Raw genomic sequence first — 56,705 nt, 5'->3', positions numbered from 1 at the left:
TTGTGCCATGGCTCTGGCAACGCGGACGGACCGACGGCCGTCCATGGCGCGCACCGTGTGGGACTCGACCGTCGGCAAGAAGACAGTGATGGCGGTCAGCGGTCTCGTCATGCTGCTCTACCTGGTCGCCCACATGATCGGGAACCTGAAGATCTACTTCGGGGCCGAGGAGTTCAACCACTACGCCCACTGGCTGCGCACGGTCGGCGAACCGTTCATGCACTACGAGTGGACGCTGTGGCTGATCCGCGTCGTGCTGGTCGTCGCCGTCGTCGCCCACGCCGTCTCCGCGTACCAGCTCAGCCGCCGCGACATCAGGGCGCGGCCCGACAAGTACGTGCACAAGAAGCCGCGTTCCAGCTACGCGACGCGCACCATGCGCTGGGGCGGGATCATCCTCGGCCTGTTCATCGTCTGGCACATCCTGGACCTGACCACCGGCACCGTGCACCCCGGCGGCTTCGAGACGGGCAAGCCCTACCAGAACGTCGTGGACACCTTCTCCACCTGGTACGGCAACGTCGTCTACATCGTCGCGGTGCTCGCCCTCGGCCTGCACATCCGGCACGGCTTCTGGAGCGCCGCCCAGACCCTCGGCGCCGGCAGCCGTACCCGCGACCGCGCCCTGAAGACCGTCGCGAACGTCCTCGCGCTGCTGCTCACGGTCGGCTTCGTCGCCGTCCCCGTGGGCGTCATGACCGGAGTGGTGAGCTGACATGACAACCTACGCCGACTACCCGACCGGTGAGCCGGTCGTCGACACCAAGGCCCCGTCCGGGCCGGTCAACGAGCGCTGGGACAGGCGCCGTTTCGAGGCGAAGCTGGTCAACCCGGCCAACCGGCGCAAGCAGACGGTCATCGTCGTCGGCACCGGCCTCGCGGGCGGCTCGGCCGGCGCCACGCTCGCCGAGCAGGGCTACCGGGTCGTCCAGTTCTGCTACCAGGACTCGCCGCGCCGCGCCCACTCCATCGCCGCCCAGGGCGGCATCAACGCGGCGAAGAACTACCGCAACGACGGCGACTCCGTCCACCGGCTGTTCTACGACACCGTCAAGGGCGGCGACTTCCGCTCCCGCGAGTCCAACGTGCACCGCCTCGCCCAGATCTCGGTCGAGATCATCGACCAGTGCGTGGCCCAGGGCGTCCCCTTCGCCCGCGAGTACGGCGGCCTGCTCGACACCCGCTCCTTCGGCGGCGTCCAGGTCTCCCGTACGTTCTACGCCCGCGGCCAGACGGGGCAGCAGCTGCTGCTCGGCGCCTACCAGGCCCTCAGCAGGCAGATCGCGGCCGGCAACATCGAGATGCACGCGCGCACCGAGATGCTGGACCTGATCGTCGTCGACGGGCGGGCGCGCGGCATCGTCGCCCGGGACCTGGTCACCGGCAGGATCGACACCTACTTCGCGGACGCCGTCGTCCTGGCGAGCGGCGGGTACGGCAACGTCTTCTACCTGTCGACCAACGCCATGAACTCCAACGCGACCGCCGTGTGGCGGGCGCACCGGCGCGGCGCCTACTTCGCCAACCCCTGCTTCACCCAGATCCACCCGACCTGCATCCCGCGCACCGGCGACCACCAGTCCAAGCTGACGCTGATGAGCGAGTCGCTGCGCAACGACGGCCGGATCTGGGTGCCCAGGGCCAAGGGCGACGACCGCCCGCCGAACAAGATCCCCGAGGACGAGCGCGACTTCTACCTGGAGCGCATCTACCCGTCCTTCGGCAACCTCGTCCCCCGCGACATCGCCTCCCGCGCCGCGAAGAACGTGTGCGACGAGGGCAGGGGAGTGGGACCCGGCGGCCAGGGGGTGTACCTGGACTTCGCCGACGCGATCAAGCGCATGGGCCGCAAGGCGGTGGAGGCCAAGTACGGCAACCTCTTCGACATGTACCAGCGGATCACCGACGAGGATCCGTACGAGGTACCGATGCGGATCTACCCCGCCGTGCACTACACGATGGGCGGCCTGTGGGTCGACTACGACCTCCAGACCACCGTCCCCGGCCTGTTCGCCATCGGCGAGGCCAACTTCTCCGACCACGGGGCCAACCGGCTCGGCGCCTCCGCGCTGATGCAGGGCCTGGCGGACGGCTACTTCGTCCTGCCGGCCACCATCAACGACTACCTCGCCCGCAACCCGCTGGGGGACGAGGTCGACGACGATCACCCCGTGGTGCAGGAGGTGCTGGCCGAGACCGAGGACCGGCTCAACCTGCTCCTCTCCGTCGACGGCGACCGCACCCCGGACTCCTTCCACCGTGAACTCGGCGAGCTGATGTGGGAGTTCTGCGGCATGGCCCGCACCGACTCCGGCCTGCGCAAGGCGTTGGAGCGCATCCCGCAGATCCGCGAGGAGTTCTGGCGGCGGATCAAGGTCCCCGGCACCGGCGAGGAGTTCAACCAGTCCCTGGAGAAGGCCAACCGCATCGTCGACTACCTGGAGCTCGCCGAGCTGATGTGCCTCGACGCGCTGCACCGCTCCGAGTCCTGCGGCGGCCACTTCCGCGAGGAGTCCCAGACCCCGGACGGCGAGGCCGCCCGCAAGGACGACGAGTTCTCCTACGCCGCCGCCTGGGAGTTCACGGGTACGGGTGAGGCCCCGACCCTGCACAAGGAAGACCTGGTCTTCGAGTACGTCCACCCCACTCAGCGGAGCTACGCATGAAGCTCACCCTGCGCGTCTGGCGGCAGAAGAACGCCGACGCCGACGGCGCCATGTCCACGTACGAGGTGGACGGCATCTCCCGCGACATGTCCTTCCTGGAGATGCTCGACACCCTCAACGAGGAGCTCATCCTCAAGGGCGAGGACCCCGTGGCCTTCGACCACGACTGCCGCGAGGGAATCTGCGGCGCCTGCTCGCTGGTCATCAACGGCGACGCCCACGGCCCCGAGCGCACCACCACCTGCCAGCTGCACATGCGGTCCTTCCAGGACGGCGACACCATCGACATCGAACCGTGGCGGGCGTCCGCGTTCCCGGTCGTGAAGGACCTGGTCGTCGACCGGTCGGCGTTCGACCGGATCATCCAGGCGGGCGGCTACATCACCGCGCCCACCGGTGCGGCGCCGGAGGCCCACGCGACGCCGGTGCCGAAGCCGGACGCCGACCTCGCCTTCGAGCACGCGGAGTGCATCGGCTGCGGGGCGTGTGTCGCGGCCTGCCCGAACGGGGCGGCGATGCTGTTCACCTCCGCGAAGGTCAATCACCTCAACGTCCTGCCGCAGGGCGCGCCCGAGCGCGAGACCCGGGTGCTGGACATGGTGGCGCAGATGGACGACGAGGGCTTCGGCGGCTGCACCCTCACCGGCGAGTGCGCGACGGCGTGTCCCAAGGGCATCCCCCTGGTGTCCATCACCAGCATGAACAAGGAGTGGCTGCGGGCCACGCGCAAGGTGGCGAAGAGGTAGCCCGACCGGACGTTCGCCGAAAGGTGCGGACGGGCGGGGCCGGGAGCGGTGCTCCTCCCGGCCCCGTCTCGCTCTTCGCCCCTGGCATTCAACAGCCCCACACCCACTCTCCCGGCCCAGGTCACGCCGCGGCCAACCGGCAGCGGAAGAACAGGGGCGTCGGGCCGTACACCGTCGGTCCGTCGCCGCCGCCCCGGCCCGTGACCAGGAGAGTGCCATGACCGGCGTACTGACCGCAGACCGCCCCCCGAAGCCCTCCGCACCCCACCGCTACACCGTCACCCTCGCCCGGGACGAGGAGGACGTGCGGGCCGCGCAGCGGCTGCGGCACGACGTCTTCGCCGGGGAGATGGGCGCCCTGCTGGCGAGCCCGCAGCCTGGGTACGACATCGACCCGTTCGACGCGTACTGCGACCACCTGCTGGTGCGCGAGGAGACGACCGGACAGGTCGTCGGGACCTACCGGCTGCTGCCGCCGGAGCGCGCGGCCGTCGCCGGGCGGTTGTACGCGCAGGGCGAGTTCGATCTCGCCTCGCTGGACGGGATCCGGCCCGGGCTGGTCGAGGTGGGCCGGTCCTGCGTGCACCCCGGCCACCGGGACGGCGCCGTCATCGGGCTCATATGGGCCGGGCTGGCCCGCTACATGACCGACCGGGGCCACGAGTGGCTGGCCGGCTGCTGCTCGATCCCGCTCGCCGACGGCGGTGCCCTGGCGTCGGGCACCTGGGACCGGGTGCGGGCCAGGCACCTGGCCCCCGAGGAGTACCGGGTACGGCCACTGCTCCCGTGGATCCCGCGCGCCGCGGCGCCCGCCGGCCGCACCGAACTGCCGGCCCTGCTGCGCGGCTACCTCCGGCTCGGCGCCTGGGTCTGCGGGGAGCCCGCGCACGACGTGGACTTCGGTGTCGCCGACCTGTACGTGCTGCTGTCGATGAGCCGGGTCGACCCGCGCTATCTGCGGCGCTTCCTCTCGCTCGTCCCGGCGTGATGAGCGCCTGGCTGCCCAGCGCGCCCTGCACCCCCGGGGCGTGCGTGGAACGATGCCGGGACGTGGCGGCCGTGCCGCGCGCCGTGCTGCGGCTCGCGGCGGTCGCCGTGCTGCTCCTCGTCGGGATCGCGATCGTGCTGTCGCCGCTCGGCCCAGGGCGCCCCCGCTCGCGGGGGAGGATCCCCGCCGCCCTGGTGCGGCACTGGTGCCGGTGGATCGTGCGGGCCTTCGGCGTCCGGGTCCGTATGACGGGCGCCGCCGCGCCGGCCGGCGGGCTGCTCCTGGTCGCCCACCACGTCTCCTGGCTCGACATCCCGCTGCTCGCCGCCGTCCGTCCCGCCCGGATGCTGGCCAAGAGCGAGATACGGCGGTGGCCGGTGGCGGGTCCGCCGGCCGCGCGCGCAGGCGTGCTGTTCATCGAACGGGACCGGCTGCGGGCCCTGCCGGACACGGTCGCCGCGATCTCGCGGGCCCTGCGCGAGGGCGCCGCGGTCGCCGCCTTCCCCGAGGGCAGTACCTGGTGCGGACGTGCCCGGGGCAGCTACCGCCGGGCCGTCTTCCAGGCCGCCCTGGATGCCGGAGTGCCGGTCCAGCCGGTCCGCATCCGGTACCGGACCGCGGAGCGGGAGGTGAGCACGGCGCCCGCGTTCGTCGGCGAGGACACCCTGCTCGCCTCGCTGTGGCGGGTGGCGACGGCGCGCGGGGTGACCGCCGAGGTGGAGGTGCGCCCCGTCGTCCCGCCCGGGCGCCACCGCGACCGCCGCTCACTGGCCGAGGCCGCCCAGCAGGCCGCGGCCGCTCCCGGAGTGCCGGTTCTCCGGCACGGTCACCGGAGGAAAGCACCTTCGAAAAGTATGTGCGCTTTGTGAGTTATGTTCCGTTTTCGCACGCCTGATGACGGACATCCGGAAGGCAGGCACTCCGGAAGGAGGGTGATGCCAGATGATCACCCGTGAAGAGATCGCCAACGTCCTGGACCAGCCGGTCTACGACGGTGACGGCAACAAGATCGGCGACGCCAAGCACGTCTTCTTCGACGACATGACCGGGCGCCCCGAGTGGGTGAGCGTCAGGACGGGCATGTTCGGCGCCAAAGAGTCGTTCGTACCCATCCGCGACGCCGAGATGGTGCAGAACCACCTCGAGGTCCCCTACCGCAAGGACCAGGTCAAGGACGCACCCAATGTCGACGTCGACGCGGGCGGCCATCTGTCGGAGACCGAGGAGCACCGGCTCTACGACTACTACGGCATCAACTGGGACAGCGTGCTGTCCGAGGCCGAGCGGACCGACGACGGTCGCTGGGCCGCCGGCCCCGGCGCAGGGACCGGCACCGGCACCGGCACGGGATTGGGCGCGGCCGATGCGGCCGGTGCCGCCGGAACGGCCGGCATGGCCGGTGCGGCGGGCGGAAAGGCCGGCTACCGGGACACCTCCGAGCGGACGGGCATGCGCGGGGACGACGCCATGACCCGCTCCGAGGAGCAGATGCGCGTCGGCGTCGAACGGCGTGAGACCGGCCGGGCCAGGCTGCGCAAGTACGTGGTCACGGAAGAGGTCCAGCAGACCATTCCGGTCACCCACGAGGAAGTGCGGGTGGAACGCGAACCGATCACGGAGGCCAACCGTGGCGACGCGCTCTCCGGCCCGGAGATCAGCGAGGCCGAGCACGAGGTCACGCTGCACGCCGAACGCCCCGTCGTGGAGACCGAGACGGTGCCGGTGGAACGCGTCCGGATGACCACGGAGGAGCACACCGAGGAGGAGACGGTACGCGGGCGGGTACGCAAGGAGCGGATCGAGGCCATCACGGAGGACATCGCCGAGGAGGACGACGACAGGCGGCGGGGCCGCACGTAGCCGCCGCCGGGCCGTCACCGCGAGGACGTGCGCCGGTGAAGCGGCTTCACCGGTGCGTCCCGCCGTCCACGGCCCGTGCCAGGTACGGGGCGGTGGCACTCGCGCCCACCCGCGCCACCTCGGCCGGCGGTCCCGCGGCGACGATCCGACCACCCGCGTCGCCGCCGCCCGGACCCAGGTCGATCACGTGGTCGGCACCCGCCACCACGGTCATGTCGTGCTCGACGACGACGACCGTGTGTCCGGCGTCGACCAGACCGTGCAACTGGCGCATCAGCACCTCGACGTCGGCCGGGTGCAGACCGGTCGTCGGTTCGTCGAGGAGATACAGGGTGTGGCCGCGGCGCCCCCGCTGCAACTCGCTCGCCAGCTTGATGCGCTGCGCCTCCCCGCCGGACAGCTCGGTCGCCGGCTGGCCGAGCCGCAGGTAGCCCAGCCCGACGTCGAGCAGCGCGGCCAGGCTGCGCGCCACCGCCTCGGTGTCCGCGAAGAACTCCGCCGCGTCCTCCACCGTCAGGTCCAGCACCTCGGCGATGTTCCGCCCCCGGTACGCCACTTCGAGCGTCGCGGGGTTGTACCGCGCCCCGCCGCAGTCCGGGCAGGCCGCGTACGTGCTGGGCAGGAACAGCAGCTCGACGCTGACGAAGCCCTCGCCCTGGCAGGTCTCGCAGCGGCCCCCGGGCACGTTGAAGGAGAAGCGGCCGACACCGTAACCCCGTTCCCGTGCCTGGTCGGTGGCCGCGAAGACCTTGCGTACGACGTCGAACAGGCCCGTGTACGTGGCCAGGTTGGAGCGCGGGGTGCGTCCGATCGGCCGCTGGTCGACCAGGACCAGCCGGCCCACCCCGGGCAGGTCCTGCGTGATCTCGCCGATGAGCGTCGACTTCCCGGAGCCGGACACGCCCGTCACCGCGGTGAGCACGCCGAGCGGGAACCGTGCGGTCACCCCGCGCAGGTTGTGCCGGGTGACGGGACCGACCGTCACGCCGCCCCGAGGAGCGCGTACCTCGCGGACGGGAGCGGGGGAGCGGTCGAAGAGGTGGCGGGCCGTCGCGGAGTCCCCGACGTCGGCCAGCCCGGGCACCGGGCCGCTGTACAGCACCCGCCCGCCGTGCTCGCCGGCGCGCGGACCGACGTCCACGATCCAGTCGGCGCCGCGCATCACGCCGAGGTGGTGCTCCACCACGAACACCGAGTTGCCGGCGGCCTTCAGCCGCTCCAGCACCGTCAGCAGCGCCTCGGTGTCCGCCGGGTGCAGTCCCGCGGACGGCTCGTCCAGGACGTAGACGACCCCGAACAGCCCGGACCGCAGCTGCGTGGCCAGCCGGAGCCGCTGCAGCTCGCCCGCCGACAGGGTGGGCGCCGGACGGTCGAGGCTCAGATAGCCGAGCCCCAGCTCGACGACGGGCGCGATGCGGGAGGTGAGGTCCCCGGTCAGCACCCGGGCCGTCTCGCTGTTCGTCGGCAGCGCCGCGGTGAGTTCCGTGAGCGGCAGTGCGGCCAGCTCCGCGATGGTGCGGCCGCCGACGGTCACCGCCAGGGCCTCCGGCCGCAGCCGGCCGCCGCCGCAGACGGGGCAGGGCGCACCGGTGAGGAAGCGCTCCGCTTTCGCCCGCAGCGTGGCGCTCTTGGAGTCCGAGAACGTCTTCATCACATACCGGCGGGCGCTCATGTACGTGCCCTGGTACGGCCGCTGGATGCGGCCCGCCTCCCGCACGGGGTGCACCGTGACCACCGGCTGCTCGTCCGTGAACAGGATCCACTGCCGCTGCTCGGCGGGCAGCTCGCGCCACGGCCGGTCCACGTCGTACCCGAGGGCGCCGAGGATGTCGCGCAGGTTCTTGCCCTGCCAGGCGCCGGGCCACGCGGCGATCGCGCCGTCCCGGACGGACAGCGAGGGGTCCGGGACCAGCAGCTCCTCGGTCGTACGGTGCACCCGGCCGAGCCCGTGGCACTCGGGGCACGCCCCGGCCGCCGTGTTGGGCGAGAAGGCGTCGGAGTCGAGCCGCGCCGCGCCCGGCGGGTAGTCACCGGCCCGGGAGAACAGCATCCGCAGGGAGTTGGACAGGTTGGTGACCGTACCGACCGAGGAACGGGACGTCGGCGCCGCGCGGCGCTGTTGCAGCGACACGGCGGGCGGCAGCCCGGTGACCTCGCCGACCTTCGGGGCGCCGACCTGGTGGATCAGCCGGCGGGCGTAGGGCGCGACCGACTCGAAGTAACGCCGCTGCGCCTCCGCGTAGACCGTGCCGAACGCCAGCGACGACTTCCCCGAGCCCGACACACCGGTGAACACGGCCACCACGTCCCGCGGGATGTCCACATCCACGCCCTTGAGGTTGTGCTCACGGGCGTCGCGCACCCGGACGTACGGGTCGTGGGGGCTGTGCATCGCGGGGAACTCCGTACGGTCTTCGGCGTCGGCCGGTGGGCCGGTGGGACAAACCCCGCGATTCTACGCCGGTGCGGCGGACGTCCCCGCGCCGACGACGCGGGCGAGCCGCCGGTAGGAGTCCAGCAGTGCCTCTCGGTCGTACGTGCTGGTGGTGATCAGGACCTCCTGCGCGCCCGTGTCCTTCAGGAGCGACTCCAGTTCGTCGGCGACCTGTTCCTCGGTGCCGGCGATGTGGCCGGCCAGACCGGACTCGTAGAGGTCGCGTTCCTTGGCGGTCGTCGTCCGGGCCTCGACCTCCTCGGCCGGGGGCAGGGGAGGGAAGGAGCCGCGGGTGCGGGCGTGGGCCATGGACCAGGCCTCCGGGACCAGCAGCCGTCGGGCCGCCTCGGGGGTGCCGGCCACGGCGATCGTGCCGGAGACGACGACGTACGGCTGCGGGCTCCACTCGGAGGGACGGAAGCCCGCGCGGTAGCGGTCGATGCCCCGGCGCATCCGGTCGCGGTCGCGCAGGTCGCCGATGACCATCGGCAGGCCCGCTCGGGCGGCGACCGCCGCGCCCTCGCCCATGGCCAGCACGAACGGCGGCACGGTCAGCCCCTCCGCGGGCCGGGCGTGCACGCCCGTGGGCGAGGTGCCCCGGAACCAGCCGAGCAGCTCGGCCAGTTGGGCGTCGAAGTCCTCGGCGTCCCCCTTGTCCCGGCCCAGCGCCTTCCGCACGCCGTCGGTGAAGCCCACCGAGCGGCCGAGCCCCATGTCGATCCGGCCGGGGAAGAGGGACTCCAGCACGCCGAACTGCTCCGCGACGACCAGGGGCCGGTGATTGGGCAGCATCACGCCGCCGGTGCCGACCCGGATGCTCCGCGTGGCGCCGGCCACGGCGGCGGCCAGCACGGTCGGCGCCGAGCCGGCCACCCCGGGCACACCGTGGTGCTCCGACACCCAGAACCGGTGGTAGCCGAGCCGCTCCGCCTCCCGTGCCAGTCGCACCGTGTCACGCAACGCCTGAGCGCCGGTGTGGCCCTCGCGGATGCGGGAGCGGTCGAGGACGGAGAACCGGGTGTTCGCGATCAGGGAGCTCACACCGGGTTCAACGTCTGCGGGGCGCCAGGATTCCCGGCGGGGCGCCAGGTTTCCCGGCGGGGCGCCTAGGGTGGGGCGGGTGACCGACAGCAGCAGGCCCCCGCTGGCCGTGTTCGACCTGGACAACACCCTCGCCGACACCGCGCACCGGCAGCGGTTCCTGGAGCGCCGGCCGCGGGACTGGGACGCCTTCTTCGCCGCCGCGCCGCACGATCCGCCGCTCGCGGAGGGCATCGCGCTGGTGCTCGAGAGCGCCGACGAGTGCGAGATCGTCTACCTGACCGGGCGTCCCGAGCGCTGCCGCCGCGACACGCTCGACTGGCTGGCCGCGCACGGCCTGCCGGAGGGGCCCGTGCACATGCGGGGCAACGCCGACCGCCGGCCCGCCCGCCGCACCAAGCTGGAGATCCTGGGCCGGCTCGCCCGCACCCGTGAGGTGCGTGTCCTCGTGGACGACGACGAGCTGGTGTGCGACGACGCCGAACGGGCCGGATTCACCGTCGTCCGGGCACGCTGGGCGGCCCGGTCGGCCGAGCTGCGGATCGCGCAGGAGCGCGAGGGCCGCACCTGACCGTCCGGGTGAACCGGGAGGGGAGTGCGGCCAGGGCCGTCAGCCCGACTCCTCCAGGCGGAATCCGAGCTTCAATCCGACCTGCCAGTGTGCGACCTCCCCTTCCTCGATCTGGCCGCGCACCTGGGTCACCTCGAACCAGTCCAGGTTGCGCAGGGTCTGCGAGGCGCGGGAGATGCCGTTGCGGATGGCCCGGTCGACGCCGTCGGGCGAGGTGCCGACGATCTCGGTGACCCGGTAGGTGTGGTTCGACATGCGGGTGCTCCCTTCTGCGGGGCGGTGGTGCGGTGTCGTGTGTCGCACGCCATGTGTCATGCGTCACTCCACCGTGCCCCAAGCCGCGACGTGGCGCGAGGCGTCGGGTGGTTCGGGCCGTTCCCCCCTTGACCTTCCCATTGGTCCATACCAAAATCCCAGACACCCGTTCGAGCCTCGGGCTCGTCCCCCACGTCGGGTCTCCCTTCGCGTGCGCAGGACATCCCTGTCCGCCTCCGCCCCCTGTCCGTCAGACAGAAGGACCCCCTCGTGAGACGTCGCCTCCTCGCTCTTGTCTGTGTGTCCGCCTCCCTGCTCAGCGGCTGCGGCCTGATGTCGCAGGACGGCGGGAGCGAACGGCGCACCGTCACCGTGTGGCTGATGAAGGACAGTGCCTCGCAGGACTTCCTGGGGCGGTTCACCGAGGAGTTCGAGCGCGAGCACCCCGACCTGGACCTCGACATCCGCATCCAGGAGTGGACCGGCATCGGCGACAAGGTACAGGCCGCGCTGAAGGCCGACGGCACGGACGGACCCGACGTCATCGAGGTCGGCAACACCCAGGTCCCGCAGTACGCGGAGGGCGGGCGGCTGCACGACCTGACGCTGGAGTCGATGCGCGACTGGGGCATCCGCGAGTGGCTGCCGGGCCTCGCCGAACCCGGGCAGTGGCTGTCCCAGCAGTTCGGCATCCCCTGGTACGCCGCCAACCGGGTGGTCATCTACCGCAAGGACCTGTTCGAGAAGGCCGGCATCACCCGGCCGCCCCACACCCGCGAGGAGTGGCTCACCGCCACCGAACAGCTCGACTCGGGCGGCGACCAGGGCATCTACCTGGCCGGGCAGGACTGGTACACGCTCTCCGGCTTCATCTGGGACGAGGGCGGCGAACTGGCCAGACAGGACGGCGGCGTCTGGACCGGCGCCCTGGACTCCGAGGCCGCCCTGCGCGGCATGGACTTCTACCGCGAACTGCAGGCCCTGGGCGACGGCCCGCTGGACGCCGACGAGGAGCACCCGCCGCAGGCCGGGGTGTTCGCCCGGGGACAGGTTGCCCAGATCGTCGCGGTGCCGGGGCTCGCCCAGTCGATCGTGCGCGAGAACCCCGGACTCAAGGGGAAACTCGGCTTCTTCCCGGTGCCCGGCAAGAGCGCCGACAAGCCCGGCGCGGTCTTCACCGGCGGCTCCGACCTCGTCGTCCCGAGGAACACCGACACCCGGGACGGCGCCCTCGCCGTGGTCGACGCGCTCGCGGGCGCCAAGTGGAACACCGACCTGGCCCGCACCATGAACTACGTCCCGAACAAGACGACGCTCGCCAAGGCCGTCGCGGACGAGGAGGGGGTCGCGGCCATGGCGGCCGGCGCCGCACAGGGCCGGGCGACCCCCGGTACGCCCACGTGGGGCGCGGTCGAGGCGGACAACCCGATCAAGGAGTACATGACCAAGGTGCTCACCGGGGCGGACGCGAAGACGGAGGCCCGCAAGGCCTCCGCCCGCATCACCGAGCAGCTGGACCTCGACGCGCGCTGACGCGCCGCCGCCCGGTCGGCGCGCCACGCTCAGGCACGACGCTCAGGGCACCACGCTCAACGCACCACGCTCAGCGACAGCGCGAAACGGTCCTCGGCGTCCGTCCACCAGTGGGCGAGCTCCAGACCGGCCGCGGCCAGTTCGGCGCGCACGCCCTCCTGCCGGAACTTCGCCGACACCTCGGTGCGCAGCTCCTCCCCGTCGGTGAAGTCCACGGCCAGGTCGAGCGCCTGGACCTTGACCGTCTGCGCCGTGCGCGAGCGCAGCCGCATCTCGATCCATTCCCGTTCGGCGTTCCACAGCGCCACGTGGTCGAAGGCCGTCGGCACGAAGTCGGCGCCCAGTTCCCGGTTGATCACGGACAGCACGTTCTTGTTGAACTCGGCCGTCACCCCGGCCGCGTCGTCGTACGCCCGGACCAGCACCCGCTCGTCCTTGACCAGGTCCGTGCCCAGCAGCAGGGCGTCGCCGGGGGAGAGCAGCGCACGCACGGCGGACAGGAACGCGGCGCGCTCACCGGGCAGCAGGTTGCCGATCGTGCCGCCGAGGAAGGCCACCAGCCGGGGCCCCGGCGTCCCCGGCAGCGCCAGCCCGCCGGTGAAGTCGGCGATCAGCGCGTGCACCTGGAGGTCCGGCCGCTCGGCGACGAGCGCCTCGCCGGCCTGGGTGAGGGCGCTCTCACTGACGTCGACCGGCACGTACGCGCGCAGCCCGGTCAGTGCGTCGAGCAGGAACCGCGTCTTCTCCGAGGAGCCGGAGCCCAGCTCGACCAGGGTGCGGGCGCCGGTCGCCGCGGCGATCTCGTGGGCCCGGTCGACGAGGATCTCCCGCTCGGCCCGGGTCGGGTAGTACTCGGGCAGGGCGGTGATCTCTTCGAACAGCTCGCTGCCCCGCGCGTCGTAGAACCACTTGGGCGGCAGCCACTTGGGCGTGCCCGTCAGGCCCGCCAGGACGTCGGCGCGCAAGGCGGCGTCCGTGGCGTCCTCGGGCAGCGTGCGGGTGAGGCGGAACGGGCTCACGTGCGGGGCTCCTTCTCAGGTGCGAAAGCGTCTGCGGGGGCGGGCTCGCCCGGGTCCTTGAGCGGGGTGAGCAGCACGTCCGTGCGGCTCGCCGTGAGCAGGGTGCGGTCGGGGACCTCCTGCCAGTGCGGGTCGTCGTCGTAGGGCTCCGAGGCGACGGCCGTGCCGTCGCCGGGACGGCTCAGGTACCACAGGGTGTCGCCCCAGGTGGTGGCCGTGATGGTGGCGCCGTCCGTGAGCAGCAGGTTGAGCCGGGAGGCGGGGGCCGCGGCGGCGGTCTCCAGGACCGTCTCGGCGAGGGCCCGGCCCTGGTCGTCCCCGGCGCGCAGCCGGGCCAGGACCAGCGCCCACACGAGCGCCGAGTCGTTGCGGGCCTCCAGCGACAACAGCTCCTCGGGCGGCAGCGTGCCGGCCACCCGCGCCAGCGAGCCGGGCCAGCCCGCCACCGCGCCGTTGTGGCTGAACAGCCAGGTCCCCGCGGCGAACGGGGCCGCGGCGGCCTCGGCGTCGGCGCCCGCCAGCGTCGCGTCGCGTACGGCGGCGAGCAGCGCGCCGGTGCGTACGACCCGGGCCAGGTCGGCGAAGGACTGGTCCGCCCAGATCGGCCCGGCCCGCCGGTAGCGCGCCGGCACCGGGTCGCCCTCGGCGTACCAGCCGACGCCGAACCCGTCGGCGTTGACCGTGCCGTACCGCTGGTGCCGGGGTGCCCAGGACTGGCGGTACAGGGCGTGCGGCGGATCCACGAGGACCCGGCCGAGTGACTGCGCCGGTCCCACGTAGGCGAGGTGTCGGCACATCAGGCGGCCCCCGCCGACCGGGCGGTGCGGAACCCGGAGAAGATCTGCCGCCGGATCGGATAGTCCCAGTTGCGGAACGTTCCCCGGCAGGCCACCGCGTCCACGGCGAAGGAACCGCCGCGCAGCACCTTGTGGTCGGGCCCGAAGAACACCTCCGAGTACTCCTTGTACGGGAACGCCCGGAAGCCCGGGTACGGGGCGAAGTCGCTCGACGTCCACTCCCAGACATCGCCGATCAACTGCCGTACGCCGAGCGGCGACTCCCCGGCCGGATAGCTGCCGGCGGGCGCCGGACGAAGGTGGCGCTGGCCGAGGTTGGCGTGCTCCGGGCCCGGGTCGGCGTCGCCCCACGGGTAGCGGGCCGAGCGGTCGCCGGCCGGGTCGTACCGGGCGGCCTTCTCCCACTCGGCCTCGGTGGGCAGCCGCCGCCCGGCCCAGCGGGCGTACGCGTCGGCCTCGTACCAGCACACGTGCACCACCGGCTCGTCGGCCGGCACCGCCTCGGTGACCCCGAAGCGGCGCCGCAGCCACTGCCCGCCGTCGCGGCGCCAGAACAGCGGGGCGGTGATGGACTGCCGGCGGATGTGCTCCCAGCCCCGTGGCGTCCACCAGCGGGGGTCGTCGTAGCCGCCGTCGTCGATGAACGCCTGGTACGCGCCGTTGGTGACCGGCGTGGTGTCGATGAAGAACGGCGCCACCTCGCGCCGGTGCGCGGGACGTTCGTTGTCCAGGGCCCACGGCTCGGTGGAGGTGCCCATCGTGAACGGACCACCGGGCACCAGGACCTCCGCCGGCCCGGTGAACAGGGGGACGGGGGACGGGTCCGGGGCGGTCAGGGCCGGTGGGCCCTTGCGGAGCTGATGGGTGATCAGCATCGTCTCGTCGTGCTGCTGCTCGTGCTGGGCGATCATTCCGAAGGCGAAGCCGGCCTCCGTCAGCCGCGTACCGTGGAACGAGGTCGCCTCCAGTACTTCCAGTGCCCGCCCGCGCACGTCGGCGGCGTACCGGCGGGCCTCGGCGGGCGACAGCAGCGGCAGTTCGGGGCGCTTGGCGCGCGGATGCTCGAAGGCGTCGTACAGGCTGTCGATCTCGGGCCGTATCGCCTCCTGCCCGGCGACGGCGCGCAGCAGCCACTGCTCCTCCTGGTTGCCGATGTGCGCCAGGTCCCACACCAGCGGGGACATCAGTGGCGACACCTGGGCGGTCAGGTCGGGGCCCTCCACGCAGCTCGTCAGCAGAGTGGTGCGCTCGCGGGCGGTGACCAGCGTGGCCAGGGCCCGCTCCCGCAGGGCCTCGGCGTCGACGGCGGAGTCTGCGGTGGCGGTGTCGACGGCGGAGTCGGTGATGGCGGTCTCCATGGCGGGGTCGGTCATGAGCGGGTCTCCCTCCCGTGCGGGCCACGGCTCGCGCCGTCCAGCAGATCCAGCAGATCGTCGGCGGGGCAGCGGCCCCGCAGGACATGGCGCTCCAGGAACGCCGCGACGGCGTCCGTCACCTCGGTCGTGGCGCCGAGTCGGGGCAGGGCGGCGAGCGCCGCCGTGAAGCACGTGACGGCCGCCTCGCGCAGCTCCGGATCGGTGAGGGCGTCGCGGGCCGCGTCCCGGTACAGCGGGTTGTGCGGAGCCGGCCGCCCGAGCGTGCGCTCGGCGAGGGGCTTCACGGCCCGGTAGGCGGTCTCGGTGGCCTCCGGGTCGTCGAACAGCGCCGCCGTCACGGCGAGCGGCACCATCCAGCCGTCGTCCCCGGGCTGCGCGTCGATCATGCGCAGCTCCAGGTGGCCGCGCGGCCTGACCGGCGGGAACAGCGTGGTGAGGTGGTAGTCGAGATCCTCCCGCGTCGGTGGTCTCGGCGCCCGGGTCCTGGTCCACTCCCGGAAGGTCAGACCCTCCGGTACGTCCCAGGGCCCGCCGTCCCGGCGTACGCACATCACCGGGGCGTCCAGGACGTGCCGGGTCCAGGTGCCGCGCGGGTCGGTGTCCAACGGGGGGCCGCCCGCGCGGCCGGTGCCTATCTGCGCCCAGCGCAGCTGCCGGGTGGACCGCCAGCCGGTGGGCCGGTCGCCGGCCAGCGGGGAGTTGGCGAACGCGGCCACCAGGACCGCGCCCAGCTGGTGGGCCAGCCACCAGCGGCGCACATGGCCGAGCGGGCCGGGCTCCTCGTACCCGGCGTCCACGCACACCTGCACGGACGCGGAGGTGCACATCATGAAGCGGCCCGCGGGACCGGTGCGGTCGAGGCAGGCCTCCATGGCGTCGTAGCGTGGCTGGCGCAGGAACCGGCGGGGCGTCTGCCAGGGGTCGTGGCCCAGGCCGACGAGGGCGAGACCGTGCTCGCGCAGGACCGCGCGGACGGCGTCCAGGTCGGCGGAGACGGTGCCGATGCACTCCATCAGGGAGGCGGCGGGGAGCGAACTCAGCTCCAGCTGGCCGCCGGGCTCGATGGTCAGCGGCGACGTCAGGGGCACGGTCTCCAACGCGGCGTAGACCGCGTCGAGTCGTTCGGGTGTCACGGGGAGCCGCGGCGCGCGCAGCTCGTGGACGAGCCATTCCACCTCGACGCCGAGACGCCGGGGCGGGCCGGTCTTGAAGCAGATGCCGTGGACCAGCGCCTCGACCTCGGCTTCGCTGACGGCGGTGCGTGGCCTGATGCAGCCACTTACCGAATCGGACATGTCGGGATCCTCCTGAGATTCCACCATGCCGCCGGCCCCTTCATCGGTGGGCCGGGCCGGCACACTCGTCCCACCCAAGTCCGTCACGCCGCTCGGCACAAGGGTGCATAACGGGACGTTCCAGCTCGGTAGTCTCCACGCCCCGTCCGTTTCCGGGGGCTTTCCCCGGCGTTCCCGGGCCGGGAAACTCCGTTGCACCGCCTCACCAGCATCACCCAGGATTCCCTCATGAGCACGACGGGGGAGACCGCGCGGCGCGCGGGCACGGCGTCCACGGGGGTGGCGCCGTGAGCGCGCGCCTGCGGGGCATCGCACAGCAGACCGAGCAGATCGTGACGGCGGGGTCCTACCGCACGGCCGACGGGCGCGAGGTGCCGATCGGGGCGGCGGTCGAGAGGGCACGCGAGGGCACGCGGATGTACGGACCGGGGCCCGTGGAGGTGCCCCCGTCCACCCCGGTGCGGACGGTCTTCGAGGTCACCGGCGAGAGCAGCCTGGAGGCCGCCCACCGCCTCGGCGGCGAGGTCGCCGTACTGAACTTCGCCTCCGCCCGCAACCCCGGCGGTGGCTACCTGAACGGCGCCCAGGCCCAGGAGGAGGCCCTGTGCAGGGCCTCCGCGCTCTACACCTGCCTGCTGCGGGCCCGCGACTTCTACGACCACCACCGCGCCCACCGCGACCCGTTCTACACCGACCGCGTCATCCACTCACCCGCCGTGCCGGTCTTCCGCGACGACCGCGGACGGCTGCTGGACCGGCCGTTCACCGCCGGGTTCCTCACCGCCGCCGCGCCGAACGCGGGCGTGGTGCGGCGCAGCGCCCCGGAGCGGGCCGGCGAGCTGCGCGCCGCGCTGGCGGTGCGCGCCGAGCGGGTGCTGGAGACGGCGGCGGCCCAGAGGTACCGGCGGCTGGTGCTGGGTGCCTGGGGGTGCGGGGTGTTCCGCAACGACCCGGCCGACGTCGCGGGCGCGTTCCGGACCCTGCTCGGGCCCGGCGGACGGTTCGCGTCGGCCTTCGAGCAGGTGACGTTCGGCATCCTGGACCGCACGCCGGGCGGCACGGTCCGGGAGGCGTTCGTACGTGCCTTCCCCGAGGGCCGGTAGCGGACGGCGGCGAGGGCGTCGGCTCCAGCCGTGGTGCTCCCGCGGACGCTGCCGTGCGAGGTCGAACCGTGTCCGGTCCAGGGCACGGGCCTCGCGGCGCCGCCCTGTCGTGTCCCGGGGGCAGGCGGTCCTGCCGCCGAGTGGCAGCGGCCACCCCGAGCGGCAACCATGCAGCCAGGGACACCGAAGGGACGCGACGCACCCATGACCACGCCGAACGCGATCAACCGGCCGGGGAAGCACCTCCCGGGGAAGCACCTCCCGGGCACCGGCGACGACTTCGTCCCCAACGAGGTGATCGTCCGGGGCCGGACGGCCGCCGACGGCCCCGAACCGAGCCAGGACACCGTGTTCGGCTGCGCCGCATCCGGTTTCCCGGCCCTGGACGCGCGGGTCGTCGAAGGCCGACCACCCGCCGCGGGGATGCCCGGCCGGCCGTCCTGGACGGCGAAGCGGGGCGGCTCGCCCGAGGAGCGGCTCGACGTGCCGCACGCCCGGCCGGTGGAGGGCCTGTCCGGCGGCCGGGTCCGGAACTCCCCCCAGGAGTCCGGGTCCGGCCGGCCCGCCGCCGAACTCGCGCGGCGGACGCCGCACCCGATGCGCAGTGGTCAGGCCTGGCCGGACGGCCCGGTCCGCGCCGCCCGCGGAACGGTGGCCGGCTGACCACCGGACTCCACCGCCCCGGGGGCCGGATCACCGACCACCCACCGTACGAGCACAGAAAGCCGACGTCATGACCGACAAGCTCACCGTCAGTGTCCTGGGCACCGGCATCATGGGCGCCGCGATGGCCCGCAACCTCGCCCGCGCCGGACACACCGTCCGGGCCTGGAACCGCAGCCGGGACAAGGCCGAACCGCTGGCCACCGACGGTGCGCACATCGCCGGCGCCCCCGCGGAGGCCGTACGGGGCGCCGACGTCGTCCTCACCATGCTGTACGACGGCCCGGCCGCCCTCGACGTCATGCGGCAGGCCGTCCCCGGCCTCAGCCCCGGCACCGCGTGGGTGCAGTCGACCACGGCCGGCGTCGACGCGGTCGCCGACCTGGCCGCCTTCGCCCACGAACACGGCCTCGTCTTCTTCGACGCACCCGTCCTCGGCACCCGCGAGCCCGCCGAGTCCGGCCGGCTGCTGGTCCTGGCCGCGGGTCCGGCCGACGCGCGGGACGCGGTGGCGCCTGTCCTGGACGCCGTCGGCTCCCGCACGGTGTGGACCGGCGAGGACGGCGCCGCCGGCAGCGCCACCCGGCTGAAGCTGGTGGCCAACAGCTGGGTCCTCGCCGCCACCAACGCGGTCGGCGAGGTCCTGGCACTCTCCAAGGCACTGGGCGTGGACCCCGACGGCTTCTTCGACGCCATCGCCGGCGGCCCGCTCGACATGGGCTACCTGCGCGCCAAGGCCGGCCTGATCCGCGACGATGCCCTGATCCCGCCCCAGTTCGCCGTCACCACCGCCGCGAAGGACGCGCGGCTGATCGTGGAGGCCGGCGAGGCCAACGGCGTTCGCCTGGACATCGCCGCCGCCGGCGCCGAACGCCTGGAGCGCGCCGCCGCGCAGGGGCACGGCGGCGAGGACATGGCGGCGGCGTACTTCGCCAGCTTCGACGAGAAGGCGTCCGACTGACCGCGTCCGACTGACCACGTACGACTGACCGCGTCCGGGGTACCGGGTGAACGGGCGTCCCGAACACCGAACAGCCCCGGGAACACGCCAAGACCAAGGCAACGAGCCACGACTGAAGGAGTCCGCATGTCCAAGCCGCCGCTGCCGCCCGAGGCGGTCGAACTGCTGCGCCGCCCCAACCCGTGCGTCATGGCCACCCTCCGCTCGGACGGCGCCCCCGTCTCCACGCCCACCTGGTACCTGTGGGAGGACGACGGCCGCGTGCTGATCAACCTCGACGAGGGCCGGGTACGCCTGAAGCACCTCCGCCGCGACCCGCGCGTGAGCCTCACCGTGCTCGCGGGCGACGACTGGTACACGCACGTCACCCTCATCGGCCGCGTCGTCGAGACCCGCGACGACGAGGAGCTCACCGGCATCGACCGCCTCTCCACGCAGTACACGGGCAAGCCCTACCCGGACCGGGTCCGCGCCCGGGTCAGCGCCTGGATCGAGGTCGAGCGCTGGCACGGCTGGGGTGCGATGAAGGACAGCGATCAGGCGTCCACCTGAGCCCCGGTGGGCGGGACGCGCCGACGCGGGGCGCGCACCCGCCCTGAAGGCGGCGGCATGACCGGCGACGGGCGGCCTTCGGCCCTCGTCACCGGCCCGGCCTGCCGTCGGCGTTACTGGCCCACCCTTCCGTCGACGCACTCGCGCAACAGGTCGGCGTGCCCGCAGTGACGGGCGTACTCCTCGATCCGGTGCACCATCAACTCCCGGACCGAGCTTCCGTCCTTCCCCAGCCGCTCGCCCAGATCGGGATGTGCGGCCAGCGCGGCGTCCGTCGCGGCCTGCTCACGCTCCAGAGCCGCGTACGCGGCGTCGACCTCGGCCTGCTCCGCGACGACCCCGTCGAAGTCCCCGTCGTCCTCGCCGTACAGCATCGGCAGCGGATCTCCGTCGGTGATCCAGTTGCGCCAGTCCCGTTCCACCTCGGCGAGGTGCCGTATCAGGCCGAGCAGCGACATCGTCGACGGCGGGACCGACCGGCGGGCCAGTTGCTCCGGGTCCAGGCCCTCGCACTTCATCCGCAGGGTCATGCGGTAGCCCGTGAGGAAGTCCTCCAGCGTCGCGAGCTCGCCTTCCGGACCGGCACCGCCGCTGTGGCGGGGGTCGTGGTCCGGGTCGACCCACATGTCGGGGTAGGTGGTCGCCCGGGTCCATCGTGCGGGTTCGTCACTCATGCTTTCCCTGTTCGTCCGTGCGGGGCCGGACTCCCCGTGCACCCGCGGTGAAGTGACCCTCTAGTGCCGCAACAGGCAACGTTCGCCCCGTCGCGACGCCCGGCACGCACTCTCGCCGCACCGGCCGAAAGCCCGAGTACGTCCAGTACGAGGGCTTCCGGCCGGCACGCCGAGAGCACGCACCGGACGCCGCTCCTTACCGGGCAAACGTTGCCTGCCGCGGCACTAGGTGTATTGACCCCCGGTGGCGGCCACCGTGACGCCGAGCCCGATCATGGCCAGACCGCCCACCCCGCCGACCGCGGACAGCCGGCGCGGCGAACGCGCGAACCAGTCGCGCGCTCCGGCCGCGAGCAGCCCCCACAGGCTGTCGCAGGCCACCGCGACGAGGTTGAAGACCAGCCCGAGCAGCAGCATCTGCACGGCGGTCCCACCCTGGTCCCGGTCGACGAACTGCGGCAGCACGGCCGCGAAGAACACGACGGTCTTGGGGTTGGTCACGCCGACGGCGAACCCCTCCCAGAAGGTGCGCCGCCGACCGGCGTGCGCCTCGGCGTCACCGGCGAACGCGGCCCGCAGGGAGTCGCGTTCGCGCCACGCCCTGACTCCGAGGTGGACGAGGTAGGCGGCGCCCGCCAGTTTGAGGACGGTGAAGACGACGACCGAGCGCTCCACGACCGAGCCGACGCCCAGGGCGACGGCGACGACGAGGACGTACGCCCCGAGCGTGTTCCCCACCACCGTGGTGAGCGCGGCGCGACGGCCCCGCGCGAGTGCCCGCCCGATCACGAACAGCACGCTGGGGCCGGGGACCACGACGAGGAGGAACGACAGCGCCGCGAAGGCGAGCAGCCGGTCGGGGGACACCATGCCGTCATGCAAGCACGGGGCGGACGCCGCCTGCCACGGGATTTCTCCATGTGCCGGCACCTCGGAACGGGACCCTCGACAGCCCGGAGGGCCCCGTCTAGGATCCACGGCGCGGCATCGCGTGCCGGTCACCGTCCGGGTGAGGCATGGAGGCGCCGCGGAGATGCCCGTGGAGGCATTGACCCGTGTCAGTCGAGTTCAACCACACCATCGTCCTCTCCCGCGACCGGGAGAAGTCCGCCCACTTCCTCGCCGGAATCCTGGGGCTGGAGGTCGGCGAGCCGGCCGGAATGTTCCTGCCCGTGACGACCGCCAACGGCGTCACCCTCGATTTCGCCACCGTCGACATCGACATCCCCGTGCAGCACTACGCGTTCCTCGTCTCGGAGGACGAGTTCGACGCGGTCCTCGCCCGGCTCGTCGAGGGCGGCGTTCCCCTCCAGGCCGACCCGCACGGCCGGCATCCACGCCGGATCAACCGCAACGACGGCGGGCGGGGCGTGTACTTCGCCGACCCGTCCGGGCACGGCATGGAGGCCTTCACCCGCCCCTACGGCAGCGACCCGTCCTCGCCGCTGAACGGCGTCACGGAAGACGTCCCCGGGGCACGCTGACCGCCGAGGGGACCCGCACGGTCCCACGCCGTCGGAGGCTCGCGCCGGGCAGACCCACGGTCTGTGCGGCGCGGCCGTCCCCCGCCCGTCGTGCGCCGTGCCGGTACGCCTGTGCCCTGCGGCCTACCGGGTCAGCAGCTCTCGCAGCGCCCCGGCGACCTCCTCCGGAGCCTCCTCCGCCATGAAGTGCCCGCAGCCGACGGTGTCGTGCCGCAGGTCCGGCGCCCAGGCCCGCCACAGCGCGGCGGCGTCGTAGCCGAGAGCCGCGCCCCAGTCCTGCTGGAGGACGGTCACCGGCATCCGCAGCCGGTTGCCGCTGTCGCGGTCGGCCCGGTCGTGGTCCACGTCGATGCCGGCCGAGGCCCGGTAGTCGGCCACGATGGACGGCACCGCCTCGCGGGACGCCTTGAGATAGGCGGCGCGGACATCGGCGGGCAGGGCCTCGGGCGCCCGGGTCCAGACGTCGAGGAAGTGACCGAAGAACGCGTCCGGCGCGGCGCCGATCAGCTGCTCCGGCAACCCGGGCGGCTGCGCCATCAGGTACAGGTGGAAGCCCACGGCCGCCGTGGTGCCGTGCAGGACGTCCCACATGTCCAGGGTCGGCAGCACGTCCAGCGCGGCCAGATGCGTCACCGCGTCCGGGTGGTCGAGGCCGGCCCGGACCGCCACGAGGGCGCCCCGGTCGTGCCCGGCCAGCGCGAACCGCTCGTGCCCGAGCGCCCGGGCGAGGGCGACGACGTCGGCGGCCATGGTCCGCTTGGCGTAGGCGGTGCCGTCGGGGTCGGCCGGCTTGTCGCTGTCGCCGTAGCCGCGCAGGTCGGGGCAGATGACGGTGTGGTCGGCCGCGAGGTCGGCGGCGACATGCCGCCACATGAGGTGGGTCTGCGGGAAGCCGTGCAGCAGCACGATCGGGCTGCCGGAGCCGCCGACGGCCACGTGCAGCGCGACGCCGTCGGCCACCGTGACGCGGTCGTGGGTGAAGCCCGGGATGGCCGGTGTCATGGGGGTCGGTGTCATGAGGTTCTGTGCCTCTCCGTTGTCCTTGGTTTCTGCTCGCTCCGTCACCGGGGGGGGTGACGTTCTCGAGACTGCCGGGTGCGAATCAGCAACGGATCAGCACGCGTACCGTGGTGATCACGAGAGCGGTGCTGGATCGGAGCTGACGGAAGATGGACGCGGTCACGTTCGGTGTGCTCGGACCCGTCACGGCCGAGCGCGGCGGCGACGTGCTGGCCCTCAAGGGCCCCCGGCACCGTGCGGTGCTGGCCCGGCTGGTCCTGGCCCGGCGGCGGGTCGTCCCCGTCGCACGCCTGGTCGAGGACCTGTGGGACGTACCGCCGCCGCGGGCCGTGGGAGCGGTGCGCACCTTCGTCGGCGATCTGCGCCGTGCCCTGGAACCCGACCGCCCGCCGCGCGCCCCGGCCCGGCTGCTCGTCACCGACGGCCCCGGGTACGCCCTGCGCGCGGCGCCGGACGCCGTCGACGCGTGGCGTTTCGAGACGGCCGTCGCCCAGGCCGACCGACTCCCGGCCGCACAGGCCCCGGCCCGGCTCCAGGCGGCGCTGGGGGAGTGGCGCGGACCCGCGTACGCCGAGTTCGTCGGGGAGGAGTGGGTCCGCGCCGAGCGCTCGCGCCTCACCGAACTGCGGCTCCGCGCGGTCGAACGGCGGGCGGAACTCCTCGTGGACTTCGGCCGGGCCGCCGAGGCGGTCCCCGACCTGGACGCCCACCTGGCCGAGCACCCCTGGCGGGAGGAGGCCTGGCGGCTGCTGGCCCTGGCCCTGTACCGGACCGGACGCCAGGCGGACGCCCTCGCGGTGCTGCGCCGCGCCCGGGCCCTGCTGGCCGGGCGTCTGGGCGTCGACCCGGGACCCCGGCTGCGCCGCCTGGAGGCCGACATCCTCGCCCAGGACCCGGGTCTGGACCCGCCCGCCGAGCCGGCGGAGGCGGCGGCCCGGCTGTGGGCCAGGGCGACCGAGGCGTACGACCGCACGGTCGCCGCCGGAGCCCACGCCCGCCTGGAGTCGACCGTCGGCCTGCTGGCCAACCTCGCGGTCACCGGCGGCGGCGGTCTGGAGGCGGCCCGGGAGCACCGTATGACGGCGGTCGCGGCGGCCGAGGAGACGGGCGACGCGGAGCTGACGGCCCGGGTGATCGGCGCCTACGACGTCCCCGCCAACTGGACCCGCAGCGACGACCCCGAACTGGCCCGGCGGATCGTCGCGGCGGCCGAACGCACCCTCGCCGCCCTGCCGGACGGCACCACCGCCGACGCCGCCCGCTGCCGCCTGCTCGCCACCATCGCCCTGGAGTCCCGGGGCGTACGGTCGCCGCGCGGGCCGCGGGCGGCGGACGAGGCCGAGCGGATCGCCCGCCGTCTGGACGACCCCGCGCTGCTGGCGTTCGCCCTCAACGGCGCCTTCATGCAGTCCTGCACCACCGCCGGGCTCGCCGCGCGCCGCGACGCGATCGGCGCCGAACTCGTCGCCCTCTCGGCCCGGCACGGACTGACCGGCCACGAGGTGCTCGGTCATCTGATCCGCGTGCAGGCGCAAAGCGCCCTCGCCGACTTCACCACGGCCGACGAACACGCCGCCGCCGTCGACCGGTTGGCCGAGCGTTACGAACGACCGCTGGTGGCCGTCTTCACCGGGTGGTACCGGGCCCTGCGCCAGGCCGCCACCGGCAGCCCGTACGACCGCGCCGAGGCCGCCTACCGGTCCTGCGCCGCGAGGCTCGACGGCGCGGGCATGCCGGGATTGGAACGTGGTCTGCTGCCCCTCGCCCTGCTCGGTCTGCGCCTGGCCCGCGGACTGCCGGCGGACGTGGACCCGCGCGCGGACTGGGGGCCGTACCGTCCCTGGGCCGAACCGTTCGCCTTCCTCGCCGACGGCCGCGAAGCCGAGGCGCGCGGGGCTCTGCGGGCCCTGCCCGAACCGCCTCCCGACCTCCTGTACGAGGCCCTGTGCTGCGCCGAGGCCGCGCTCGCCCTCGCACTCGGCGACCGTACGGCCCTGGAGAGGACGTACGAACGCCTGCTGCCCGCGGCCGGTGAACTCGCGGGCGCGGGGAGCGGGTTGCTCACCTTCGGGCCGGTCGACGGCTGGCTCGCCGCGATCCGGCGGGCACGAGGTTCGTGAAGCGCACCGCCGGCCGTGGCTCCCACGGCTCCCGCGCCTCCTCGGGAGTACTCCTGCCAGGACGTCGCTGCCGGCCCGGCGCCGTCGGACCGCCATCGGCCGGCCCGCACGCGGCTGGGACGGCCAGGCCACGCACGGCGCCCTCGGGCCGCGGCGCGACCGACCGCGGGCGATCGCCGAGCCCCTGGTGGGAGGGTGCGGAGCGGTACCCGGCGCGGCGGTTTCGCCGACGCGTGCCGGGTACCCGACCGCCATGAAGTGGCGACAGGTGCAGGACGGTCCGTCCGCGGTGTACGTCGTGGTGCTCGACGCCGGCGAGGACGCGGTCGCCGAGATCACCGCCTTCGCACGCGACCGGTCGCTCGGGGCGTCCCAGGTGACCGCCGTGGGCGCCTTCTCGGAGGCGGTCGTCGGCTGGTTCGACCGGCAGGCCAAGGACTACCGGCACCTCCCGGTGGGCGAGCAGAGCGAGGTGCTGTCGCTCATCGGCGACATCGCCGTCGCCGACGACGGACCGACCCCCCACCTGCACGCCGTGCTGGGCCTCTCCGACGGCTCCACGCGCGGCGGCCACCTGCTGTCCGGCCGGGTGTGGCCGACGCTGGAGGTGGTCGTGCGGGACAGCCCCGCCGAACTGGCCAAGACCCACCGCCCCGACATCGGCCTGGCCCTGATCGACCTCGGCTGAGCCGGCCGCCGGAAAACGGTTTACCGGCCCGGGTGCGGGCTACGCGACCCGTACGGACCTTCGCACCGACACCCCGGGAGGCGCGACCATGACACGGCGCATCCGAGACGTGATGTCACCCGCCGCGGTGGCCGTCGAGCCCATGACCACGGTGGCGCGGGCGGCCCGGCTGATGCGCGAGGAGAACGTCGGCGACATCCTGGTGACCTACGACTGCGACCTGTTCGGTGTGCTCACCGACCGTGACATCGTGCTCCGCGGGGTCGCCGAAGGCCGCGACCCCGACGACACCACGGTCGGCTCGGTGTGCACGCCCCCGCCCGTCGTCACCCTGGAACCGGACGACACCACCGACCACGCCGCCGAGCTGATGCGACGCCACGCCGTCCGCCGGCTCCCGGTCGTCGAGCACGGTGGTGTCCCGGTCGGAGTGATCAGCCTCGGCGACCTCGCGGCCTGCGACGACCCGCACTCCGCCCTGGCGGACGTCAGCAGGGCCACCCCCGACCACTGACGAAGGAACGGCATGAGCGACCGACGCCCCCACGGGGCCACGGGACCCGCCCCCCGCGCGCGGTCCGGCGCGGTCGGCCGCCGCTTCCCGCGCACCGGCACCGAACCGGTCACGGCACGGAGCCCGCTGCGCATGCGCCTGCTGCTGTCGGCCGTCTTCCTGCCGCTGTTCCTCGCGGGAGCCGCCTTCTTCGGCGTGTGGGCCGCGGACGCCGGCCCCGGGGACAGTCCCGGGCGCGGCACCCTGGTGACCCTCGCCGCCGTGTGCGCGGCGTTCGCCCTGCTGGCCGCGGCCGACCTGATGGTGGTGACCCGCCGGCTGCGGCGCGAACGGGGCACCGGCGTCCCGCGCTGACCCGAGAGACCGAGAGGGGACGGAGGAAGCGACATGGCTCCCCCGGCACGAACATCCGCGGCGGGCACGGCGGGCACCCGTGACGACCGCCGCGCCACCACCCGCACCGCGCGGCTGCGCACCCGGATCCCCGAACCCGACGAGGAACCCGACCTGCTCGGCCAGTACCTGGCCCAGATCGGGGCCACCCCGCTGCTCACCGCCGAGGACGAGGTACGGCTGGCCCGGCGCATGGAGGCCGGAGTACGGGCCATGCGGGAGCTGGAGGCGGCCGACACCGGCGAGCCCGCCCCGACGCCCGAGCGGCACCGCGCGCTCGAGAAGACCGTCCACGACGGCCAGGCGGCCAAGGACCACATGGTGCGGGCCAACCTTCGGCTCGTGGTGTCGATGGCCAAGCGCCACGCCCACCGCGGACTGCCCCTCCTGGACGTCATCCAGGAGGGCAACCTCGGACTGATCCGGGCCGTGGAGAAGTTCGACCACACCAAGGGCTTCAAGTTCTCCACGTACGCCACCTGGTGGATCCGCCAGGCCATCGAGCGGGGCCTGGCGACCCACGCGCGCACCGTACGGCTGCCGGTGCACGTCGTGGAGCAGCTGCACAAGCTCGCCAAGGTCGAACGGAGTCTGCGCGCGAGCCTCGACCGCGAGCCGACCGCCGACGAGGTGGCCTCCGAGAGCGGCATCGACAGGGACAAGGTCGTCTGGCTGCGCCGGGTCGGACGGGACGCGGTCAGCCTGGACACCCCGGTGGACGACACCGGCGAGACCGTCGTCGGCGACCTCATCCCCGACACCGAGGTGCTGCAGGCCCCGGAGGTGGCCGAGTTCCAGGCGCTCGCGGCGGAACTGCGCGAGGCCGTCGGAACGCTCGCGCCCCGCGAGGCCCTGATCCTCAGCCTGCGCTACGGCCTGCACGACGGCCGCCCCCGCACCCTGCACCAGGTGGCCGAGCACGTGGGCCTGACCCGCGAGCGCGTCCGCCAGCTGGAGAAGGCGTCGCTCGCCCACCTCCGCGCTCCCGAGACCCGGGACCGCCTGCTGGACTGGGCGAGCTGACCTCAGCCGAACCGGGCGGGCCGACCTCAGCCGTCCCCCATCCGCAACCGGGCCCCCTGCCGCAGCAGTTCGCGCTGGACCAGGCGGTAGGGCAGGCCGCGCGGCCCGCGCCCGTGCCGGACGGTCAGCGCGGCGCACACGCCCGCCGCCTGGCCGGTCGCCATGGCGATGGGCATGACCCGGTACGACGAGTGCGCCACGTGCGTCCCGGAGATGCAGCGCCCGGCGACCAGCAGCCGTTCGGTGTCCCGGGGCACCAGACAGCGCAGCGGGATGTCGTAGAAGCTGCCCCGCGGCACCCGTTTGAGGACGGTGCCGGAGCCGCGCGGGTTGTGGATGTCGACCGGGTAGGCGCCGTGCGCGACGACGTCCGGAAAGGTGCGCGCGGCCAGGATGTCGTGGCCGGTCAGCTGGTAGTCGCCGAGGACGCGCCGGCTCTCCCGCACCCCGATGTGCGTGCCGCTCTGCACCACGTACGACTCCTCGAAACCGGGCACGCGGGTGCGCAGGAAGCGGTCGATCTGGGCCAGCTGGCGCCGGGCCGTGTACTCGGCGCGGGTGAGGTCCCACACGCTGGTGCCGAGCACCCGGTTCACCCGGGTGCTGTTGACCGCGACCTCACGCGGATGCGGGGTGGCGAAGAGGAGGACGTCCTCGCGTGGCAGCCGCAGCTCCCCGGCCGCCCTGGCCTCCTCGATCAGGTCCCACAGACCGTGCACGCCACGCCACTGGTCGGGATGGGCCCGCACGTAGTCGGCGAAGTCGGGCCGCGCGAAGTCCGCGACGCGGAACATCAGCGTCATGGGCTGCACCAGCCCGTCCTCGGGCCGGCCGATCTCGTAGGGCGCCCCGCAGGACGTCGCGACGTCACCGTCGCCCGTGCCGTCCACGACCACTCCGGCGTCGATCACCACCGGCCCCGACTTGGTCTCGAACACCACGCGCCAGCCGGAGCCGTCGTCGAGGGGCAGCGCGCCGGAGGCGAAGGCGTGGAACAGCATCCGCACCCCCGACTCGTCCATCATCTCGAGCAGGGCCAGCTTGAAGAGCTCCGGGTCGAAGGGGACCGTGTACCCGGTCTTCGGGGAGGGCGGGAGGCAGCCGCCGCGCCCCATGAGCCGGTCGAGCAGCTGCCACAGCACCCCGGCGACCACCGGTTCGCCCTCGCCGTGGTCGGTGGGCAGCAGCCGCGAGGTGTCCCCGGACTCGGTGAACGCGGCCTGCTTGTGCTCGTTGTGGAACGACATCAGCGGCATCACCAGCGCGACGGTCGCGTTGCCGCCGAGGAACCCGTACCGCTCCGCCAGCACGACGTCGGCCCCGGCGTCGGCCGCGCCGACCGCGGCGGCGAATCCCGAGGGGCCGCCGCCCACCACCAGGACGTCGCAGCGGCCCCCGTGCCGGGCGGGCCGCGGGGGCAGGGTGACCGTGCGGGGCTCGCGGGGCTCTTCCAGGATCGGCATCGCTCTCCTCGCAGGTCGGGCGTGCGACTGGGCAGGTGGCCGGCCCGGGGGACGGGCGGCGGCCGTCGGGGGTCAGGCGTGCAACGGGCGCGGATCGGAGACGTGCGGCCGCTGCCCCGCGGCCGCCTGTGCCGCTGGTCCGTCGCCGATCGCGTCGAGCAGCAGGCCGCAGCGCACGCACGTCTCCCGGGCCGCCGCGGACAGCTCCCGGATCCGGGACCGGAGGTCGTCGCGGCGCTGCGGATACTCGTCCCAGAGCCGGTCCACCTCCGCCAGCAGCAGTCCAGCCTGCTCCCGTGCCACGCCCACCAGGGCCGGCGCGCCCAGCCGGCGCGCGAAGTCGAAGACCTTGCCGGAGTAGGGCAGCGGCAGGACCGGCACCCCGGTGAGCGCCGCGAAGATCACGAAGTGCAGCCGCATGCCGACGGCCAGGTCCAGGTGGCGCATGAAGCCGAGGACCTGGCCCGGGCTGTAGTCGCCGTGCAGGATCCGGCCCTTGTCCGGCGCGGTCATGTGGGACAGCACGGCGTGCGCGTGCCGTACGTCGTGCCGCTCCATCGGCAGGAACACCACGTGCGCGTCCAGCCGCCGCACGAGGAAGTCCGCGACGTCGGCGAGCAGCGCGTGGTAGTCGCCCTCGTCCAGCTTCTCGGCGGCCCGGCCCGGTTCCCGTACCGACATCCCCACCAGCCGGGCGCCGGCCGGTATGCCCTCGTCGCGCATCATGGCCTCGGTGAACGGCTCGGGCCGCAGCAGCAGGGCCGGGTCGGCGGTGACCGCGACCTCGCGTTCCAGGCCGACCTCCTCCAGGACCAGCCGGGACTCCTCGTCCCGCACCACGACCTCGTCCATCTCCGCCAGCACGGTGCGCACCGCGTCCCGGTCCTCGGCGTCCCGCAGCGGCCCGGCGCCGACGGCGTAGGCGAAGGTGGGCACGTCGCGGGTCTGCGCGGCGCGCACCAGCCGCAGATAGCGCCGCGCCTCGCCGTCGTAGAGGATGCCGCCGCCGCCCAGCACCAGCAGGTCCAGGCCGGGCAGCACGTCCAGGACGTGGTTGCGGGTGACGCCCTCCCAGGGCACCACCTCGTCGGCGTCGGGGTGATGGACGCGGGTGTGCTCCGCGTTGCGGCTCAGGACGACGAGGTGGGCGTCGGGCCGCTGGGCGCGCAGACAGCTCAGTACACAGGTCAGGATCGCCTCGTCACCGGTGTTGAAGCCGCCGTACGAACCGAGCACGCCGATACGCGGGCCCGGCCGGGCGAGGTGCGGATGCGAGGGGGCAGTGGTCATCCGGGGGCTCCCGTCACGTCGGAGTCGGCCGGCCCGCCGGCCGCGCACGGTGCCGGGTTGCCTGCGCGGCCCCTCGGAAACACTCCGGCCGGGAACGGGTACGCGCTTCCGTCCCCCACCTGCGGGAAAGGAGCTCCGGTGGGATGTCCCCGGCGCTCGGGTCGCCACGGCGGACACACCTCGGGGCCGGAGCTCTCCCGAGCCCCGGCCCCGTACGGGTGGTGGTGCCGGTCAGGCGGCGACGGCCTCGTCGGCGTGGCCGTGCAGCCGGGCGACGACCTCGGTCAGCTGGGCGGCGACCTCGGCGTCGTCCGCCGGGTGGATCTCGGCGAAGCGGGTCGCGGAACCCGGGATGGACAGCTTGACGTCCTCGATCACCTTGCCGCCGGCGATGCCCACGGCCTTGCGGGTGTCGTCGTGCGCCCACACACCGCCGTACTGGCCGAGGGCGGTACCGACCACGGCGGCGGGCTTGCCGACGAGGGCACCGGCGCCGTACGGGCGGGACAGCCAGTCGATGGCGTTCTTCAGGACGGCCGGGATCGTGCCGTTGTACTCCGGCGAGAGCAGCAGGAAGGCGTCGGAGGCCTGGGCCGCCTCACGCAGCTTCGCGGCGGCGGCCGGCACGCTGCCCTCGACGTCGATGTCCTCGTTGTAGAAGGGAACGTCGCCCAGTCCCTCGAAGAGCTGGACCTCGGCGCCCTCCGGGGCGACCCTGGCGGCCGCCTCGGCGAGCTGGCGGTTGTGCGAACCGGCGCGAAGGCTGCCGACGAGCGCAAGGATGCGGACAGACATGAGTACTCCCACTGCTGGAACAGACGCTGATGGAACGGGCAGGCACCGCTGAAACACGGCCGTTACGATCCGGACCGGGGTCCGTTTAATTTCTAACATCCCAAACGGACCGCGGTCCAGTTTTCTTCCCGGTGCTTTACGCTGGCTTCATGTCCGCCGCCCTGCCGCCCTTCCCGAAGCCCCAGGAGACCACCGGCCCGCCCGAGTTGCTGCAACTCGGCACGGGGATCGAGAAGGACGAGCCCTGCCTGCGCGCCGACGCCGCGCGCAACCGGGCCCGGCTGCTGGAGGCCGCCGCGCGGCTGATCGCCGAGCACGGCGCGGCCGGAGTCACCATGGAGGCGGTGGCCGCGGCGGCCTCGGTGGGCAAGGGCACCGTCTTCCGCCGCTTCGGCGACCGGACCGGCCTGCTCATGGCCCTCCTGGACCACTCCGAGAAGAAGTTCCAGGCCGCCCTCCTCGGCGGTCCGCCGCCCCTGGGACCCGGAGCCCCGCCCGTCGAGCGGCTGCGTGCCTTCGGCTGTGCGATGCTGCGCCGCTGCGTCGAGGAACTGGACCTGCAACTGGCCGCCGAGCCGAGCGCCGAACGCCGCTACACGGCCGCCCCGCGCCGCTTCCTGCGCGGCCACGTCGCCCTGCTGCTGCGCCAGGCGGTCCCGGACGCGGACAGCGAACTCCTCTCCCACACGCTGCTGGCCTACCTCGACGCCGCCCTGATCCACCACCTCACCGAGCAGTGCGGGGTGTCCCCGGCCCGGCTGGAGGCGGGCTGGCTCGACCTGGTCGCGCGAGTGACCCGCACCCGGCCCCCGGCCTGAGCGACCGCGCGGCGAGGAGACCGGCCACCGCGCGGACAGGGCGCGTCGCGTTCTCGTCCGGTCCGGACGACGTTCCCCCGCCTGCCACGACGACGTTCCCCCGCCCGCCACCCCGCATCCGGCCTCTGCCAAGATGCCGTACGTCATGGTGCAGATACCGAAAACGCCCGACCCCGCGTCCTCCTCGGCACCGCGCTCCGTCCCCACGAGCGCCGATGTGGCCCGCCTGGCCGGCGTCTCGCGCGCGACCGTCTCCTACGTCCTCAACAACACCAGCGCCGTCCGGATCAGCGAACCCACCCGCCGCCGCGTCCACGAAGCCGCCCGGGAACTCGGATACGTCCCGCACGCCGCGGCCCGCTCCCTGCGCGCCGGGCACAGCCGTCTGGTCCTGATGCCCGCGCCGTCCTTCCCCGCCGGCCCGCTCTACAGCCGGTTCCTCACCGAACTCCAGTGGGCCCTGGGCCGTCTCGACTACACCGTCGTCCAGCACGGCACAGTGGGCCTGCGCGGCGACGAGGCCGCCCGCGCCTGGGCCGAGATGCGCCCGGTCGCCGTCCTGGTACCCGGCTTCGACCTCGGTCCGCAGGGTGTGGAGGTCCTCAAACGCTCGGGCGCCCGCGCGGTGGTCACCCTGGGCCCCGAGGCCGTCGACGGTGCGCACGCCCTGCTCATGGACCACGAGGCCGTCGGCCACAGCGCGGCCCGCCACCTCTACGAACGCGGACGCCGCAGGATCGGCGTCCTCATCCCCGCCGAGGAGGGCCTGGAGGTCTTCTCGGCACCACGCCTCGACGGCGCCCGCCGCGCCGTCGAGGGCACCGACGCCACCGTCACGCGGGTGCCCCTCGCCTACGAGGAGCGGGACGCCGCCCGGCTCGCCGCCCGCTGGAAGTCCCTCGGCCTGGACGCGGTGTTCGCGTACAACGACGAGTACGCGATGCTGCTCATGCGGGCCCTGCAGGACGAGGGCCTCGCCATCCCCGGGGACACGGCCGTGATCGGCGCCGACGACCTGATGCTGGGGCGCCTGCTCCGGCCCCGGCTGAGCACCGTCCACCTGGAGCTGCCCTCCGGGCGGGACCTGGCCGCACTCGTCGACCGAGCGGTCCGCGACCCCGACGCCGCGCCCGAGCGGCACAAGGTGCTGGGCGCGGCGGTGGTGCACCGTGAGTCGAGCTGACCGGCGGACGGGCCCCTACCGGCCGTCCTGCCCGGCCTGACCCGCCCCCTGCGCCTGCTGCTCGGCGACCGCCTTGCGGACCTCGTCCATGTCCAGCTTCCGGGCCTGCCCGATGACATCCGTCAGGGCCTCCTCGGGCAGCGCGCCCGGCTGCGCGAAGACGGCCACCTGGTCCCGCACGATCATCAGCGTCGGAATCGACTGGATACCGAAGGCCTGCGCCAGTTCGGGCTGCGCCTCGGTGTCCACCTTGCCGAACACCAGGTCGGGATTGGCCTCGGCCGCCTTCTCGTAGACCGGGGCGAACTGCCGGCAGGGCCCGCACCACGACGCCCAGAAGTCGATCAGGACGAACTCGTTGTCGGTGACCGTCTGGTCGAAGTTCTCCTTGGTGAGCTCCACGGTGCTGCTCATGGCGTGTTCCCTCTTCCTGGGTTCGGTGGGCGAAGCCGTCGGCACAACACGGCCGACCTGATGGGTATTCCGCGCACGTACCCATGTGGCCACGCCGCACACCACCCACCACACTGAGCCCATGACGCAATCGGAAACCATCGCCTACGACGTCGTCGTGATCGGCGCGGGCCCCGTGGGGGAGAACGTCGCCGACCGTACCCGGGCGGCCGGCCTGTCCACGGCCGTCGTGGAGAGCGAACTGGTCGGCGGCGAATGCTCCTACTGGGCGTGCATGCCCAGCAAGGCCCTGCTACGACCGGTCCTCGCCCGCGCGGACGCCCGCCGGCTGCCCGGTGTGAGCCCGCTGGTGCGGGACCCCCTCGACGCCGCGGCCGTCCTCGCCCGCCGCGACGAGTACACCTCCCACTGGAAGGACGACGGCCAGGTCCAGTGGGTGCAGGGCATCGGGGCCGACCTGTACCGCGGCCAGGGGCGGCTTTCCGGCCCGCGCACGGTGGAGGTGGCCGCACCCGACGGCACCCGCCGGGTACTGACCGCCCGGCACGCCGTCGCCGTCTGCACCGGCAGCGCCGCCGCCCTGCCCGACCTGCCCGGACTCACCGAGGTACGCCCCTGGACCAGCCGCGAGGCCACCAGCGCCGAGAGCGTGCCCGGCCGGCTGCTCGTGGTCGGCGGCGGAGTCGTCGCCGTCGAGATGGCCACGGCCTGGCAGGCCCTCGGCTCCCGGGTGACGATGCTGGTGCGCGGTGAGGGAGGCCTGCTCGCCCGCATGGAGCCGTTCGCCGGCGAACTGGTCGCCGAGGCGCTCACCGAGGCCGGCGTCGACCTCCGCACCGGCACGTCCGTCGAGTCCGTCACCCGTAAGGACGGCACCGTCGTCGCCGTCACCGACACCGGGGACCGCTTCGAGGCCGACGAGATCCTCTTCGCCACCGGCCGCACCCCCCGCACCGGCGACATCGGCCTGGAGACCGTCGGACTGGAACCGGGCTCCTGGCTCCCGGTCGACGACAGCCTCCGGGTGGAAGGCCACGACTGGCTCTACGCCGTCGGCGACGTCAACCACCGCGCCCTGCTCACCCACCAGGGCAAGTACCAGGCACGCGTCGCGGGCGCCGCCATCGCCGCCCGCGCCTCCGGGGTGCCGATCCCGGAGTCCGACCCCTGGGGCGCGCACGCCGCGACCGCCGACCACGACGCCGTTCCCCAAGTGGTGTTCACCGACCCCGAGGCGGCCTCCGTCGGCCTGTCACTGGCCGAGGCCGAACAGGCCGGGCACCGTGTCCGCGCCGTCGACGTCGACCTCGCGACCGTGGCCGGCGCGAGTCTGTACGGCGACGGCTACAAGGGCCGCGCCCGCATGGTCGTCGACCTGGAGACGGAAACCGTCCGCGGTGTGACCTTCGTCGGCCCCGGCGTCGGCGAGATGATCCACTCCGCGACCGTCGCCGTCGTCGGCCAGGTACCCATCAGCCGCCTGTGGCACGCGGTGCCGTCGTATCCGACGATCAGCGAGGTGTGGCTGAGGCTGCTGGAGGCGTACCGGGACAACTGACGAGCACGCCGCCGCAGCCGTGGACATCCCGACGCCTCGGCTGCGGGCGGCGGTGCGCCGCAGCCGCACTCCCCCCGCCCCACTGACCTGGCCGGTGCATCAGACCGCCGGGCCCGGCAGGTCGAAACCCAGGGCCGCCGCCGCCCGCTCCGGCGTCGGCTGCCCCCACAGCTCGGCCATCGCGGTGTTCGACGCCAGTGACCGTGGCTCGGCCCGGTCCAGATACAGCGTGCCGTCGAGATGGTCCGTCTCGTGCTGCACGATCCGGGCCGGCCACCCCGCGAACACCTCGTCCACCGCCCGCCCCTGCTCGTCCCGCGCCAGCAGCCGCACCTCGGCATGGCGCGCCACCACCGCCTGCCAGCCCGGCACGCTCAGACAGCCCTCGAAGAACGCGGCCCGGCCAGGGCCGACGGGCGCGTACGACGGATTGACCAGCACCCGGAACGGCTGCGGCACCCGCCCCCGGGCCACCCGCACCTCCTCCGGCACCGGCGCCGGGTCCTCGATCACCGCGATCCTGAGCCCCACCCCGACCTGCGGCGCGGCGAGGCCCACGCCCGGCGCCGCGTGCATGGTGACGCGCAGCGCCTCGACGAACCGCGCCAGCAGCCCCGGCGCCAACTGCCCGTCGAAGGGCTCGGCCGGACGCCGCAGCACCGGATCCCCGGCCGTGACGATCGGCAACGGGCCGCCGACGGCCAGCAGTTCCTCGACCCGCTCGGCAAGGGCCGCGCGATCACTCGGAGTTCCCATCCCGCCAGCATGGCACGGCGTACGGCCGCCACGTACGGGCGAGGGGGTGGGGGGGGGGCCGGGTCCGCCCCCCCCCCACCCCCGTGACCACCGCGTCGTCGCGCCCGCTCAGACCTCGGTGAAGTCGCCCGCCAGGGCGGAGGCGATCCGCAGATGCGAGTCGGCCTCCGCCTGACGGCCCTGCCGCTCGAGGGTGCGGCCCAACAACAGCCGCGCGTAGTGCTCCACCGGATCACGCTCGACGAGGATGCGCAGTTCGGCCTCCGCCCGCCGCAGTTGGGCCGAGTGGTAGTAGGCGCGTGCCAGCAGCAGCCGCGGTCCGGTCTGCTCGGGCACCTCGCCGACCAACCCGCTCAGGACACGCGCCGCGGCGGCGTAGTCCTTGGCGTCGAAGAACATCCGCGCGCGCTCCCAGCGCTCCGCCGGCGTTCCGTGGTCGTAGTACGTCGTTTCCACTCGTGACCTCCTTCGGGCACTGCAACCACGCCATGTGGTTGAACATTCCACCACTGTGGGGAACGGTGCCACGACTGTCGGTGGAACGGGTGGAGGTCGGTCTGACGCGAGGGGCCGTCCGGGTCTAGGTTGGCCTTCATGAGCAACCTTGATCGTGAGGCGGTTCCCGCCCTGTGCGGCGGCCGTGGCTTCGTGGTGGCGGAGCCCGTGCGTGAACTCCTCAGCCCTCGCCACGTCAAGCTCGGCGAGTCCACCGAGGTCCGCCGGCTGCTGCCCAACCTGGGCCGGCGCATGGTCGGCGCCTGGTGTTTCGTCGACCACTACGGCCCCGACGACATCGCCGACGAGCCCGGCATGCAGGTGCCGCCGCATCCGCACATGGGCCTGCAAACGGTCAGCTGGCTGCACGAGGGCGAGGTGCTGCACCGCGACTCCACCGGCAGCCTGCAGACCATCCGTCCGCGCGAGCTGGGCCTGATGACCTCCGGCCGCGCGATCAGCCACTCCGAGGAGAGCCCACGGTCGCACGCCCGCTACCTGCACGGCGCGCAGCTGTGGGTCGCCCTCCCGGACGCCCACCGCCACACCGACCCGCACTTCGAGTACCACGCCGAGCTGCCCCTCGTCACCGCGCCGGGCCTGACCGCCACACTTCTCCTCGGCACCCTCGACGGCACCACCTCGCCGGGCACGACGTACACGCCCCTCGTCGGCGCCGACCTGACCCTCACCGGCGGCACGGACGTACGCCTCCCGCTGGAACGGGACTTCGAGTACGCCGTCCTGTCCATGTCCGGCGAGGCCCACGTCGACGACGTGCCGCTCGTCCCGGGCTCGATGCTCTACCTCGGCTGCGGTCGCGACGAACTACCGCTGCGCGCCGACTCCGACGCGAGCCTGATGCTGCTGGGCGGCGAGCCGTTCGAGGAGGAGCTGATCATGTTCTGGAACTGGATCGGACGCTCCCAGGAGGAGATCGTACAGGCCCGCCGGGACTGGATGGAAGGGTCACGTTTCGGGGAGGTCAAGGGGTACGACGGGGCTCCGCTGCCCGCACCCACGCTACCGGCAGTCCCGCTGAAGCCTCGTGGAAGGTCCCGTTGACCTGCAGAAATGCCCACGCGCGGCAGCTGATGAGTGGCAGGCGCTCCTGGTGTCGCCCTCCAGGACGACAATCGCTGGCGGGAGGGCACCTCAGCGGATCGCAGGGCTGAATCACCGTGGAGGGCGATTCCGAAGTGTGCCCATCCGTGGGCGGCTGTGGCAGGACACTTGCTGACCTCATGCTGACTTTCCTGACACATCGTCAGGTGGGCCCTATGTGGTCTGACCGTCATTCTGACGAGCGGCGTGGTCTTGCAGTGCAAGTCTCGCTGTCAAGCGAAGGCCGACTCGGGAGCCTCCTGACTCCGCCAGGGCGGAGCGTCAGGCCTCCGCTGCATGGCGTTGTAGAGAGGTGACAAGACGGACGTCGTTCACTGGTTCCACGCGGGCAGAGAGGGCGATCGAGAGCGCCAGTGGGTGGGTCCTTTGGGTGCTGCCCGTGTCGTGCCTCATCGGTCTGTGACGTTGATGAGCATCTCCATGGGTACCTCCTGGGAAGCGTAGCAGGCCAGTCAGTGACCTGCGTCTTTGCTGGTCAGAGTGGGTGGGAGCGGTTTCCGATCTTGGCGCTCCGTGACGGCTTGGAGCGGGTTCTGGCGGTACTGATGCTGACTCAATGCTGACTTTGGTGACGGCCCGTCAGGCCCGTCGGACGGTCGGGGGCGGCTTGGTCGATCCCTGCTGTCGCAGTATCGGGCTTGCGGCAGCGAACGTCACGCGCGAGAACGGCATGGGCGCGCCCAGGTCCCGCAACGGGTTGTGCCGGATGTCGGCGACTTGTGGGCCTTGGCCAGCAGGTCGCTGGTTGAGCTGGTCACCCCTGGTGGACTGTCCAAGCATGTTTTGACGTGAGTGTGCGCCGTGGTCGGGGAACCGTCCAGGTAGTACTTCAACTGGAAGATCCGCACCCGGACCCGCGCGTGGCCTTGATGCCGATGCCCTGGTCCCCGCCGCACCCGTGAACCACCTCCGCACGCGGACGCGTCATACAAGCGGTGCACCAGCGCTGCGACGATCCCGTCGAACCCCGTCTGCCCGACCCGGTCCAACTCCACCGCCACAAAACGTCCGGCCTTCGCACCTTGCCCTTGGTGATCCCACCCAGCGCTGCGCCACGCCTGAGAGACCCACCGGGTTTTGGCAGCGCTGCCACCTGTCGGGCCGGGGCAGGTCCCCGTGTCACAGCGTCGCCTTCTGGTGTCGTGTAAGGAGGGTGATGCAGAAAGGTCTACTGTGGGTGCGTTGGCAGAGTCCACGAGTAGCCCGCGATGCTCAGGGTGATTTTGCTGGGGAGGTGACTCCGTGATTCTGCGACGACTCGGTCGGCGGCTTTCTCCAGGCTCGGCCAGATGGCGCGGAGGGCCATGCGGCGGGCCGGAGTGCCCAGCGATGCGGTGTCCGGGGCGAAGACAGCCTGGTCGAGGAGCGTCATGAAAGGGCACCGGATCGGTTTCCGGGCCCAGCAGCGACTGCGGCTGCTTTCAGGTCTCCCCGTGTTCGATGGTGCGTTCGAGCTGGCGCATTTGTTCATGCAGGTGCGCCTCGTCGGGTTCGAGCTGGTTGATGAGGCGTTCGAGGGCGGTTTCGGCCCGATATCTCACCGACCGTGCAGCCACCCAGCGGCAGCTCGAACCCCTTTTCCTGGTCAATGCACCGGCCGGCGACACTGAGCCCTTTCCATCGTGATTAGGTGGCGAGTTCGAGGGCGACGACGGCACGGACGACGGCGGTGATCCGGGTGGTGTTGCAGCGGAGCTTCCGCAGGAGCCGCCAGCATTTGAGGGGGGCCATGGCGCGTTCGCCGAGGCTGCGGATGTTGGCGTGATCTCGGTTGTGACGCCGGCACCAGCCGCGCAGATCCTTGCCCCGGAACGGGACGCGGACAGCAGGGCCTGCGCCCTGATACGCCTTGTCCGCCCAGCTCTTGATGGCGTCGGCGGCGAAAGCGGCGGGAATGCCGTGGGTCCGGGCCGCGGTCAGATCATGCACGGCCCCGGGTAGCGCGTCCGAGGCCCAGACCAGACGGCCGGCCGGATTTGCGAGCACTTGCACGTTCAAGCCGTGGTGCTTCTTCTTCCCCGAGTAGTACGGGCGGTCGGCGGCGATGCCGTCGATCGGCAGCACGGTGCCGTTGAGGATCACGTAGGCCTTCTTCCGGACAGTCGTCATGGCCTGTTCCAGCGTGGGCGCGAGGGCGGCCAGGAGGTCGACGGCCTTGCGTATGTAGCGGTAGGCCGTGGCAGTCCCTATCCGGAAGCCTGCGGCGAGGCGCGCGTAGGTGTCGCCGCAGCGCAGGTGTGCCAGAACGAGCAGGGCCTGCCGACCGCAGGCCAGGCGACGCCACCGGGAACCGATGCAGCGGCGGCGACCTGCGAGAAGACCGGAGAGGTATTGCAGGGTGCGGCTGGACAGATCGATGCCGGACGGGTGGGCAAGCACGCGAAAGCACCTGGCGGACTGGTGATCTCGGTCGTGAACCCGTCTACCAGCAGCTTTCTTCATGTCCGCGGCCGGGGCCCGCCCGTCCAACCACCCGTCAGGTTGGAACGGCTCCGTGTCAAAGCCGCCCTCGCGAAGGGTGTGCGTCCCTCTCGGGATCGACATCTTCGACCACGAGGCGGCACGGGGCTGGGGGGCGCTTGTCCAGGGCACCCAGAACCACGACGACGACCATGCCGTCGGGGTCGTCGCTGGTGTAAAAGTAGCCAGGGCGTAATGGTCGCCGTCGCCGGCGAGGGGCCGCTCCAATGATCGCGTGGCCTCGTCCGTCGGCGGCGGGCCCAGTTCAGGGTCGAGACTGATGGCGCCGTTGCGGGTAGCCGCGGTCGATGAGCCAGGACTGCGCCGTTGCGGGCAGCAGCAGCGGAGCCTGCTCGAAGCTGAACGTCTGCTTCTCGTAATCCCGTTGCAGATGTACGGCGAGCACCTGGGGCATGCCGGGGCCCCAGGTGGCAACGCGGTCGAACAGCGCGTAGTTTCTCTGCACTTCACTCTGCGGGGTGAACAGATGTCAGAAGTCACACCCCCACAAGCAGATCCGGGCGCGCGTCGAGCTCGTCCCGTCCGTATGAAGTGTGGAAGTTCCTGCGTGACTGCCGCCTCAAGGAGGATGGCGTCCACCCCACCATGCTCGGCATCGCCCACCGGCACAAACGTTACTCTCGCTGGATAGGAGCGTGTCCCCTGCGCAGGAACCTCCTCCAACCGCACCGGAGATAATTTACAGGACAGCCTGCAAAGTCTGTCGCCCAACGCGGAATGATCTTCTAAGGGAGGCTTGAAGGCCCCACTGAAATGATGAGGATCGGTGCACAATCGGGCAGTTGGCCTTGTTCCGGGTGGCCAGATCCTGTTGTTATCGCGGTTGCGCAACAGGCTTTGGAACTTCGTAGATTTGTCTTGAAACGATCTTTTCCCAGCTGGGTCAGTGATCTTAGCTCGATCAGGACCAGTGACTGTGCATTGCCTTGATTCAGGAAGCCGGACGGCAACCTGGCTGGGCAGGAAGGGAGAGGAAGGGCATGTCGGGATACGGCAGAATAATCGGCATTCAGAGATTGAGGCGAGCCACGGCAGCGACGGCTTTCATGGTGGTGGTCGCCGGTGGCGTGGCGCCTGCTGCGGCTGACACTCCGAGCGAGATCGAGACGCCGGCCGTCGATACCCGGACGTCTAGCTCCAGGCCCGTGACGCCGGAGGTGACGCCGGGATCCGACCAACCGATCACGCAACCTCAACCGCAAGGGGCACGCGCGAAGCTCACCGCCGGATCACCAGAAAGCTGCAGCGAGCCCAACGAAGAAGGTACCTTCGGCTGCTTTAGGATCACCTCAGACGCAAAACGGCCAGCACGCACAGGCGGCAAAATGGGAGTTGCCGCAGGCGTTGCGCCGCCTCAATGGTGCGAACAAAGCACAGGTACCCCTCTGGGTCATCGCACCGCAGTCTGCCAAGTGAACGTCGGCGTCTACACAACTTACAAAAGGGTGGACAATACAGTAAGTGTCAGCGGTTCGGCCAACCTCTTGGTCATCAATTATAGCTACGGCGACACGGGGATCCCAACTATCGCCCATCAGATCGACATCTCAGCATACTCAGGCTGGGGAGAGGCCCTGAAAGGCATCATCAAGGCCCAGGCCGACACTCCCAGTAGACAGGAGGAAGAGCTGGAGGGAGTGGAAGACGAGGATCTAAGCGATTGTACCGTCGAAAGCTCCTCTTTTCCAGCTAAGGCGATTTCGCCGCTGAATTCCTGGGGTACTGGCGAGTCATTCTTCGACTCCAACGCCACCACCTCAGGCGATGTGGCACTCTGCGCCACTCGGTGGAATATCACCATTGCGAACGGTGGCCAGGCTCCCGTCAAAGCTGCCTACAAGCTCAAGCAGTTCCGCTGCGACAACGCTACGGCCGGCCGCCCCAATGCAGGATGCGTCGTCCCATGGTTCCCCTCTCTCCTGACCTATAGCAAGACGTCGGCACCCGATCTCGTTCGGCACGTGACTCTTGCCCAGCAATCAGGCTTGCCGGGCGCGACATACGAGGCTCCTCTGGAGAGGAGTACCAACGAGATAGTGAACACCAGAAACCGAGACCTCGCCTGCGGCGACGCGCCCAGCATCGTGGGCAAGAGCTGCGATGAATACCCGTTCGCAACCACACTCAACGGCCTAATTAACATGCTCCCCCCACGCATTCGACGCACCTTCGCCGATTGCGATCTTCCGAACATCCCATCTGGAACTACCGGCCCGAAGGCGGTGAGCATCTGCATGATCCCCGTGGCAGATCAGAACTATCAGGGTGGCAAAAACACTCAGTTCTACCGAGCCGAGCGTATGCTTCACGGGGACCCCTTTAGGGTCGGTACTGTGGCGTGAATAGTTGTGTGCAACCTCCACGCTGACGCGACACCAGCTTACGGGAGAGCTATGGCCAACCAAGTGTTCGTCAACGAAGGGACCTTCGGGGTCCTGGACCATGGAGAGATTCCCGTCGAGACGGCGAACTTCTCCAACGGTTTGGTCGCCCCGATGGCTGCCGGAGCCCTCATCCTGACTGGGATCAACACCGGCTACGTCAACGTTGAAACAAGCGTTGTGGACAGGTGCCCCGACGTAGACACGGATGGCTGGGAGGAGGTCATGGAGATCAGCGTCAACGCTCCTGCTGGTGACCTGAAGGTCGAGTCGCTAGAGCGCGGTCCCGATATGAACTCGCAGCAGTTGCTCAGCCCAATGGGGTCTGCTTGGTACAGGCTTCGAGTGCATACGCGAGGTCGCGAGGTCATGCGCGACAAGGTGAGTCTGGAGCCGGTCGAGGACTACCTACTCATCGTGTGGCCTGCGCCTCCGACGAACGCAACTGTTCTCCGCTCTGGAGCATAGGGCCGCCCTCCGCGGCAGTCACAACTCGCCGTCATCGAGCTGCCATGACTCGTGCAGCTCCAGCAGTTCGACGACGGGCTGCCCAGTGAGCTCTTTCCAACCTGTCGGATCGGGTAAGGGCCCGCAGAGAATCAAGGTGTTGCTTCCCGCGATGCGGCTCGTTGTTGTGGTATGAGCGTCTCCGACAAGGTTCGCAGTCAACTCGCTGTGAGATTCGAGGTGTTGTTCCCACACTTCGACGAACGGCAGCGGCGGCTGATGATGGGGGCCGAAGCAGGGATCCTGGGCCACGGCGGTATCCGGGCGGTCGCGCGGGCGGCCCAGGTCAGCGAGACGACGGTCCGCAAGGGCGTGGACGAGTTGGAGACCGGCGAGGAACCCCTGGGCCGGGTGCGCAGGCCCGGTGGTGGCCGGAAGAGGTCCGCGGATCTTGATCCGGGGCTGCGGCCCGCGCTGCTGGCCCTGGTGGAACCCGACGAACCGGGTGATCCGACGTCGCCGCTGCGCTGGACGGTGAAGTCGACCTGGAGCTTGGCGGCGAGCTCACCGGTCAGGGGCACCGGGTGAGCGCGGACACGGTCGGGGACCTGCTGCGGGAGGAGGGCTTCAGCCTGCAGGCCGGCGCCAAAACCCTCGAGGGCAGGCAGCACCCGGACCGCGACGCCCAGTTCCGCTACATCAACGAGCAGGCCAGAGGACACATGGGCGCCGGTCAGCCGGTGATCAGCGTGGACACGAAGAAGAAGGAACTCGTCGGCGACTACAAGAACGCGGGCCGTCAGTGGCGGCCGGCCGGTGAGCCGGTCCTGGTCAAGACGCACGACTTCTTGGGCCGGCAGGGACCGGGCAAGGCGATCCCCTACGGGATCTATGACATCGCCGCGAACACCGGCTGGGTTACCGTGGGCACTGATCACGACACCGCCGCGTTCGCCGTCGCCTCCATCCGCCGCTGGTGGCAGGCCCGGGGCCGGCACGACTACCCGGCCGCCACCCGTCTGCTGATCACCGCGGACGCGGGCGGGTCCAACGGCTACCGCACCCGCGCCTGGAAGACGGAACTCGCAGCCCTGGCCGCCGAGACGCATTTGGACATCACGGTCTGCCACATGCCGCCGGGCACTTCGAAGTGGAACAAGATCGAGCACCGGCTGTTCTCCCACATCTCCATGAACTGGCGCGGCCGCCCGCTGACCAGCCACGACGTCGTCGTGAACAGCATCGCGGCGACCACCACCCGCACCGGGCTGACCGTCCACGCCGAACTCGACCCGGGCACCTACGACACCGGCATCAAGGTGACCGACAGCGACATCGACGCTCTGCCCATGCACCGACACCGTTTCCACGGCGACTGGAACTCCACCCTCCACCCCCGACCTCACGACACCACCAGCGCAGACACGGCCCCACGGCTGGCCGGCGACCCGCCCCCACAGCCTTGCACCGGGTGTCTGCGCAACCCGGAGCTGACCGGCATGCTCGAACCGGCGCTGGACGAACTCATCAGCCAACTGGCCAGGAAATTAGATGAGTTACGTGAGCAAGGACGGCTCCGGCAGCGAGGAGGCGAACGTATCCGTGCCCGGGGCGCTGGGGCCAAGGACAAGCTGACCACCGCCGACAGAGACCTGGTCACCGTGCTCTACCTGCGCAAACTCGGCACCCGCGACCTCCTCGCCCAGCTCTTCGGAGTCAACACCAGCACCCTCACCAGGGCCGTTCACCAAGTCCAGCCCTTCCTGGCCGAGCACGGCTACACCATCCCACCCTCGACAGCCAGATTCCGGACACCTGCTGACGTCACCGCGTTCCTCGCCAACAGCAACCCCACGAAGATCAAACCAACATGTTGATTCTCTGCGGGCCCTTTAACGAGCTCGTGCAAGGTAGGCGATGAGGCGTCGAGCTTGTGATCGTCATCATGGTCGTGTGGTGGGGAATGCGTCTCGTGCAGCGATCATCAGCGACCGGAGGATCACGGGCCTGTCGGCCGAGGTGATCGCTGCACTCGTGGCTGTGCTGGGACCGTTGTGGCATGAACGGCACCAGGCCAGGCTTGCGTCCCGGCCGCGGAAGCGTGCTGTGGGCGCGGGTGCGAAGCACCGGTTGGTGTTCGTCGACTGGCTCCTGGCCACCCTCGTGCACCTCCGACACGGGGTCACGCACGACGTGCTGGCCTGCTGGTTCGGAGTGGACCGCTCCACCATCACCCGCGCCATCGGCGAGGTGCGGCCGCTGCTCGCCGAGCGAGGATGCACGGTGAGCCCTGGCCTTCGACTACGGACTCTGGCCGAGGTCATCGATCACCTCGGTGCCAGCGGGAAGACCGGGATCATCGACGGCACTGAGATCCGGGTCCGCCGGCCGGCCGCCGGACGCAAGGACCGGGACGCGTTCATCTCCGGCAAGAACAAGCAGAACGCGGTCAAGACCATGGTGGTCACCGACGAGGACGGGCGGCTGTTGTTCTGCAGTCCGGCCAAGCCCGGCAGCTGCGCGGACATCACCCACGCCCGCCAGTCCTCTGGCGGGGGAGGCGTCAACCGTGAAGCAACTAAATGAAATCAGCACTCTTACCTGGTAAAGTCGCAGGTTAAGAAGTATGAACCTTGCGCTCGCGGGGATGCTCCGACCAAGAGGGCCGACACCTTCGCGGTGTCGGTGTGGACCCCGCGCTCGCGGGGATGCTCCACGGGTCGCGGTGGTGACGATGACCATCGTGCCGTGGACCCCGTGCTCGCGGGGATGTTCCGAACGCGTCAAAGTCCGCGGCCTGGTCGAGGGGGTGGACCCCGCGCTCGCGGGGATGCTCCGATGCCTAACAACGGCATCATCACGGGGTCCAAGTCGACCCCGCGCTGGCGGGGATGCTCCGGCCATGCCGCACCGCGACACCGTGAACGCCATCGGTCCCACCCTGTGGCGAAGTTCCCGCGGAGACGGAGCCTTGCGGGCGTAGAACCTGGAGACGCTTTGCGGGAAGGAGATCGTGCACATCACCGACTTGTCGTCACCCCGTTCCAGCAGTTGCAGGACACTGGGCGTTGCTGCAGTTCACGACGTGTTGTCAGTGGCGGCCGCTACGCTCTGACGCTCAGTTCTGGTTGAGCGCGGGGTGGGGCTTGGTGGACGTTGAAAAACCGGGGCAGCGTTACGAGCCGTTGGTGGTGAGGGCGCTGGAGACGTTGTGGGGGAAGTCGCGGGAGCGGGCTGGGGGCCGTACGCATCTTCTGCTGGCGCACCTTTTGGACACTGCGGCCGTGGCGGAGTTGCTCTGGGACGGTTTTCTCGCGTGTTCGACGAGGTCGTCGCTGGATGGCATCGCGGGTGGGCCGGGACGTGGGCGGAGGCTGTTCGCTTGGTTGTGCGGGGTGCACGATTGCGGGAAGGCGACGCCGGTCCACCAGAGGCTGTGGCCGGAGGGCGCGGAAGCTGTGCGTCGGGTGGGCCTGACGTGGGTGGAGACGGCTGCTGTGGCGGGGGTGAAGCGTCAGAAGCGGTGGCGTCATGACTGGGCCGGCGGGCTGATGGCGCGAGAGCTGCTGGCAGAGGCTGGGTGGGATGCGGAGCAGCTGGACTGGGTGTGGCCGTTGATCGCCGGTCATCATGGTGCCTTTCCTTCTCTGAGAGATGTACAGGAGCCCGGGCCGGCGAAGGGGCAGTTGCGGGGGAGGGGAGCGTGGCGTCAGGTTCAGCGAGCCGTGCTCGATGTTTTCACTCACGAGGTCGGGTTCGAGGCGCTTGGTGGGGTGGAACCTGTGGGGGTTCCGTCCCGAGCGCTGCAGCTGCAGCTCAGCGGTCTGGTGGTCATGGCGGACTGGATCGCGAGTGACGAGCGCTTCTTCGTGGGGCTGGATGATCTTCGGCTGGTGAGTCTGGATGCTTCGCGTGAGCGCGCGGCGTCGGCGTGGAAGGCTCTGGGGCTGCGGGGAGGCTGGGGGGCTCTGGGGGTGCCCGGGCCCGAGGCGTTTCGGGACCGGTTCGGTTACGTGCCGCGGCCCTCGCAGGCGATGGTGATTGACGTGGTCCGTCGGATGGGCGGTCCTGGCATTGTGGTGGTCGAGGCGCCGATGGGTGAGGGCAAGACGGAGGCCGCTCAGGCTGCGGCCGAGGTGCTGGCGGCCAGGTTTGGTGCCGATGGTGTGTTCGTGGGGATGCCGACCCAGGCGACCAGCGATCCCATGTTCACCCGCACACGCCAGTGGGTGGAGGCGATCGACGAGCGGTTTGCCTCCCGGGTGGTGCTACTGCACGGCAAGAGGGCGTTCAACCGGGAGTGGAAGGCTCTGCTGGAGAACGCGGGAGAGCACGCGGACGAGATGTTCTGCGGGGTCGACGAATTCGGGCTCGATGATGACCCGTACGGCATCGAACCTGAGGTGCGCGGTGTGCCGGAGCGGCAGGCACCTGCGGAGTGGTTTCTGGGGGCGAAGCGTGGGCTGCTGGCCCCGTTCGTCGTCGGGACCGTCGATCAGCTCCTGTATGCGGCTACCCGTACGCGGCATGTGATGCTGCGGATGGCGGGCCTGGCCGGGAAAGTCGTGGTTCTGGACGAGGTACACGCGTGCGATGTGTACATGAGTCAGTTTCTGTGCGAGGCGCTGCGCTGGCTGGGCCAGGCGGGGGTGCCGCTGATCGTGCTGTCGGCGACGCTGGCCCCGGCGCAGCGCCAGGCCCTGGTCGAGGCGTACCTGGCGGGCGCGGCCTCGCGCGAGGAACTGCGCGTCGAAGTGCCTGCCCCGCCGGGGTATCCGAGCGCGACGGCTGCATGGCTGTGGGCTACGGGGGAGCCGCGATTCCATGTGGATGCGGTGGGTAGTTGGCGTGCGGACCTCAACGTGGCGGTGCACGTCATACCCGAGGCGGTGCCTGGTGGGCGTTGCTCGCGCCTGGAGCGGGAGCGGTTGCAGGGCGCAGCGGATGCGCGTGTGGCGGACCTGCTGGCGACCGAGCTTGCCGATGGAGGGACTGCGCTTGTCATCCGTAACACCGTTGCCCGGGCGCAGAGCCTCTACGAGGAGCTGCGCGGCCGGTTCGGTTCGCAAGAGGTGCGGCTGCTGCATGCCCGTTTCACGGTGGCGCGACGGGCCGACCTGACGGAGGAAAGTCTGCGCCTGCTGGGCCCGCGGACGCCCCGGCCTCGGAGTGGCCGGCTGATCCTGGTGGCGACTCAGCTTGCCGAGCAGTCCTTCGATGTCGACGCCGATCTGCTGGTCACGGACCTGGCCCCCGTCGATCTTCTGTTGCAGCGTGTGGGACGGCTGCACCGGCACGAGGACACCTGGCGCCCGGACCGGCTGCGCGCGCCGCGGGTGTTCGTGACCGGTTTCGAGCCGCGCGAGGGACGCGAGCCGGCGTTCGTGTTCGCCAGCGAGAAGATCTATGGGCGTCATCTGCTGTTGCGGACCGCTGCTGTGCTGCCTGACGCGGGCGGAACGTGGTCCGTTCCGTCGGACGTGCCCGCCCTGGTGGAGACGGTGTACGGGGCGGATATTGCGCTGCTTCCCGAGGCCTGGCGGGAGGCCGGTGAGGCCGCCCGCCGGGAGCAGGAGGACCGGGACCGTGCCCGCGCGGAGGTGGCACGGCAGTACCTGCTGACTCCGCATGGTGAGCATGAGCGGCGGACGCTGGCGGGTCTGCACTACGGGGGATCCGCTGCGGGAAGTGATGAGTCCTGCCTGCAAGCTGCGGTCCGCGACGGTGACGAGTCCGTCGAGGTCGTCCTGGTGGTGCGGGAGGGGGATGATGCGGCCTTCCGGACACTGGCCGGGCGTGCCTTGAGCGTCAATGGCGATGTGGCGCCGGATGTGCTGGACGAGGTGCTGGGCTCGGTGGTGCGGTTGCCGGCGAAGTTCACGGAGGCCGCTGCCACGTTGAGGCCGCTGCCCGGATGGCACGGGCATCCGTGGTTGCGCCGAAGTCGTGCTCTGGTACTGAGCTCGTCGGGCAGGACCGCACTGGGCGACTTCACGGTGTCGTACGACGACGAGTTCGGGCTCCGGCAGGTGTAGAGGGGCTGTGTCGGCTGCGTGGTCGAACTTCGTCTCAAAGGGGTGTGGTGAGCCGCCGGGCTAGTGCCCGGCGGCTCGGTGTCCCCGCGTGGCGCGGGGTCGAGGTGATTCCCGATCCACTGTGCAAACGGAGAAGGGGATCATCCCCGTCGACCGGCTCTGGCAGGCCGGTGGACGGGGTCAACACCTGGATTGTTGCACCGGGTTGTGAAGAAACGGTGCGCGCGTCTCGGCGGCACTGTTAGCGTTCTAAACGTAGAAGCTTCCATGAGGGGGGAACTGATGACTCATGGCTTTTCCTTGACGGATGATCCCTGGCTGTGTTTACCACCGGCCGCGGGGGGCCCGGCACTGGAACGCCCGCTACGTACTGCCTTGCTGGAGGCTCACGAGTTCGGCGACTTGGTGGTGGAGGTTCCCACCCAGCGGCCGGCTGTGTTCCGGCAGGTCCTGCTGGCCGTGGTCCTCGACGCTGTGGGGCGTCCGGCCGACGAGCGTGAGTGGATGAGCTGGTTCTCGGCGGGTCGGTGGTCGATGGAACAGCGGGCACGGCTTGAAGACTATCTGGACGCGCACCGTGGGCTGTTCGATCTCTTTGATCCGGTGCAGCCTTTCGCGCAGGTCGCCGGGCTGCATACCGCCAAGGGCGAGACGAAGAACGCCGGACTGATCGTCGCGACCGCCGCGACCGGTAACAACGTGCCCCTTTTCGCATCCCGTACGGAGGGCGACGCCTTCTCCCTGACACCGGCCCAGGCGGTGCACTGGCTGCTGCACACGCACTGCTGGGACACTGCGGCGATCAAGACGGGTGCGGTGGGTGACCCGAAAGCCAAGGCGGGCAAGACCACCGGAAACCCCACCGGGCCGCTCGGTCAGATGGGCGTCACTTTGCTGGTCGGTACGACTCTGTTCGAGACGCTGCTGCTGAACCTTCCGGTGGGGGCACCGCCAACGTCGGCCGACCTGCCGCAGTGGAGGAGGCGCGAGCCAGCAGATCCGCGGTCGGCCGCCACCCCAGGGTGGCAGGAGCGGGCTCCCGAGGGACTCCTGGATCTGTGGACCTGGCAGTCCCGCCGGATCCGGCTCTTGCCGGAGATGACCGGTGAGGGAGTGCGGGTGACGCGCGTTCTGGTCGTCGCCGGGGACCGCATGCCGCACACCCCGGAGACCGAGCCGCACACCATGTGGCGCCTGGAGCCGACCGGCGGCCGGAGTGCGGGCCGGGGCAAAGGGGGTGCCGCGCCGCCGCGCCGGCCGTTGCGTCTGCAACCCGGGAAGGCCGCGTGGCGCGGGCTCGATGCGCTCCTGGCACCGGAGAGGCAGTCTCGGGAGGCCGGGGAGAAGACAAGCGGGTTCGCCACAAGCAAGCTTTTGGACCAGACCGGTGCCCTGGCATTCGATCTCGGCGAGTCCTATCCGCTGCGCGTGGAACTCTCCGGCGTCGCCTACGGCAATCAGTCGGCTGTTGTCGACGATGTCATGTTCGACGCCCTGCCCCTCCCGCTCGCCGCGCTCGACGCCGGCAGCGATGTCCGGGCCGCCGTCCTCGAAGTAGCGGAACAGGCAGAGCAGCTGGCCACGGCCGTCAACTATCTCTCGGCTGATCTACGGCGTGCTCTGGGGACTGAACCGATCCCCTGGGACAAGGGACAGCGCCCCGGCGAGATTGTCCTGCACGCCCTGGACCCACTGGTGCGGCGGCTGCTGTCGGGGATGCGGGCCGTGGAGGACCTGGAGCGGATCGAAGCTGGACAGCTCGCCTGGGAACAGCTCGCCTGGCGCCGGAGCTGGGATGTCGCTGACCGCCTGCTGCAAGCGGTACCCGTCGGAGCATTCGCGGGAAGAAGCGTCTCGCAGGGGGAGGGGAAGCCCGAGCGGACACACAGGGTCTCGCTGGCCGAGGCGTCGTTCCTCAAACGCCGTGCGGAGATCCTCCACCGTGCAGCTGCCGTCCGGCGGGACTCCCCGGCCCCTGGCAGCCAGTAGGCGACCGGGCGCCGCGCGAGGCGCCCCGCCCTTCACCACGCCCCGGCCGGGGGTATCCGGCCATGCCCCTTCGAGGCGCCGGTACCTACACGACTTCTGTCACACAGAGACCCTCATCACGTCTGGACACGGCCATGACCGAAGAACACCCCACCAAGCAGCGCATCTGGCACCGCTACATCGCCGCGGACGGCACCTGGCGCCGCAAGAGCGGCACCGCGGCCACGCAGCGCCCGCCCGGGGAGGACCTCGCCGTTCTCCGCCGGGGCCTGGGCCGGCCTGCCGGGACGGTGCTGGAGATGTTTCCGTTCTACACCTGCCCGGTCGATGACTTCGCGGCCCGTCGCGGGGAGGTCTCGGCCGAGCAGGAGGCCGAGCACATCGCCCTCGCCCTCTACGGGCTGCACCAGCAGAGCCGGGAGACGCCGATGCACCGCGACGGAGTCAGCCTCGGCCGGGCCATGCTCGTACTGCGGCGCCATGACCGCACCAGCGACGAGGCCGTCGACTCCCGCTTCCAGCAGACGTTTTCCGCCACGTCGACGGCAGCGCTGCAACTGCGCCTGCGTGGCCTGGTCACCCAGCTCAAGGACATCAAGCAGCCCCTCGACTACGACCGTCTGACTGCCGACCTCCACGACTGGAACCGGCCCGAGTCCCGCTCCCGCGTACGCCGTCGCTGGGGCCTGGACTACTACGGCTGGACCCAGCAGGCAACGGCCTCCCGATCCGGCAGCTGACCCCCGCCGCCCGACGTCCGCAGATGGCCTCCTCCACACCGGCGACCACTGCGGACCCTGCGACCACCGTTCACTCACATGACCTGGAGCAACCTCATGACCCAGCACCTGTACATCGACGTGCACATCATTCAGAGCGTCCCGCCCGCCAACCTCAACCGGGACGACCAGGGGAACCCCAAGGAGGCCATCTACGGTGGAGTCCGCCGCTCCCGGGTCTCCTCCCAGGCATGGAAGCGGGCGACCCGCCGGCATTTCGATACCCAGGCTCCCGAATCCGACCGGGCCACCCGCACTAAGCGCCTCACCAGCGAACTCGTCAGCCGTATCCGCCGGAACACCGGCCTGGACCGCGAGCCCGCCGACCGGATCGCCGCGGCCCTGCTCGCCCAGCTCGGTCTGAGCCAGGGCAAGAAGGCCGGCGACACCGCCTATCTCCTCTTCTACGGCAACGCCCAGCTCGACGCCGTGGCCGACCTCGTGACGGACCGTGCCACCGACCTCGCCACGTTGGACGAGAAGACGCTCACCGAAGCCGTGAAGGAGTTGCCCGTCGCGGAATCCTTCCAGACCGGACACCCCGTGGGCGTCGCCCTGTTCGGCCGCATGGTCGCCGACATCCCGAAGCTGAACGTCGACGCCGCCGTCCAGGTGGCCCACGCGCTCTCCACCCACGAGACGCAGCTGGAGTTCGACTACTTCACTGCAGTCGACGACCAGAACGAACGCGACGAGACCGGCGCCGGCATGATCGGCACGATCGGCTTCAACTCCGCCACCCTCTACCGGTACGCCACCGTCGGCTTCGCCCAGCTCACCGACAACCTCGGCGGCGACACCGAAGCGGCCCTGGACGCCCTCGACGCCTTCGTCGACAGCTTCGCCCTCTCCGCCCCCACCGGCTACCAGAACTCCTTCGCGCACCGGACCCGGCCCAGCCTCCTCGCCGTCGTCGTCCGCACCGATCAGCCCGTCAACCTCGTCTCCGCGTTCGAGGAGCCCGTCGCGGCGGAAGCCGGCATCCAGGCCACCTCCGCCCGCCGCCTCGCCGAGGAGTACCTCACCGCAACCCAGGTCTGGGGAGACACCCCCCTCTACGCAGCGGCCAGCCACACCTTCACCGCCCGCGAACCCCGCACCAAGGACACCACCGAAACCCTCACCCAGGCATTCGGTGAATCCGTCCCCTTTGCCGACCTGCGCACCACCCTGCGCTCCCGCATCACCACCGCCCTGGGGGCCCAGGCATGACAGCCTCCAGCCCCACTGCCGTCCTTGTGCTGCGGCTCGCCGCCCCGCTGCAGTCCTGGGGCGACCGCAGCACCTTCAACCGACGCGAAACCCGTCCCGAACCCACCAAGTCAGGAGTCGTCGGCCTGCTCGCCGCAGCCGCCGGCCGCCCGCGTCACGCCGCCCTGGACGACCTCGCCGGGCTCGGACTCGGAATCCGCATCGACCAGCCCGGCACCCTCCTGCGCGACTACCACACCGTCAGCGACTACCGCGGCCAGCCGCTGCTGTCCGCCGCCGTGACCGCCAAAGGCCGGCAAAAACCCACCTCACCGGCCAAGCACACCCACATCACCCAGCGCTTCTACCTCCAGGACGCCATCTTCCTCGCAGCCGTCGAAGGCCCCCGAGCACTCATCACCACCCTCGAACACGCCGCACGCCACCCTGCCTTCCCCCTCGCCCTCGGCCGCCGCTCCTGCGCGCCCGCACAGCCCCTGGTCCTGGGACAGCGCACCGGCTCACTCGAGGACGTGCTGCGCGCGGAGCCCTGGCAGGCATCCCCGGCCATACGCAGGCGGTGGGGACGCGAGAACGGCAACGCCGCCCACGTCAACCTGTCCGCCACCCTCGACGACCCGGCCGGAGACGACGTCCGCGACGACGTACCCCTGTCCTTCGCCCCCACCAGCCGCACCTACACCACCCGCCGTATCCGGCACACCTACCTCGCCGCCCCCACCGGCCTCACACCTGACCCCGACCGGCCTCCGACCAACGGCGGCCATGACCCCTTCGCCCTCCTCGGCTGGTGACCCGTCATGCCTTACCTCTCCCGCATCCGCATCAACCCCCTGCGCGCCGAGAGCCGCACTCTCCTCGCCAGCCCCCGTGCCATGCACGCAGCGGTCCAAGGCGGCCTGCCGGGCCTGCCCGCACAGGAACGCACCCTGTGGCGGCTCGACGCGGACAACCCCCACCGGCCGCAGCTGTTCGTCCTCACCACCGACAAGCCGGACTGGACCCACCTCGTCGAACAGGCCGGATGGCCCGGCGCCGACGGCGAGCACTACGCCATACGCGACTACGCACCCCTCCTGCAACAACTCGCACCGGGTCGCAGCTTCGCCTTCCGCCTGACTGCCAACCCCGTCCAGAACACCAACCGACCCGACAAACCCACCCCACGTCAGCAGGAACGACTCGACGCCGGCGAGCGGCGCAGCTTCCGCATCGGCCACCGCACCGCAGCCGCCCAGCTCACCTGGTTCCTCACCCGCACCGCACGCTGGGGCTTCGACATCCCCACCGCCCCCCACCTCGACGCCACCCGAGACACCAGCGGCAAACCACCCCGCGACATCCGCATCACCACCCGCCAGCGCCGCTCCTTCGGCAAAGGAAACCTCACCGCCAAAGAAGCCCAAGTCGTCATGCACGCAGTGACCTTCGAAGGAAGCCTGCGCGTCACCGACTCAGCCCTGCTCACCGAACGCCTGCTGGCGGGCATCGGCCCCACCAAGGCATACGGCTGCGGACTGCTCACCCTCGCACCGCTCCCCGGAAGGGCATGAACACCCGTGCCCGACATCTGGTGGAAAGCCGACCCCCAGGACCTGCACCGCCTCGTCGACCGCGTCTCCAGCGTCTACGTCGAGCGCAGCCACCTGGACCGCGACGAGAACGCCGTCGTCATCATCAACAAAAAGCAGACCGTCCGGGTCCCCGCAGCCATGGTGGCCGTCATGCTCCTCGGACCCGGAACCCGCGTCACCCACGGAGCCATCCGCCTGCTCGCCGACTCCGGCACCACCGTGTGCTGGGTCGGCGAACAAGGCGTCCGCATGTACGCGGCCGGCCTCGGCCCCAGCCGCGGCGCCGGCCTCCTGCACCGCCAGGCATGGCTCGTCACCCGCCCCAAAGAACGCCTCGCCGTCGCCCGCGCCATGTACAGCATGCGCTTCCCCGGCGAAGACGTCTCCGCTCTCACCATGCAGCAACTCCGCGGCCGCGAAGGCACACGAGTCCGCAAGATCTACCGCGCCCAGGCAGAACGCACCGGCGTCCCCTGGAACGGCCGCGTCTACAAAGCCGGCGACGCCTTCGCAGCCGGCGACGACCTCAACCGCCTCCTGTCCGCCGCAAACGCCGCCCTCTACGGCATCTGCCACGCCGTCATCGTCGGACTCGGCGCCAGCCCCGGACTCGGCTTCGTCCACACCGGTAAAGCCACCTCCTTCGTCCTGGACATCGCCGACCTGTACAAGGCCGAATACACCATCCCGCTCGCCTTCGACCTCACAGCACAAGGACTCACCGAGGAACGCGACGCACGACTCGGCCTCCGCGACCTCATCGCCCGCGACAAACTCCTCACCCGCATCGTCACCGACGTCAAAACCCTGCTCACTCCCGAAGGCACAGACTTCGAGGACACCGAAGCCAACCTCCTCTGGGACGAACACATCGGCGCCGTCCCCGGCGGCACCAACTACGCCAACGACGCAGACCTCTCGGCACACGGGATGACCGACAACCACATCGCAGTCATCGGCCCCGACCTCAACGACTCCGAAGCTGCCTCATGACCGTCATCATCCTCGTTGCCGCCCCGGAAGGACTTCGCGGCCACCTCACCCGCTGGATGGTCGAGGCCAGCGCCGGCGTATTCGTCGGCAACCCCAGCCGCCGCATCCGCGACCGCCTCTGGGAACTCCTGGCCACCCGCATCGGCGACGGCCAGGCCATCCTCATCGAACCCGCCGCCAACGAACAGGGATGGGCCGTGCGCACCGCAGGCCGCGACCGCTGGCAGCCCGTCGATTTCGACGGCCTCATCCTCTCCGCCCGCCCCAAAAAACAACTGAATGAAAACAGCCACCCCGCCCGATAAAGCCCCAGCTCAGCAAGTGTCGACCCCGCGCCCGCGGGGATGCTCCTCCACACCGTGGGTCGCGGCCGGCCTGGCCGTTGTCGACCCCGCGCCCGCGGGGATGCTCCGCCCAGCACATTGACGCGCTCTTGAAGCTCAAGGTCGACCCCGCGCCCGCGGGGATGCTCCTCAGGATCGTAACCCCTCCGGGCCCCTAGTTGGGTCGACCCCGCGCCCGCGGGGATGCTCCGCGGAAGTCCTCCACCCCGTCGGCGTCGGATCTGTCGACCCCGCGCCCGCGGGGATGCTCCGGAGAAGACTCCGGGTTTTGGTGCAGTCGGCGGGTCGACCCCGCGCCCGCGGGGATGCTCCGCTGCGGGAGATCATCACCCTGCGGTACTGCACGTCGACCCCGCGCCCGCGGGGATGCTCCGCCCCGACCGGGCCTGGGTCGGGGCTTCGTCGTGTCGACCCCGCGCCCGCGGGGATGCTCCGGGTGACGCCACGCTGATGGGGATGATCGTCGGGTCGACCCCGCGCCCGCGGGGATGCTCCGTCCGGGTCGCTGTAGGCCCGGAACGCAGGAAGGTCGACCCCGCGCCCGCGGGGATGCTCCGCAGATGGTGGCGCAGATGTCCGAGGAACAGAAGTCGACCCCGCGCCCGCGGGGATGCTCCGGCGTAGGCCCGGCCCTGGAGGGGTGGCAGAGAGTCGACCCCGCGCCCGCGGGGATGCTCCGACGAGCGCGCCGCCCTCTGAGACGGGCGCGGGGTCGACACTTGCTGAGCTGGGGCTTTATCGGGCGGGGTGGCTGTTTTCATTCAGTTGTTTTTTGGGGCGGGCGGAGAGGATGAGGC

At 71.4% G+C, this 56,705-nt stretch carries 51 protein-coding genes, 2 pseudogenes and 1 CRISPR repeat array; of the genes and pseudogenes, 35 read left to right on the top strand and 18 right to left on the bottom strand.

Features of this window, described 5'->3' with window-relative positions:
- Window positions 1-43: 43 nt before the first annotated feature.
- From RM812_RS31480 to RM812_RS31455, 6 genes are all read left to right on the top strand, one after another.
- Complete coding sequence (locus RM812_RS31480) at window positions 44-715, top strand: succinate dehydrogenase (RefSeq protein WP_311580187.1); 672 nt, start codon at window positions 44-46, stop codon at window positions 713-715.
- A gap of 1 nt (window position 716) precedes the next feature.
- The gene (locus tag RM812_RS31475; RefSeq protein ID WP_311580163.1) at window positions 717-2,666 is read left to right on the top strand and encodes a fumarate reductase/succinate dehydrogenase flavoprotein subunit; all 1,950 of its coding nucleotides are present in this window, start codon (window positions 717-719) and stop codon (window positions 2,664-2,666) included.
- Window positions 2,663-3,412, top strand: coding sequence for a succinate dehydrogenase/fumarate reductase iron-sulfur subunit (locus RM812_RS31470; protein WP_311580161.1), 750 nt, complete (start codon window positions 2,663-2,665; stop codon window positions 3,410-3,412). The genes RM812_RS31475 and RM812_RS31470 overlap by 4 nt, the downstream gene beginning before the upstream one ends.
- 217 nt (window positions 3,413-3,629) lie before the next feature.
- Window positions 3,630-4,400 (top strand): GNAT family N-acetyltransferase, encoded by a 771-nt coding sequence (locus tag RM812_RS31465; protein WP_311580158.1) that lies wholly within the window; start codon window positions 3,630-3,632, stop codon window positions 4,398-4,400.
- Entirely contained in the window at window positions 4,400-5,269 is an 870-nt protein-coding gene (locus RM812_RS31460) for a lysophospholipid acyltransferase family protein (RefSeq protein WP_311580155.1), read from the top strand. The genes RM812_RS31465 and RM812_RS31460 overlap by 1 nt, the downstream gene beginning before the upstream one ends.
- 73 nt (window positions 5,270-5,342) lie before the next feature.
- Window positions 5,343-6,260, top strand: coding sequence for a PRC and DUF2382 domain-containing protein (locus RM812_RS31455; protein ID WP_311580152.1), 918 nt, complete (start codon window positions 5,343-5,345; stop codon window positions 6,258-6,260).
- A gap of 46 nt (window positions 6,261-6,306) precedes the next feature.
- Here the strand turns inward: RM812_RS31455 and RM812_RS31450 are convergent, their stop codons facing one another.
- On the bottom strand, window positions 6,307-8,652 hold the full coding sequence (locus RM812_RS31450; RefSeq protein ID WP_311580150.1) for an excinuclease ABC subunit UvrA: 2,346 nt from the start codon (window positions 8,650-8,652) through the stop codon (window positions 6,307-6,309).
- A 63-nt stretch (window positions 8,653-8,715) separates the two neighbouring features.
- On the bottom strand, window positions 8,716-9,735 hold the full coding sequence (locus RM812_RS31445) for an LLM class flavin-dependent oxidoreductase (RefSeq protein WP_311580147.1): 1,020 nt from the start codon (window positions 9,733-9,735) through the stop codon (window positions 8,716-8,718).
- Between the two features lie 79 nt (window positions 9,736-9,814).
- On the opposite strand from RM812_RS31445, the gene RM812_RS31440 reads away from it, so the two are divergent.
- Window positions 9,815-10,306, top strand: a complete 492-nt coding sequence (locus RM812_RS31440) for a phosphatase domain-containing protein (protein WP_311580144.1) — start codon at window positions 9,815-9,817, stop codon at window positions 10,304-10,306.
- Window positions 10,307-10,345: 39 nt separating this feature from the next.
- Here RM812_RS31440 and RM812_RS31435 read toward each other — a convergent pair whose 3' ends face one another.
- Window positions 10,346-10,561: a dodecin gene (locus RM812_RS31435; RefSeq protein ID WP_311580141.1), complete on the bottom strand. Its 216-nt coding sequence runs from the start codon at window positions 10,559-10,561 to the stop codon at window positions 10,346-10,348.
- Between the two features lie 270 nt (window positions 10,562-10,831).
- Here RM812_RS31435 and RM812_RS31430 point away from each other — a divergent pair, with 270 nt between their 5' ends.
- Entirely contained in the window at window positions 10,832-12,094 is a 1,263-nt protein-coding gene (locus RM812_RS31430) for an extracellular solute-binding protein (protein ID WP_311580138.1), read from the top strand.
- A gap of 56 nt (window positions 12,095-12,150) precedes the next feature.
- Here RM812_RS31430 and egtD read toward each other — a convergent pair whose 3' ends face one another.
- From egtD to egtA, 4 genes are read right to left on the bottom strand one after another with little or no spacing between them, the layout of a single operon-like run.
- Window positions 12,151-13,113, bottom strand: coding sequence for an L-histidine N(alpha)-methyltransferase (gene egtD, locus RM812_RS31425; protein ID WP_311580136.1), 963 nt, complete (start codon window positions 13,111-13,113; stop codon window positions 12,151-12,153).
- Entirely contained in the window at window positions 13,110-13,910 is an 801-nt protein-coding gene (egtC, locus tag RM812_RS31420) for an ergothioneine biosynthesis protein EgtC (protein ID WP_311580133.1), read from the bottom strand. The genes egtD and egtC overlap by 4 nt, the downstream gene beginning before the upstream one ends.
- A complete protein-coding gene (egtB, locus tag RM812_RS31415; protein ID WP_311580184.1) occupies window positions 13,910-15,268 on the bottom strand; it encodes an ergothioneine biosynthesis protein EgtB in 1,359 nt (452 codons plus the stop codon). The genes egtC and egtB overlap by 1 nt, the downstream gene beginning before the upstream one ends.
- An 11-nt stretch (window positions 15,269-15,279) precedes the next feature.
- Entirely contained in the window at window positions 15,280-16,581 is a 1,302-nt protein-coding gene (gene egtA / locus RM812_RS31410; protein WP_311580130.1) for an ergothioneine biosynthesis glutamate--cysteine ligase EgtA, read from the bottom strand.
- Window positions 16,582-16,868: 287 nt separating this feature from the next.
- Between egtA and RM812_RS31405 the strand changes: the two genes are divergently transcribed.
- The 4 genes from RM812_RS31405 (at window position 16,869) to RM812_RS31390 (ending at window position 19,860) form a co-directional block, all read left to right on the top strand.
- Window positions 16,869-17,684 carry a TIGR02452 family protein gene (locus tag RM812_RS31405; protein WP_311580128.1) on the top strand — a complete coding sequence of 272 codons (816 nt, stop codon included), beginning with the start codon at window positions 16,869-16,871 and terminating at the stop codon, window positions 17,682-17,684.
- A gap of 204 nt (window positions 17,685-17,888) precedes the next feature.
- The gene (locus RM812_RS31400) at window positions 17,889-18,347 is read left to right on the top strand and encodes an SRPBCC domain-containing protein (RefSeq protein ID WP_311580124.1); all 459 of its coding nucleotides are present in this window, start codon (window positions 17,889-17,891) and stop codon (window positions 18,345-18,347) included.
- 70 nt (window positions 18,348-18,417) lie between these two features.
- Window positions 18,418-19,308 carry an NAD(P)-dependent oxidoreductase gene (locus tag RM812_RS31395; RefSeq protein ID WP_311580122.1) on the top strand — a complete coding sequence of 297 codons (891 nt, stop codon included), beginning with the start codon at window positions 18,418-18,420 and terminating at the stop codon, window positions 19,306-19,308.
- Window positions 19,309-19,434: 126 nt separating this feature from the next.
- On the top strand, window positions 19,435-19,860 hold the full coding sequence (locus RM812_RS31390) for a PPOX class F420-dependent oxidoreductase (protein ID WP_311580119.1): 426 nt from the start codon (window positions 19,435-19,437) through the stop codon (window positions 19,858-19,860).
- A 113-nt stretch (window positions 19,861-19,973) separates the two neighbouring features.
- Here the strand turns inward: RM812_RS31390 and RM812_RS31385 are convergent, their stop codons facing one another.
- Entirely contained in the window at window positions 19,974-20,534 is a 561-nt protein-coding gene (locus RM812_RS31385) for a DinB family protein (protein WP_311580116.1), read from the bottom strand.
- A 225-nt stretch (window positions 20,535-20,759) separates the two neighbouring features.
- Complete coding sequence (locus RM812_RS31380) at window positions 20,760-21,404, bottom strand: LysE family translocator (protein WP_311580114.1); 645 nt, start codon at window positions 21,402-21,404, stop codon at window positions 20,760-20,762.
- A gap of 185 nt (window positions 21,405-21,589) precedes the next feature.
- Between RM812_RS31380 and RM812_RS31375 the strand changes: the two genes are divergently transcribed.
- Complete coding sequence (locus RM812_RS31375) at window positions 21,590-22,018, top strand: VOC family protein (protein WP_311580111.1); 429 nt, start codon at window positions 21,590-21,592, stop codon at window positions 22,016-22,018.
- A gap of 123 nt (window positions 22,019-22,141) precedes the next feature.
- Here the strand turns inward: RM812_RS31375 and RM812_RS31370 are convergent, their stop codons facing one another.
- On the bottom strand, window positions 22,142-23,020 hold the full coding sequence (locus RM812_RS31370) for an alpha/beta fold hydrolase (protein ID WP_311580109.1): 879 nt from the start codon (window positions 23,018-23,020) through the stop codon (window positions 22,142-22,144).
- A gap of 167 nt (window positions 23,021-23,187) precedes the next feature.
- Between RM812_RS31370 and RM812_RS31365 the strand changes: the two genes are divergently transcribed.
- The 5 genes from RM812_RS31365 to RM812_RS31345 all read left to right on the top strand — a co-directional run bounded on the left by RM812_RS31365 (window position 23,188) and on the right by RM812_RS31345 (window position 27,776).
- The gene (locus RM812_RS31365; RefSeq protein WP_311580105.1) at window positions 23,188-25,158 is read left to right on the top strand and encodes a BTAD domain-containing putative transcriptional regulator; all 1,971 of its coding nucleotides are present in this window, start codon (window positions 23,188-23,190) and stop codon (window positions 25,156-25,158) included.
- A 253-nt stretch (window positions 25,159-25,411) separates the two neighbouring features.
- Window positions 25,412-25,846 carry a PPC domain-containing DNA-binding protein gene (locus RM812_RS31360; RefSeq protein ID WP_311580102.1) on the top strand — a complete coding sequence of 145 codons (435 nt, stop codon included), beginning with the start codon at window positions 25,412-25,414 and terminating at the stop codon, window positions 25,844-25,846.
- A gap of 88 nt (window positions 25,847-25,934) precedes the next feature.
- The gene (locus RM812_RS31355) at window positions 25,935-26,360 is read left to right on the top strand and encodes a CBS domain-containing protein (protein ID WP_311580099.1); all 426 of its coding nucleotides are present in this window, start codon (window positions 25,935-25,937) and stop codon (window positions 26,358-26,360) included.
- A 12-nt stretch (window positions 26,361-26,372) separates the two neighbouring features.
- Window positions 26,373-26,714, top strand: coding sequence for a DUF6343 family protein (locus RM812_RS31350; RefSeq protein WP_311580096.1), 342 nt, complete (start codon window positions 26,373-26,375; stop codon window positions 26,712-26,714).
- A 33-nt stretch (window positions 26,715-26,747) separates the two neighbouring features.
- Entirely contained in the window at window positions 26,748-27,776 is a 1,029-nt protein-coding gene (locus tag RM812_RS31345) for a sigma-70 family RNA polymerase sigma factor (RefSeq protein WP_311580094.1), read from the top strand.
- Between the two features lie 26 nt (window positions 27,777-27,802).
- Here the strand turns inward: RM812_RS31345 and RM812_RS31340 are convergent, their stop codons facing one another.
- The 3 genes from RM812_RS31340 to RM812_RS31330 form a co-directional block, all read right to left on the bottom strand.
- Entirely contained in the window at window positions 27,803-29,239 is a 1,437-nt protein-coding gene (locus RM812_RS31340; RefSeq protein ID WP_311580091.1) for an FAD-dependent oxidoreductase, read from the bottom strand.
- Between the two features lie 72 nt (window positions 29,240-29,311).
- Window positions 29,312-30,529 carry a polysaccharide pyruvyl transferase family protein gene (locus tag RM812_RS31335; RefSeq protein ID WP_311580088.1) on the bottom strand — a complete coding sequence of 406 codons (1,218 nt, stop codon included), beginning with the start codon at window positions 30,527-30,529 and terminating at the stop codon, window positions 29,312-29,314.
- A 231-nt stretch (window positions 30,530-30,760) separates the two neighbouring features.
- Window positions 30,761-31,324 carry an NAD(P)H-dependent oxidoreductase gene (locus RM812_RS31330; RefSeq protein WP_311580085.1) on the bottom strand — a complete coding sequence of 188 codons (564 nt, stop codon included), beginning with the start codon at window positions 31,322-31,324 and terminating at the stop codon, window positions 30,761-30,763.
- A gap of 149 nt (window positions 31,325-31,473) precedes the next feature.
- Between RM812_RS31330 and RM812_RS31325 the strand changes: the two genes are divergently transcribed.
- Together RM812_RS31325 and RM812_RS31320 are read left to right on the top strand one after the other, a co-directional pair.
- The gene (locus RM812_RS31325; protein WP_311580082.1) at window positions 31,474-32,142 is read left to right on the top strand and encodes a TetR/AcrR family transcriptional regulator; all 669 of its coding nucleotides are present in this window, start codon (window positions 31,474-31,476) and stop codon (window positions 32,140-32,142) included.
- A gap of 145 nt (window positions 32,143-32,287) precedes the next feature.
- The gene (locus RM812_RS31320; protein WP_311580079.1) at window positions 32,288-33,325 is read left to right on the top strand and encodes a LacI family DNA-binding transcriptional regulator; all 1,038 of its coding nucleotides are present in this window, start codon (window positions 32,288-32,290) and stop codon (window positions 33,323-33,325) included.
- Window positions 33,326-33,340: 15 nt separating this feature from the next.
- Here the strand turns inward: RM812_RS31320 and trxA are convergent, their stop codons facing one another.
- Entirely contained in the window at window positions 33,341-33,739 is a 399-nt protein-coding gene (gene trxA, locus RM812_RS31315) for a thioredoxin (protein ID WP_311580076.1), read from the bottom strand.
- A 121-nt stretch (window positions 33,740-33,860) separates the two neighbouring features.
- Here trxA and RM812_RS31310 point away from each other — a divergent pair, with 121 nt between their 5' ends.
- On the top strand, window positions 33,861-35,297 hold the full coding sequence (locus tag RM812_RS31310; RefSeq protein WP_311580073.1) for a dihydrolipoyl dehydrogenase family protein: 1,437 nt from the start codon (window positions 33,861-33,863) through the stop codon (window positions 35,295-35,297).
- A gap of 99 nt (window positions 35,298-35,396) precedes the next feature.
- Here RM812_RS31310 and RM812_RS31305 read toward each other — a convergent pair whose 3' ends face one another.
- On the bottom strand, window positions 35,397-36,053 hold the full coding sequence (locus RM812_RS31305; RefSeq protein WP_311580070.1) for a peptide deformylase: 657 nt from the start codon (window positions 36,051-36,053) through the stop codon (window positions 35,397-35,399).
- Window positions 36,054-36,161: 108 nt separating this feature from the next.
- Window positions 36,162-36,509, bottom strand: coding sequence for a tetratricopeptide repeat protein (locus tag RM812_RS31300; RefSeq protein ID WP_311580068.1), 348 nt, complete (start codon window positions 36,507-36,509; stop codon window positions 36,162-36,164).
- A gap of 138 nt (window positions 36,510-36,647) precedes the next feature.
- Between RM812_RS31300 and RM812_RS31295 the strand changes: the two genes are divergently transcribed.
- The gene (locus RM812_RS31295; RefSeq protein WP_311580063.1) at window positions 36,648-37,613 is read left to right on the top strand and encodes a pirin family protein; all 966 of its coding nucleotides are present in this window, start codon (window positions 36,648-36,650) and stop codon (window positions 37,611-37,613) included.
- Between the two features lie 1,686 nt (window positions 37,614-39,299).
- Here the strand turns inward: RM812_RS31295 and RM812_RS31290 are convergent.
- Together RM812_RS31290 and RM812_RS31285 are read right to left on the bottom strand one after the other, a co-directional pair.
- On the bottom strand, window positions 39,300-40,052 hold the full coding sequence (locus tag RM812_RS31290) for a transposase family protein (RefSeq protein ID WP_311580060.1): 753 nt from the start codon (window positions 40,050-40,052) through the stop codon (window positions 39,300-39,302).
- A gap of 346 nt (window positions 40,053-40,398) precedes the next feature.
- Window positions 40,399-40,599, bottom strand: coding sequence for a hypothetical protein (locus tag RM812_RS31285; protein ID WP_311580057.1), 201 nt, complete (start codon window positions 40,597-40,599; stop codon window positions 40,399-40,401).
- Window positions 40,600-40,639: 40 nt separating this feature from the next.
- Here RM812_RS31285 and RM812_RS31280 point away from each other — a divergent pair.
- From RM812_RS31280 to cas2e, 13 genes and pseudogenes are all read left to right on the top strand, one after another.
- Window positions 40,640-40,785 (top strand): annotated as a pseudogene (locus RM812_RS31280) (IS5/IS1182 family transposase); the annotation flags it as partial.
- 781 nt (window positions 40,786-41,566) lie between these two features.
- Window positions 41,567-42,496: a NucA/NucB deoxyribonuclease domain-containing protein gene (locus RM812_RS31275; protein WP_311580054.1), complete on the top strand. Its 930-nt coding sequence runs from the start codon at window positions 41,567-41,569 to the stop codon at window positions 42,494-42,496.
- A gap of 63 nt (window positions 42,497-42,559) precedes the next feature.
- Window positions 42,560-43,003 (top strand): hypothetical protein, encoded by a 444-nt coding sequence (locus RM812_RS31270; protein ID WP_311580052.1) that lies wholly within the window; start codon window positions 42,560-42,562, stop codon window positions 43,001-43,003.
- 171 nt (window positions 43,004-43,174) lie between these two features.
- A pseudogene (locus tag RM812_RS31265) lies at window positions 43,175-44,859 on the top strand (ISAzo13 family transposase).
- 229 nt (window positions 44,860-45,088) lie between these two features.
- Complete coding sequence (locus tag RM812_RS31260) at window positions 45,089-45,568, top strand: transposase family protein (protein ID WP_311580049.1); 480 nt, start codon at window positions 45,089-45,091, stop codon at window positions 45,566-45,568.
- A 563-nt stretch (window positions 45,569-46,131) separates the two neighbouring features.
- Window positions 46,132-49,017, top strand: a complete 2,886-nt coding sequence (gene cas3, locus RM812_RS31255) for a CRISPR-associated helicase Cas3' (protein WP_311580046.1) — start codon at window positions 46,132-46,134, stop codon at window positions 49,015-49,017.
- 267 nt (window positions 49,018-49,284) lie between these two features.
- Window positions 49,285-51,006, top strand: coding sequence for a type I-E CRISPR-associated protein Cse1/CasA (gene casA, locus RM812_RS31250; RefSeq protein WP_311580043.1), 1,722 nt, complete (start codon window positions 49,285-49,287; stop codon window positions 51,004-51,006).
- Between the two features lie 134 nt (window positions 51,007-51,140).
- A complete protein-coding gene (casB, locus tag RM812_RS31245) occupies window positions 51,141-51,746 on the top strand; it encodes a type I-E CRISPR-associated protein Cse2/CasB (RefSeq protein ID WP_311580040.1) in 606 nt (201 codons plus the stop codon).
- Between the two features lie 96 nt (window positions 51,747-51,842).
- Entirely contained in the window at window positions 51,843-52,997 is a 1,155-nt protein-coding gene (cas7e, locus tag RM812_RS31240) for a type I-E CRISPR-associated protein Cas7/Cse4/CasC (protein ID WP_311580181.1), read from the top strand.
- The gene (cas5e, locus tag RM812_RS31235; protein ID WP_311580037.1) at window positions 52,994-53,791 is read left to right on the top strand and encodes a type I-E CRISPR-associated protein Cas5/CasD; all 798 of its coding nucleotides are present in this window, start codon (window positions 52,994-52,996) and stop codon (window positions 53,789-53,791) included. The genes cas7e and cas5e overlap by 4 nt, the downstream gene beginning before the upstream one ends.
- 6 nt (window positions 53,792-53,797) lie before the next feature.
- Window positions 53,798-54,550 carry a type I-E CRISPR-associated protein Cas6/Cse3/CasE gene (gene cas6e / locus RM812_RS31230; RefSeq protein WP_311580035.1) on the top strand — a complete coding sequence of 251 codons (753 nt, stop codon included), beginning with the start codon at window positions 53,798-53,800 and terminating at the stop codon, window positions 54,548-54,550.
- A gap of 6 nt (window positions 54,551-54,556) precedes the next feature.
- Window positions 54,557-55,564 (top strand): type I-E CRISPR-associated endonuclease Cas1e, encoded by a 1,008-nt coding sequence (gene cas1e, locus RM812_RS31225; protein WP_311580032.1) that lies wholly within the window; start codon window positions 54,557-54,559, stop codon window positions 55,562-55,564.
- Window positions 55,561-55,869 (top strand): type I-E CRISPR-associated endoribonuclease Cas2e, encoded by a 309-nt coding sequence (cas2e, locus tag RM812_RS31220; RefSeq protein WP_311580029.1) that lies wholly within the window; start codon window positions 55,561-55,563, stop codon window positions 55,867-55,869. The genes cas1e and cas2e overlap by 4 nt, the downstream gene beginning before the upstream one ends.
- Window positions 55,870-55,887: 18 nt before the next feature.
- Window positions 55,888-56,587: direct repeats of the CRISPR family, unit length 29 nt; unit sequence GTCGACCCCGCGCCCGCGGGGATGCTCCG.
- Window positions 56,588-56,705 lie beyond the last annotated feature (118 nt).

This window comes from Streptomyces lancefieldiae (assembly GCF_031845825.1).
Lineage (GTDB): Bacteria > Actinomycetota > Actinomycetes > Streptomycetales > Streptomycetaceae > Streptomyces > Streptomyces lancefieldiae.
The sequence above is the reverse complement of the archived record's forward strand: the minus strand, read 5'-3'. Positions and strand labels throughout refer to the sequence as shown.

What these genes read in the sequence shown, in the direction of transcription:
- RM812_RS31480 (WP_311580187.1), top strand. Translation starts at nt 44, where the DNA reads ATGGCGCGCACCGTGTGGGACTCGACCGTCGGCAAGAAGACAGTGATG.
- RM812_RS31475 (WP_311580163.1), top strand. Translation starts at nt 717, where the DNA reads ATGACAACCTACGCCGACTACCCGACCGGTGAGCCGGTCGTCGACACC.
- RM812_RS31470 (WP_311580161.1), top strand. Translation starts at nt 2,663, where the DNA reads ATGAAGCTCACCCTGCGCGTCTGGCGGCAGAAGAACGCCGACGCCGAC.
- RM812_RS31465 (WP_311580158.1), top strand. Translation starts at nt 3,630, where the DNA reads ATGACCGGCGTACTGACCGCAGACCGCCCCCCGAAGCCCTCCGCACCC.
- RM812_RS31460 (WP_311580155.1), top strand. Translation starts at nt 4,400, where the DNA reads ATGAGCGCCTGGCTGCCCAGCGCGCCCTGCACCCCCGGGGCGTGCGTG.
- RM812_RS31455 (WP_311580152.1), top strand. Translation starts at nt 5,343, where the DNA reads ATGATCACCCGTGAAGAGATCGCCAACGTCCTGGACCAGCCGGTCTAC.
- RM812_RS31450 (WP_311580150.1), bottom strand. Translation starts at nt 8,652, where the DNA reads ATGCACAGCCCCCACGACCCGTACGTCCGGGTGCGCGACGCCCGTGAG.
- RM812_RS31435 (WP_311580141.1), bottom strand. Translation starts at nt 10,561, where the DNA reads ATGTCGAACCACACCTACCGGGTCACCGAGATCGTCGGCACCTCGCCC.
- egtC (WP_311580133.1), bottom strand. Translation starts at nt 13,910, where the DNA reads ATGTGCCGACACCTCGCCTACGTGGGACCGGCGCAGTCACTCGGCCGG.
- egtB (WP_311580184.1), bottom strand. Translation starts at nt 15,268, where the DNA reads ATGGAGACCGCCATCACCGACTCCGCCGTCGACACCGCCACCGCAGAC.
- egtA (WP_311580130.1), bottom strand. Translation starts at nt 16,581, where the DNA reads ATGTCCGATTCGGTAAGTGGCTGCATCAGGCCACGCACCGCCGTCAGC.
- RM812_RS31400 (WP_311580124.1), top strand. Translation starts at nt 17,889, where the DNA reads ATGACCACGCCGAACGCGATCAACCGGCCGGGGAAGCACCTCCCGGGG.
- RM812_RS31395 (WP_311580122.1), top strand. Translation starts at nt 18,418, where the DNA reads ATGACCGACAAGCTCACCGTCAGTGTCCTGGGCACCGGCATCATGGGC.
- RM812_RS31390 (WP_311580119.1), top strand. Translation starts at nt 19,435, where the DNA reads ATGTCCAAGCCGCCGCTGCCGCCCGAGGCGGTCGAACTGCTGCGCCGC.
- RM812_RS31385 (WP_311580116.1), bottom strand. Translation starts at nt 20,534, where the DNA reads ATGAGTGACGAACCCGCACGATGGACCCGGGCGACCACCTACCCCGAC.
- RM812_RS31380 (WP_311580114.1), bottom strand. Translation starts at nt 21,404, where the DNA reads ATGGTGTCCCCCGACCGGCTGCTCGCCTTCGCGGCGCTGTCGTTCCTC.
- RM812_RS31370 (WP_311580109.1), bottom strand. Translation starts at nt 23,020, where the DNA reads ATGACACCGGCCATCCCGGGCTTCACCCACGACCGCGTCACGGTGGCC.
- RM812_RS31365 (WP_311580105.1), top strand. Translation starts at nt 23,188, where the DNA reads ATGGACGCGGTCACGTTCGGTGTGCTCGGACCCGTCACGGCCGAGCGC.
- RM812_RS31360 (WP_311580102.1), top strand. Translation starts at nt 25,412, where the DNA reads ATGAAGTGGCGACAGGTGCAGGACGGTCCGTCCGCGGTGTACGTCGTG.
- RM812_RS31355 (WP_311580099.1), top strand. Translation starts at nt 25,935, where the DNA reads ATGACACGGCGCATCCGAGACGTGATGTCACCCGCCGCGGTGGCCGTC.
- RM812_RS31350 (WP_311580096.1), top strand. Translation starts at nt 26,373, where the DNA reads ATGAGCGACCGACGCCCCCACGGGGCCACGGGACCCGCCCCCCGCGCG.
- RM812_RS31345 (WP_311580094.1), top strand. Translation starts at nt 26,748, where the DNA reads ATGGCTCCCCCGGCACGAACATCCGCGGCGGGCACGGCGGGCACCCGT.
- RM812_RS31340 (WP_311580091.1), bottom strand. Translation starts at nt 29,239, where the DNA reads ATGCCGATCCTGGAAGAGCCCCGCGAGCCCCGCACGGTCACCCTGCCC.
- RM812_RS31335 (WP_311580088.1), bottom strand. Translation starts at nt 30,529, where the DNA reads ATGACCACTGCCCCCTCGCATCCGCACCTCGCCCGGCCGGGCCCGCGT.
- RM812_RS31330 (WP_311580085.1), bottom strand. Translation starts at nt 31,324, where the DNA reads ATGTCTGTCCGCATCCTTGCGCTCGTCGGCAGCCTTCGCGCCGGTTCG.
- RM812_RS31325 (WP_311580082.1), top strand. Translation starts at nt 31,474, where the DNA reads ATGTCCGCCGCCCTGCCGCCCTTCCCGAAGCCCCAGGAGACCACCGGC.
- RM812_RS31320 (WP_311580079.1), top strand. Translation starts at nt 32,288, where the DNA reads ATGGTGCAGATACCGAAAACGCCCGACCCCGCGTCCTCCTCGGCACCG.
- trxA (WP_311580076.1), bottom strand. Translation starts at nt 33,739, where the DNA reads ATGAGCAGCACCGTGGAGCTCACCAAGGAGAACTTCGACCAGACGGTC.
- RM812_RS31310 (WP_311580073.1), top strand. Translation starts at nt 33,861, where the DNA reads ATGACGCAATCGGAAACCATCGCCTACGACGTCGTCGTGATCGGCGCG.
- RM812_RS31305 (WP_311580070.1), bottom strand. Translation starts at nt 36,053, where the DNA reads ATGGGAACTCCGAGTGATCGCGCGGCCCTTGCCGAGCGGGTCGAGGAA.
- RM812_RS31295 (WP_311580063.1), top strand. Translation starts at nt 36,648, where the DNA reads ATGAGCAACCTTGATCGTGAGGCGGTTCCCGCCCTGTGCGGCGGCCGT.
- casA (WP_311580043.1), top strand. Translation starts at nt 49,285, where the DNA reads ATGAGGGGGGAACTGATGACTCATGGCTTTTCCTTGACGGATGATCCC.
- casB (WP_311580040.1), top strand. Translation starts at nt 51,141, where the DNA reads ATGACCGAAGAACACCCCACCAAGCAGCGCATCTGGCACCGCTACATC.
- cas7e (WP_311580181.1), top strand. Translation starts at nt 51,843, where the DNA reads ATGACCCAGCACCTGTACATCGACGTGCACATCATTCAGAGCGTCCCG.
- cas5e (WP_311580037.1), top strand. Translation starts at nt 52,994, where the DNA reads ATGACAGCCTCCAGCCCCACTGCCGTCCTTGTGCTGCGGCTCGCCGCC.
- cas6e (WP_311580035.1), top strand. Translation starts at nt 53,798, where the DNA reads ATGCCTTACCTCTCCCGCATCCGCATCAACCCCCTGCGCGCCGAGAGC.
- cas2e (WP_311580029.1), top strand. Translation starts at nt 55,561, where the DNA reads ATGACCGTCATCATCCTCGTTGCCGCCCCGGAAGGACTTCGCGGCCAC.